Origin of the sequence: Rhodococcus sp. NPDC006774, from assembly GCF_040636045.1 — a bacterium.
Lineage (GTDB): Bacteria > Actinomycetota > Actinomycetes > Mycobacteriales > Mycobacteriaceae > Rhodococcoides.
In genome coordinates this window covers 173,015-230,685 of record NZ_JBEYIW010000009.1, presented here as the reverse complement: position 1 = coordinate 230,685, position 57,671 = coordinate 173,015, and the positions used below count along the sequence as shown (strand labels likewise).

The 57,671-nt window shown below is 65.9% G+C and carries 58 protein-coding genes (2 of these 58 running past the window's edge); 11 read left to right on the top strand and 47 right to left on the bottom strand.

Annotation, left to right across the window (positions count from 1 at the left end):
- The 4 genes from guaA to guaB form a co-directional block, all read right to left on the bottom strand.
- A protein-coding gene (guaA, locus tag ABZ677_RS16155; protein WP_094633718.1) for a glutamine-hydrolyzing GMP synthase crosses the window boundary here: on the bottom strand, positions 1-1,383 show its 5' portion. 207 nt of this gene lie to the left of the window's left edge; the window shows 1,383 of its 1,590 coding nt (coding positions 1-1,383); it begins with the start codon at positions 1,381-1,383; its stop codon lies beyond the left edge, outside the window.
- 30 nt (positions 1,384-1,413) lie between these two features.
- Entirely contained in the window at positions 1,414-3,168 is a 1,755-nt protein-coding gene (locus ABZ677_RS16150) for a GMC family oxidoreductase (protein ID WP_358370926.1), read from the bottom strand.
- Between the two features lie 186 nt (positions 3,169-3,354).
- Positions 3,355-4,494 carry a GuaB3 family IMP dehydrogenase-related protein gene (locus tag ABZ677_RS16145; RefSeq protein WP_037188243.1) on the bottom strand — a complete coding sequence of 380 codons (1,140 nt, stop codon included), beginning with the start codon at positions 4,492-4,494 and terminating at the stop codon, positions 3,355-3,357.
- Between the two features lie 57 nt (positions 4,495-4,551).
- On the bottom strand, positions 4,552-6,075 hold the full coding sequence (guaB, locus tag ABZ677_RS16140) for an IMP dehydrogenase (protein ID WP_170945694.1): 1,524 nt from the start codon (positions 6,073-6,075) through the stop codon (positions 4,552-4,554).
- Positions 6,076-6,374: 299 nt separating this feature from the next.
- Between guaB and ABZ677_RS16135 the strand changes: the two genes are divergently transcribed.
- Positions 6,375-6,779, top strand: coding sequence for a DUF5319 domain-containing protein (locus ABZ677_RS16135; protein ID WP_032378069.1), 405 nt, complete (start codon positions 6,375-6,377; stop codon positions 6,777-6,779).
- A gap of 82 nt (positions 6,780-6,861) precedes the next feature.
- Here ABZ677_RS16135 and ABZ677_RS16130 read toward each other — a convergent pair whose 3' ends face one another.
- The 3 genes from ABZ677_RS16130 to ABZ677_RS16120 all read right to left on the bottom strand — a co-directional run bounded on the left by ABZ677_RS16130 (position 6,862) and on the right by ABZ677_RS16120 (position 9,413).
- Positions 6,862-7,878, bottom strand: a complete 1,017-nt coding sequence (locus ABZ677_RS16130; protein ID WP_358370921.1) for an anti-sigma-D factor RsdA — start codon at positions 7,876-7,878, stop codon at positions 6,862-6,864.
- Positions 7,871-8,449, bottom strand: a complete 579-nt coding sequence (locus ABZ677_RS16125; RefSeq protein ID WP_032397500.1) for a sigma-70 family RNA polymerase sigma factor — start codon at positions 8,447-8,449, stop codon at positions 7,871-7,873. The genes ABZ677_RS16130 and ABZ677_RS16125 overlap by 8 nt, the downstream gene beginning before the upstream one ends.
- A gap of 136 nt (positions 8,450-8,585) precedes the next feature.
- On the bottom strand, positions 8,586-9,413 hold the full coding sequence (locus tag ABZ677_RS16120; protein WP_358370917.1) for a hypothetical protein: 828 nt from the start codon (positions 9,411-9,413) through the stop codon (positions 8,586-8,588).
- Positions 9,414-10,131: 718 nt separating this feature from the next.
- On the opposite strand from ABZ677_RS16120, the gene ABZ677_RS16115 reads away from it, so the two are divergent.
- Entirely contained in the window at positions 10,132-10,425 is a 294-nt protein-coding gene (locus ABZ677_RS16115; RefSeq protein WP_027496361.1) for a WhiB family transcriptional regulator, read from the top strand.
- 65 nt (positions 10,426-10,490) lie between these two features.
- Here ABZ677_RS16115 and groL read toward each other — a convergent pair whose 3' ends face one another.
- A complete protein-coding gene (groL, locus tag ABZ677_RS16110; protein ID WP_037188249.1) occupies positions 10,491-12,104 on the bottom strand; it encodes a chaperonin GroEL in 1,614 nt (537 codons plus the stop codon).
- A gap of 98 nt (positions 12,105-12,202) precedes the next feature.
- Positions 12,203-12,502: a co-chaperone GroES gene (groES, locus tag ABZ677_RS16105; RefSeq protein ID WP_008718149.1), complete on the bottom strand. Its 300-nt coding sequence runs from the start codon at positions 12,500-12,502 to the stop codon at positions 12,203-12,205.
- 533 nt (positions 12,503-13,035) lie between these two features.
- Here groES and ABZ677_RS16100 point away from each other — a divergent pair.
- On the top strand, positions 13,036-14,688 hold the full coding sequence (locus tag ABZ677_RS16100) for an Hsp70 family protein (protein WP_358370912.1): 1,653 nt from the start codon (positions 13,036-13,038) through the stop codon (positions 14,686-14,688).
- On the opposite strand, the gene tsaD is transcribed toward ABZ677_RS16100, so the two are convergent.
- From tsaD to glmS, 8 genes are all read right to left on the bottom strand, one after another.
- Entirely contained in the window at positions 14,673-15,710 is a 1,038-nt protein-coding gene (gene tsaD / locus ABZ677_RS16095) for a tRNA (adenosine(37)-N6)-threonylcarbamoyltransferase complex transferase subunit TsaD (RefSeq protein WP_037188255.1), read from the bottom strand. The genes ABZ677_RS16100 and tsaD overlap by 16 nt on opposite strands.
- The gene (gene rimI, locus ABZ677_RS16090) at positions 15,707-16,177 is read right to left on the bottom strand and encodes a ribosomal protein S18-alanine N-acetyltransferase (protein ID WP_358371003.1); all 471 of its coding nucleotides are present in this window, start codon (positions 16,175-16,177) and stop codon (positions 15,707-15,709) included. Before rimI ends, tsaD begins: the two co-directional genes overlap by 4 nt.
- A 17-nt stretch (positions 16,178-16,194) precedes the next feature.
- Positions 16,195-16,866 carry a tRNA (adenosine(37)-N6)-threonylcarbamoyltransferase complex dimerization subunit type 1 TsaB gene (tsaB, locus tag ABZ677_RS16085; RefSeq protein WP_358370909.1) on the bottom strand — a complete coding sequence of 224 codons (672 nt, stop codon included), beginning with the start codon at positions 16,864-16,866 and terminating at the stop codon, positions 16,195-16,197.
- A gap of 52 nt (positions 16,867-16,918) precedes the next feature.
- Entirely contained in the window at positions 16,919-17,407 is a 489-nt protein-coding gene (tsaE, locus tag ABZ677_RS16080; protein ID WP_358371000.1) for a tRNA (adenosine(37)-N6)-threonylcarbamoyltransferase complex ATPase subunit type 1 TsaE, read from the bottom strand.
- Positions 17,408-17,420: 13 nt separating this feature from the next.
- Positions 17,421-18,440, bottom strand: a complete 1,020-nt coding sequence (locus ABZ677_RS16075; protein WP_037188263.1) for an alpha/beta hydrolase — start codon at positions 18,438-18,440, stop codon at positions 17,421-17,423.
- A 3-nt stretch (positions 18,441-18,443) separates the two neighbouring features.
- Positions 18,444-19,622, bottom strand: a complete 1,179-nt coding sequence (gene alr / locus ABZ677_RS16070; protein WP_358370997.1) for an alanine racemase — start codon at positions 19,620-19,622, stop codon at positions 18,444-18,446.
- A gap of 104 nt (positions 19,623-19,726) precedes the next feature.
- The gene (locus tag ABZ677_RS16065; RefSeq protein WP_358370906.1) at positions 19,727-21,160 is read right to left on the bottom strand and encodes an NAD(P)H-hydrate dehydratase; all 1,434 of its coding nucleotides are present in this window, start codon (positions 21,158-21,160) and stop codon (positions 19,727-19,729) included.
- An 8-nt stretch (positions 21,161-21,168) separates the two neighbouring features.
- The gene (gene glmS / locus ABZ677_RS16060) at positions 21,169-23,031 is read right to left on the bottom strand and encodes a glutamine--fructose-6-phosphate transaminase (isomerizing) (protein WP_037188267.1); all 1,863 of its coding nucleotides are present in this window, start codon (positions 23,029-23,031) and stop codon (positions 21,169-21,171) included.
- A gap of 100 nt (positions 23,032-23,131) precedes the next feature.
- Between glmS and ABZ677_RS16055 the strand changes: the two genes are divergently transcribed.
- Positions 23,132-23,992: a hypothetical protein gene (locus ABZ677_RS16055; protein ID WP_358370903.1), complete on the top strand. Its 861-nt coding sequence runs from the start codon at positions 23,132-23,134 to the stop codon at positions 23,990-23,992.
- 22 nt (positions 23,993-24,014) lie between these two features.
- Here ABZ677_RS16055 and ABZ677_RS16050 read toward each other — a convergent pair whose 3' ends face one another.
- The 3 genes from ABZ677_RS16050 to ABZ677_RS16040 are packed head-to-tail and all read right to left on the bottom strand — an operon-like array spanning position 24,015 to position 26,397.
- Entirely contained in the window at positions 24,015-24,284 is a 270-nt protein-coding gene (locus ABZ677_RS16050; protein ID WP_317784046.1) for a hypothetical protein, read from the bottom strand.
- Complete coding sequence (locus tag ABZ677_RS16045) at positions 24,281-26,095, bottom strand: hypothetical protein (protein WP_358370900.1); 1,815 nt, start codon at positions 26,093-26,095, stop codon at positions 24,281-24,283. The genes ABZ677_RS16050 and ABZ677_RS16045 overlap by 4 nt, the downstream gene beginning before the upstream one ends.
- Entirely contained in the window at positions 26,092-26,397 is a 306-nt protein-coding gene (locus tag ABZ677_RS16040) for a type VII secretion target (protein WP_358370897.1), read from the bottom strand. The genes ABZ677_RS16045 and ABZ677_RS16040 overlap by 4 nt, the downstream gene beginning before the upstream one ends.
- A gap of 152 nt (positions 26,398-26,549) precedes the next feature.
- On the opposite strand from ABZ677_RS16040, the gene ABZ677_RS16035 reads away from it, so the two are divergent.
- Positions 26,550-27,590 (top strand): LLM class F420-dependent oxidoreductase, encoded by a 1,041-nt coding sequence (locus ABZ677_RS16035; RefSeq protein WP_037188278.1) that lies wholly within the window; start codon positions 26,550-26,552, stop codon positions 27,588-27,590.
- A 4-nt stretch (positions 27,591-27,594) separates the two neighbouring features.
- Here the strand turns inward: ABZ677_RS16035 and glmM are convergent, their stop codons facing one another.
- The 8 genes from glmM to eccCa all read right to left on the bottom strand — a co-directional run bounded on the left by glmM (position 27,595) and on the right by eccCa (position 36,996).
- Positions 27,595-28,950, bottom strand: a complete 1,356-nt coding sequence (gene glmM / locus ABZ677_RS16030) for a phosphoglucosamine mutase (protein ID WP_358370893.1) — start codon at positions 28,948-28,950, stop codon at positions 27,595-27,597.
- Positions 28,951-29,057: 107 nt separating this feature from the next.
- Positions 29,058-29,582, bottom strand: a complete 525-nt coding sequence (gene rpsI / locus ABZ677_RS16025; protein ID WP_032397516.1) for a 30S ribosomal protein S9 — start codon at positions 29,580-29,582, stop codon at positions 29,058-29,060.
- A complete protein-coding gene (rplM, locus tag ABZ677_RS16020) occupies positions 29,579-30,022 on the bottom strand; it encodes a 50S ribosomal protein L13 (RefSeq protein WP_037188282.1) in 444 nt (147 codons plus the stop codon). Before rplM ends, rpsI begins: the two co-directional genes overlap by 4 nt.
- A 199-nt stretch (positions 30,023-30,221) precedes the next feature.
- Positions 30,222-30,590: a TraR/DksA C4-type zinc finger protein gene (locus tag ABZ677_RS16015; RefSeq protein ID WP_052047436.1), complete on the bottom strand. Its 369-nt coding sequence runs from the start codon at positions 30,588-30,590 to the stop codon at positions 30,222-30,224.
- A gap of 82 nt (positions 30,591-30,672) precedes the next feature.
- Positions 30,673-30,954, bottom strand: a complete 282-nt coding sequence (locus ABZ677_RS16010; protein WP_068051312.1) for a WXG100 family type VII secretion target — start codon at positions 30,952-30,954, stop codon at positions 30,673-30,675.
- A 64-nt stretch (positions 30,955-31,018) separates the two neighbouring features.
- Positions 31,019-31,384: a WXG100 family type VII secretion target gene (locus ABZ677_RS16005; RefSeq protein ID WP_037188286.1), complete on the bottom strand. Its 366-nt coding sequence runs from the start codon at positions 31,382-31,384 to the stop codon at positions 31,019-31,021.
- Between the two features lie 159 nt (positions 31,385-31,543).
- Complete coding sequence (locus tag ABZ677_RS16000; protein ID WP_358370888.1) at positions 31,544-33,001, bottom strand: type VII secretion-associated protein; 1,458 nt, start codon at positions 32,999-33,001, stop codon at positions 31,544-31,546.
- Positions 32,998-36,996, bottom strand: a complete 3,999-nt coding sequence (gene eccCa / locus ABZ677_RS15995; protein ID WP_358370885.1) for a type VII secretion protein EccCa — start codon at positions 36,994-36,996, stop codon at positions 32,998-33,000. Before eccCa ends, ABZ677_RS16000 begins: the two co-directional genes overlap by 4 nt.
- 231 nt (positions 36,997-37,227) lie before the next feature.
- On the opposite strand from eccCa, the gene ABZ677_RS15990 reads away from it, so the two are divergent.
- From ABZ677_RS15990 to mycP, 3 genes are all read left to right on the top strand, one after another.
- Positions 37,228-38,217 (top strand): LLM class flavin-dependent oxidoreductase, encoded by a 990-nt coding sequence (locus ABZ677_RS15990; protein WP_094633700.1) that lies wholly within the window; start codon positions 37,228-37,230, stop codon positions 38,215-38,217.
- Between the two features lie 128 nt (positions 38,218-38,345).
- Positions 38,346-39,953, top strand: coding sequence for a type VII secretion integral membrane protein EccD (gene eccD / locus ABZ677_RS15985; RefSeq protein ID WP_358370881.1), 1,608 nt, complete (start codon positions 38,346-38,348; stop codon positions 39,951-39,953).
- 50 nt (positions 39,954-40,003) lie between these two features.
- Entirely contained in the window at positions 40,004-41,341 is a 1,338-nt protein-coding gene (mycP, locus tag ABZ677_RS15980) for a type VII secretion-associated serine protease mycosin (RefSeq protein ID WP_358370994.1), read from the top strand.
- Positions 41,342-41,349: 8 nt separating this feature from the next.
- Here mycP and eccB read toward each other — a convergent pair whose 3' ends face one another.
- A complete protein-coding gene (gene eccB, locus ABZ677_RS15975; protein ID WP_358370878.1) occupies positions 41,350-42,804 on the bottom strand; it encodes a type VII secretion protein EccB in 1,455 nt (484 codons plus the stop codon).
- A 135-nt stretch (positions 42,805-42,939) separates the two neighbouring features.
- Here eccB and eccE point away from each other — a divergent pair, with 135 nt between their 5' ends.
- Entirely contained in the window at positions 42,940-44,634 is a 1,695-nt protein-coding gene (eccE, locus tag ABZ677_RS15970; protein WP_358370875.1) for a type VII secretion protein EccE, read from the top strand.
- Positions 44,635-44,641: 7 nt separating this feature from the next.
- Here the strand turns inward: eccE and ABZ677_RS15965 are convergent, their stop codons facing one another.
- From ABZ677_RS15965 to infA, 9 genes are all read right to left on the bottom strand, one after another.
- The gene (locus tag ABZ677_RS15965) at positions 44,642-45,199 is read right to left on the bottom strand and encodes an NAD(P)H-dependent oxidoreductase (protein WP_358370872.1); all 558 of its coding nucleotides are present in this window, start codon (positions 45,197-45,199) and stop codon (positions 44,642-44,644) included.
- A 30-nt stretch (positions 45,200-45,229) separates the two neighbouring features.
- Complete coding sequence (gene truA / locus ABZ677_RS15960) at positions 45,230-46,093, bottom strand: tRNA pseudouridine(38-40) synthase TruA (RefSeq protein WP_358370991.1); 864 nt, start codon at positions 46,091-46,093, stop codon at positions 45,230-45,232.
- Positions 46,094-46,131: 38 nt separating this feature from the next.
- The gene (rplQ, locus tag ABZ677_RS15955; protein WP_032397527.1) at positions 46,132-46,719 is read right to left on the bottom strand and encodes a 50S ribosomal protein L17; all 588 of its coding nucleotides are present in this window, start codon (positions 46,717-46,719) and stop codon (positions 46,132-46,134) included.
- 34 nt (positions 46,720-46,753) lie between these two features.
- On the bottom strand, positions 46,754-47,818 hold the full coding sequence (locus ABZ677_RS15950) for a DNA-directed RNA polymerase subunit alpha (protein WP_008718222.1): 1,065 nt from the start codon (positions 47,816-47,818) through the stop codon (positions 46,754-46,756).
- 99 nt (positions 47,819-47,917) lie between these two features.
- On the bottom strand, positions 47,918-48,523 hold the full coding sequence (rpsD, locus tag ABZ677_RS15945; RefSeq protein ID WP_032397528.1) for a 30S ribosomal protein S4: 606 nt from the start codon (positions 48,521-48,523) through the stop codon (positions 47,918-47,920).
- A gap of 21 nt (positions 48,524-48,544) precedes the next feature.
- Positions 48,545-48,958, bottom strand: a complete 414-nt coding sequence (gene rpsK, locus ABZ677_RS15940) for a 30S ribosomal protein S11 (RefSeq protein WP_027496331.1) — start codon at positions 48,956-48,958, stop codon at positions 48,545-48,547.
- The gene (gene rpsM, locus ABZ677_RS15935; RefSeq protein WP_008718227.1) at positions 48,958-49,332 is read right to left on the bottom strand and encodes a 30S ribosomal protein S13; all 375 of its coding nucleotides are present in this window, start codon (positions 49,330-49,332) and stop codon (positions 48,958-48,960) included. Before rpsM ends, rpsK begins: the two co-directional genes overlap by 1 nt.
- Positions 49,333-49,536: 204 nt before the next feature.
- A complete protein-coding gene (rpmJ, locus tag ABZ677_RS15930; RefSeq protein WP_025347279.1) occupies positions 49,537-49,650 on the bottom strand; it encodes a 50S ribosomal protein L36 in 114 nt (37 codons plus the stop codon).
- 89 nt (positions 49,651-49,739) lie between these two features.
- A complete protein-coding gene (gene infA / locus ABZ677_RS15925; protein WP_005140011.1) occupies positions 49,740-49,961 on the bottom strand; it encodes a translation initiation factor IF-1 in 222 nt (73 codons plus the stop codon).
- Between the two features lie 348 nt (positions 49,962-50,309).
- Here infA and ABZ677_RS15920 point away from each other — a divergent pair, with 348 nt between their 5' ends.
- Entirely contained in the window at positions 50,310-51,203 is an 894-nt protein-coding gene (locus ABZ677_RS15920; protein ID WP_358370862.1) for a glycosyltransferase family A protein, read from the top strand.
- 16 nt (positions 51,204-51,219) lie between these two features.
- Here ABZ677_RS15920 and map read toward each other — a convergent pair whose 3' ends face one another.
- The 9 genes from map to rpsH all read right to left on the bottom strand — a co-directional run bounded on the left by map (position 51,220) and on the right by rpsH (position 56,907).
- A complete protein-coding gene (gene map / locus ABZ677_RS15915) occupies positions 51,220-52,017 on the bottom strand; it encodes a type I methionyl aminopeptidase (RefSeq protein WP_032397529.1) in 798 nt (265 codons plus the stop codon).
- Positions 52,017-52,571: an adenylate kinase gene (locus ABZ677_RS15910; RefSeq protein WP_094739494.1), complete on the bottom strand. Its 555-nt coding sequence runs from the start codon at positions 52,569-52,571 to the stop codon at positions 52,017-52,019. The genes map and ABZ677_RS15910 overlap by 1 nt, the downstream gene beginning before the upstream one ends.
- Entirely contained in the window at positions 52,568-53,890 is a 1,323-nt protein-coding gene (secY, locus tag ABZ677_RS15905; protein ID WP_032397531.1) for a preprotein translocase subunit SecY, read from the bottom strand. The genes ABZ677_RS15910 and secY overlap by 4 nt, the downstream gene beginning before the upstream one ends.
- A gap of 315 nt (positions 53,891-54,205) precedes the next feature.
- On the bottom strand, positions 54,206-54,649 hold the full coding sequence (gene rplO, locus ABZ677_RS15900) for a 50S ribosomal protein L15 (protein WP_032397532.1): 444 nt from the start codon (positions 54,647-54,649) through the stop codon (positions 54,206-54,208).
- A 2-nt stretch (positions 54,650-54,651) separates the two neighbouring features.
- Positions 54,652-54,831: a 50S ribosomal protein L30 gene (gene rpmD, locus ABZ677_RS15895; RefSeq protein ID WP_008718256.1), complete on the bottom strand. Its 180-nt coding sequence runs from the start codon at positions 54,829-54,831 to the stop codon at positions 54,652-54,654.
- Complete coding sequence (gene rpsE, locus ABZ677_RS15890; protein WP_032397534.1) at positions 54,831-55,502, bottom strand: 30S ribosomal protein S5; 672 nt, start codon at positions 55,500-55,502, stop codon at positions 54,831-54,833. Before rpsE ends, rpmD begins: the two co-directional genes overlap by 1 nt.
- Positions 55,503-55,536: 34 nt before the next feature.
- Positions 55,537-55,953, bottom strand: coding sequence for a 50S ribosomal protein L18 (gene rplR / locus ABZ677_RS15885; protein ID WP_032365631.1), 417 nt, complete (start codon positions 55,951-55,953; stop codon positions 55,537-55,539).
- 1 nt (position 55,954) lies between these two features.
- Entirely contained in the window at positions 55,955-56,494 is a 540-nt protein-coding gene (gene rplF, locus ABZ677_RS15880; protein ID WP_032397535.1) for a 50S ribosomal protein L6, read from the bottom strand.
- 14 nt (positions 56,495-56,508) lie between these two features.
- The gene (rpsH, locus tag ABZ677_RS15875; RefSeq protein ID WP_008718266.1) at positions 56,509-56,907 is read right to left on the bottom strand and encodes a 30S ribosomal protein S8; all 399 of its coding nucleotides are present in this window, start codon (positions 56,905-56,907) and stop codon (positions 56,509-56,511) included.
- Positions 56,908-57,477: 570 nt separating this feature from the next.
- Between rpsH and ABZ677_RS15870 the strand changes: the two genes are divergently transcribed.
- On the top strand, positions 57,478-57,671 hold the beginning of the coding sequence (locus ABZ677_RS15870; RefSeq protein WP_358370856.1) for a glutamine synthetase family protein. 1,174 nt of this gene lie beyond the right edge of the window; 194 of the gene's 1,368 nt are visible here — the first part of the coding sequence; its start codon is at positions 57,478-57,480; the stop codon falls past the right edge of the window.

The window sequence follows — 57,671 nt, the reverse complement described above, 5'->3', positions numbered from 1 at the left end:
GACACTGCGCACGTCGGCCAACAGCACCACCGGGCACTGCCAGATCTGCTGATCCAAGCCGGCGACCGTAAGTTCTTCTCGGACAATCGAATCGGCATGGCGGAGCGTGTTCAGACGGTCGCGGGTGATCTCACCGACGATACGGATCGCCAGACCCGGTCCGGGGAACGGCTGCCTGCCGACGATGTCCTCGGGCAATCCCAGTTCGCGTCCGACCGCACGCACCTCGTCCTTGAACAGCGCACGCAGCGGCTCGACCAGGGCGAACTGCAGATCGTCCGGCAGGCCGCCGACGTTGTGGTGGCTCTTGATGTTCGCGGTACCGGACCCGCCGCCGGACTCGACGACATCCGGGTACAACGTGCCCTGCACCAGGAACTCGACCGCGTCGCCGTGCTCGGCGTTCTCGCCCAGCACCTCGGCCACGGCACCCTCGAAGCTCCGGATGAACTCGCGGCCGATGATCTTGCGCTTCTCCTCCGGGTCGGAGACGCCCTCGAGCGCACCGAGGAAGGTGTCGACCGCATCGACGGTGACCAGCTTGGCACCCGTCGCGGCGACGAAATCCTGCTGCACCTGCTCACGCTCGCCGGCGCGCAACAATCCATGGTCGACGAAGACACAGGTCAGACGGTCACCGATGGCCCGCTGCACCAGTGCCGCCGCCACCGCGGAGTCGACACCGCCCGAGAGGCCACAGATGGCCTTGCCCGTGGGGCCCACCTGCTCCTGCACAGCGTCGACCAGAGCGTCGGCGATGTTCGCTGCAGTCCAGTCCGGAGCGATGCCCGCCGTCTCGTGCAGGAATCGGCTGAGCACCTGCTGCCCGTGCGGGGAGTGCAGAACCTCGGGGTGATACTGCACGCCTGCCATGCGCTTGCCCTCGTTCTCGAAGGCAGCGACCGGCGCGCCTGCGCTGGTGGCCGTGACGGTGAAGCCGTCCGGGGCCGCGGTGACGGCGTCACCGTGACTCATCCAGACCGGCTGTGTGGCGGGCAGACCGTCGTGCAGACGGCCGCCGTCCACGCTGAGTTGGGTGCGCCCGTACTCCCGCGTTCCGGTGTGTTCGACGGTTCCGCCGAGGGCCTGGGCCATGGCCTGGAATCCGTAGCAGATGCCGAACACGGGGATGCCGAGGTCGAGGAGCGCGGAATCGAGCTCGGGCGCACCCTCGGCGTAGACGCTGGAGGGTCCGCCGGAAAGCACAAGCGCGACAGGGTTCTTCGCCGCGATCTCCTCGGCGGTCGCGGTATGCGAGATCACCTCGGAGTACACATTGGCCTCGCGCACACGGCGGGCGATCAACTGCGCGTACTGGGCGCCGAAATCGACGACGAGAACCGGGCGTGCGTGTGCGGGATCGTGTGCAGAGGAGTCGGTCACCGGGTCAGTCTAATGGGACTGCTGTTGCGCTCATGCAACACCCGAATGCGCGACGGGCTTCGCCGAGGAGCCCGACCTGATCTCGACGATCGGCAGTCGCAGACCACCCGGAGCATCCACCGGGACGACCGGAGAGTTCGGGGCGATCGGATCGAGACGCTGGTACGGCAGTCCCTGTGCCGGGCGGAGATCCAGCTCGCCCTTGTTCGGCCACAGTGCGGCGGAACGCTCGGCCTGCGCGCTGATGGTCAGCGACGGGTTCACACCGAGGTTGGCCGATACGGCCGCCCCGTCGACGACGCTGAGCGTCGGGTAGCCGTGGACGCGGTGGTACGGATCGATGACGCCGTGCTCGGAATCCGAGGCGATCGCGCAGCCACCGAGGAAATGGGCCGTGAGCGGAATGTTGAACAATTCTCCCCAGGTACCGCCTGCGACGCCGCCGATCTTCTTCGCGATGCGTCGAGTGGCGTCGTTGCCCTCGGGGATCCACGTCGGGTTGGGCTCACCGTGCCCCTGCTTGCTCGAGATCTTGCGGCCGAAGGGGCCACGCTTGGTGAACGTGGTGATCGAGTTGTCGAGGTTCTGCATCACCAGCGCGATGATGGTGCGCTCGCTCCAGTGCCGGACGTTGACGACGCGCAGGAACTGGATCGGGTGTGCGATCAGCGCGAACACGAACTTGAGCCACCGCGGAATCTTCCCGCCGCCGTCGGTCATCAGTGTCTGCAGCATGCCCATCGCGTTCGAGCCCTTGCCGTAGCGGCACGGTTCGATGTGGGTGTTGGGGCTGGGATGGAACGAGGACGTGATCGCGACTCCGCGGGTGAGGTCCATGTTCGGATCGACCGCCAGCTTGGCCGCTCCGACGATCGACTCGGAGTTGGTACGTGTCAGTTCGCCGAGTGTGTCCGACAGTTTGGGCAGCGCGCCCGTGTCCTTCATCTTGTGCAGCAGGTTCTGGGTGCCCCAGGTGCCCGCCGCCAACACGACATTGGCTGCGCTGTACGTCTTCTTGCCCTTGCGCAGCCGAGCGCCGGTGCGTTCGGTGTCGACGTCCCAGGTGCCGTCGGATCGGGGAACGAGACCGGTGACGGTCGTCATCGGCACGATCTCGGCTCCTGCGCGCTCGGCCAGACCGAGGTAGTTCTTCAGCAGGGTGTTCTTGGCTCCGTGGCGGCAACCGGTCATGCACTCGCCGCATTCGATACATCCGGTGCGCTCGGGGCCTGCACCGCCGAAGTACGGGTCAGGGACGGTCTTGCCGGGCTCGTCTCCGAAGAACACGCCCACCGGGGTCTGAATGAAGGTGTCGGCAACGCCCATGTCCTCGGCAACCGACTTCATCACCTCGTCGGCGGGGGTCATGTGCGGGTTGCGCACGACACCGAGCATGCGGGTGGCCTGGTCGTAGAACGGCGAGAGCTCACTGCTCCAGTCGGTGATGTGCGCCCACTGCTTGTCCTCGAAGAACGGTGCCTGGGGCTTGTAGAGGGTGTTCGCGTAGTTCAGCGAGCCGCCGCCGACTCCGGCACCGGCGAGGATGAGGCAGTCGCGCAGCAGGTGCACGCGCTGGATGCCGTACAGGCCGAGCTTGGGTGCCCACAGGAAGCGCTTGAGATCCCAGCTGTTCTTCGCGAAGTCCTTGTCCTCGAAGCGTTGTCCGGCTTCCAGGATGCCGACGCGGTATCCCTTCTCCACCAACCGAAGCGCGGTGACGCTTCCGCCGAAGCCCGAACCGACGATCAAGACGTCGTAATCCGTTGCGCGAACAGCTGAACCCATGGTGACCTCCGCTACATCCGATGCTGTCGAACAGTATGCACACCCCCATGTGACTACCGCCACAACCGATTCTAGCTGTTACGAGAGGTATCACCAACCCAGGGTCGGCTTACGTGGACGACACGCAACAGAAAGGGCGCGCACCCCGGTGTGAAAGGAGTGCGCGCCCTGCTGGAGCAGACTTGATCAGGCCCTGACGTTCAGGCCCACCTTCTGGAATTCCTTGAGATCGGAGTACCCGGACTTCGCCATCGATCGACGCAGTCCGCCGACGAGGTTGATCGAGCCGTACGACTCGCGCGACGGTCCGTTGAGCACCTGATCCAGGCTCGGACGGTCCCCCGCAGACATCGGCAGCAGCGCGCCGCGCGGCATGGACGGGTGCGCCGCGGCGGACGGCCAGTACCAACCCCCGCCGGGAGCTTCCGCGGCGACGGCCAGCGGAGCACCGAGAACCGCAGCATCGGCCCCGCAGGCGATGGCCTTGGCCAGGGCACCGGAGGTGGTGATGTCGCCGTCGGCGATGACGTGCACGTAGCGCCCGCCGGTTTCGTCCAGGTAGTCCCGGCGCGCCGCGGCGGCGTCTGCGATGGCGGTGGCCATCGGAACGCCGATGCCGAGCACCTCACCGGTGGTCGTGCCACCCTCGACCGAGCCGTAACCGACGATGACGCCTGCCGCGCCGGTACGCATCAGGTGCAGCGCGGTGCGGTGATCGCTCACGCCGCCCGCGATGACGGGAACATCGAGCTCCGCGATGAAGGTCTTGAGGTTGAGCGGCTCGTCCTCGCCGTGAGCAACGTGCTCAGCGGAGATGATCGTGCCCTGGATGACCAGCAGATCCAGGCCCGATGCAACGAGGGCAGGCGTGAGCGAGCGAGCGTTCTGGGGGCTCACCCGAACGGCGACGGTCACCCCGGAGTCACGGACCTGACCGACCGCTGCGGCCAGCAGATCCGGCCGGAGCGGCGCGGCGTGCAGTTCCTGCAGGAAGGCGATCGGCGCGTCGGGATCCAGATCGGTCTCGGCAATGTGGATCAGCTGATCGATCTTGGCCTGCACGTCCGAGTGGCGCGCCCACAGTCCTTCACCGTTGATGACCCCCAGCCCACCCTGTCGACCCAGCTCGATCGCGAACTCGGGCGAGACCAGAGCATCGGTCGGATGCGCGAGAAGGGGAATGTCGAAGCGGTACGCGTCGAGCTGCCATGCCGTCGACACCTCCTTCGACGACCGAGTCCGACGGGACGGCACGATGTCGATGTCGTCCAGCTGGTAGGTGCGGCGGGCTTCTCTGCCCATGCCGATTTCAACGAGGTCGCGCACGCGCGCACCTTTCTACTTCGAGAGCGAATCGCATCGGCCGAGAAACGGCCGAAGCGACTATCGGGTGGTGTAGTTCGGGGCCTCAGCGGTCATCGTGATGTCGTGCGGGTGGCTTTCCTTGAGCCCGGCCGCAGTGATCTGCACGAACTGAGCCTTCTGCAGGTCCTCGATCGACGTCGATCCGGTGTAGCCCATCGCAGCACGCAGGCCACCGGTGAGCTGGTGGATCACCTGGTTCAACGGTCCGCGGTACGGGACGCGACCTTCGATGCCCTCGGGCACCAATTTGTCCTCGGCCAGCACATCGTCCTGGAAATAGCGGTCCTTGGAGAACGACTTCGCTCCCCCTCGTCCCTGCATCGCGCCGAGCGAACCCATGCCGCGGTAGCTCTTGAATTGCTTGCCGCCCACCAGAATCAGCTCGCCCGGGGACTCCGCGGTTCCGGCCAGCAACGATCCGAGCATGGCGGTCGAGGCACCGGCAGCGAGCGCTTTGGCGATGTCACCGGAGAACTGCAGACCGCCGTCGGCGATGACCGGCACACCGTGCGGCTTGCACGCGGCGACGGCTTCGAGGATGGCGGTGATCTGCGGAGCGCCGACGCCTGCGACCACGCGGGTGGTGCAGATGGATCCCGGTCCGACGCCCACCTTGACCGCGTCCGCACCTGCCTCGACGAGGGCGAGTGCGCCCGCGCGGGTGGCCACGTTGCCACCGACGACCTGTACGCGATCGCCCACCTCGGCCTTGAGCTTGCTGACCATCTCGAGCACCTGCGAATTGTGACCGTGCGCGGTGTCGACGATGATCACGTCCACGCCGGCGTCGGTCAGTGCCATGGACCGAGCCCAGGCATCCTGCCCGACGCCAACAGCGGCACCGACCAGCAGCCGACCGTCACGGTCCTTGGTGGCATCGGGGTGCTGCTCGGTCTTGACGAAGTCCTTCACGGTGATCAGGCCGGTGAGTGCGCCCTTGCCGTCCACGATCGGCAGCTTCTCGATCTTGTGGCGACGCAGCAGGCCGAGCGCCGCTTCCGCGGTGACGCCTTCCTGTGCGGTGATCAACGGGGCCTTGGTCATCACGTCGGCGACGCGGCGGTTCTGATCGACCTCGAACCGCATGTCGCGGTTGGTGATGATGCCGACCAGCGCGCCGGTCTCGTCGGTGACGGGAAGACCGGAGATACGGAAGCGCGCACACATGGCGTCGACCTCGGCCAACGAGTCGGTGGGCTTGCAGGTGACGGGATCGGTGACCATCCCGGCCTCCGAGCGCTTGACCGTCTCGACCTGGGACGCCTGATCCTGCAGTGACAGGTTGCGGTGCAGCACGCCCATACCGCCCGCGCGGGCCATGGCGATGGCCATCCGGGCCTCGGTGACGGTGTCCATGGCGGAGCTGACCAGCGGCACCCGCAGGCGAATCTCGCGGGTGATCTGACTGGACGTGTCGACCGAGCTGGGAATCAGGTCCGAAGCGGCCGGCAACAGCAGGACGTCGTCGAACGTGAGGCCGAGCATCGCGACCTTGTTGGGATCGTCGCCGCCTGTGCGGACGTGGGCTCCGGGACTACTCATGCGAATCTGGCCCTCCCTAGAGCCTGTGTGCAACTCGGCGCAGCGTGCGGCCGGTGAGAGCTCGCAGGCGCACCGCGGTGCGGTGTTGGAGAACGGATGGAGTTTCGGCACTTGCACTCATCTGTTCAGCGCCGTGAACCATGGTATCGGCTAGGGCACAACCAGTGCGAATGCCTCCCGCTGTGGGTGGCCGTCGAGCACCGAAATCCCGGTCCGCAGCATCGTCGGCGACGAACGCGTCCGGCATGTCGCATTCGAACGGCTGGCGCAGACCCACCAGTCCTGCGTACCGTGGAGGCGTGCGCGATCAACTGCCTCCCGGTCTACCCCCGGATCCGTTCGCCGGAGACCCAGCCGACCCGTCGGCCGCCCTCGACGCCATCGAGCCAGGCCAGCCCCTCGATCCTCAGGAGCGCCTGGCCGTCGAAGAAGACCTGGCGGACCTGGCTGTCTACGAGGCGCTCCTGGGCCACCGCGGCATCCGCGGCCTCGTCGTGTGCTGTGAAGACTGCCAGCAGGACCACTACCACGACTGGGACATGCTGCGCGCAAATCTGCTCCAGCTGCTCGTCGACGGAACGGTCCGGCCGCACGAGCCCGCCTACGACCCCGTACCCGACGCCTACGTGACCTGGGACTACTGCCGCGGCTTCGCGGACGCATCCATGAACGACGCGCTGCACGGCGACGGATTCGACAGCTGACTCCCGACACTTCGTACGAAGAAGCCCGACACGATGATCGTGTCGGGCTTCTTCGTTGTTCGGGCGGGACCGGAAAACCCTGTCAGCTGCCGCCGGATGGGACCGACATGCGGTCGCGGTTGTCCGACGAACTGCTGCCACCGGCGGTGGCCGTCGGCTGATCGGGCTCCTGAAGCACCGTCGGCGTGACGTCCGTCGTCGTCGAGGGACTCGGAGTCGTCGTCGTGGGCGGCACCTCTGGCGTCGTCGTGGTCGGAGCCGGAGTGATCGGAGCACCCGTGGTGTCGGGCGTGACCGGATCCACCGGAGCCGGCGGTAACAGGACCTCTGAGCTGGGCACCGGAGCCGGGACGACCTCGGCCGGGAGCGGAACAGGCGCGGGCAGCGTCAAAGCCTGCAGCTCCTGCAGTAGACGCGCCAGCCACTGATCGAGCTCGGCGCGCTGCCCGTCGTCGAGCACGGAGGAACTGCTGTTCGACGCGCCGTCGAGCAGTGCGCGAGCGGCAGTGGTGTTCCCTGAGGACAGGAGATTCTCCGCCTCTTGCAGCTTGGACGTCGTGTCGATCTGCGCCACGGTCGAATCGGCCTGTTCGGAGAACACGACCGACTTGACGCTCCACAGCGGATCGTCCGGTGTCGAGTTGTACGAGATGACCACCAGGCCACCCATCACGACCGCGATCGCGGCTGCGGCACCGGCGATGGGACGCAGCAAACGCATCCGTCCACCGCGGTCGGCCGAGCTCGAGCGCGCCATGTCGGCGGCGAACTTCTCGCGTTCGACGGAGGCGACGACCACATCGAGCGAGGGGCCGGCCGGCATCGCCGGGGTCATCACGTCTGCTCGCCAATTGGCCAACAGAAGGGCGAGTTGGTACTCGTCTGCGTCATCGGTGGCGATCGGTCCGTCACCACTGATCGCATCGATGAACGCATCGTCACGACGTACGGCGACGAGGTCCACAGGACCACCGTCTGCGCCGATGTCGGCATAGGGATCGTTCTGCTTCGGTCCAGTGGGGTTCACGTGCCCACCGATTCGCGAGATTCCGCGACGCGGCGTCTCACCGGGGCCACCGTGACCATTGTCCCTAGCCATACATTTCACCTGCTCTCACAACTTCGTTCTTCAGTTTTGCGATAGCTCGGTGCTGAGCCACGCGGATAGCGCCTGCAGTGCTGCCGACGGCGGCTGCTGTTTCCTCGGCCGACAATCCGACGATGAGTCGGAGCACCAGAATTTCGCGGTGCTTGGCGGGCAAGGTGTCCAGCAGTGCAGTCATCTGTCGACTCGACTCGGATTCGAGAGCGCGTTGCTCCGGTCCGTGCTCCATCGACACGACATCTGGTACTTCGGCGGCCGGGTCCGATTTGTTACGCGAGGCGCTGCGATGGGCGTCGGCGACCTTGTGAGCCGCGATGCCGTACACGAATGCCATGAACGGACGACCTTGATCCTGGTATCGCGGCAAGGCGGTCATGACTGCCAAACAGACCTCCTGCGCCACGTCGTCGGCCGAAAGCTGACCGCGCTCAGCCGAACCGACCCGTGCCCGGCAGTACCGAACGACGAGTGGTCGGATGAATTCCAGGACCCGGGACAGAGCCAGTCGATCGCCTTGCGCTGCGGCAACGACGAAAGAGTCCAACTCCTCACCCGCACTGTTCATCGTCGACAATTTTCCCCGCGTTACAGGTACGCACCCGCCTGGGAGCGCTTCCACGTGGTGGTGGAACGAGACCAAGGATAGCGACACCACCGAGTCACAACCGAACCACTCGGTCCGCCTTCGACCCAGGTCCTGGTCAACCGACCGTCGAACCACCCCGACGATCGATGTCGGCGGCCAGGTCTGCCGACGCCACCATCCCGGCGTCGACGCCGCCTGTTCCCTCGCACAGCATCGTGGCGGCCCAGTGCAGGGGCAGCAGACCGGCCATCTCCGCAGCGCAGGCCACCTGGACGGCCGACTCACGCGCCCGGTCGGTCTCACCGATGCAGCTCAGCGCCGCCGCAACCACCAGGTCGGTCTTGACGATGTGGCGTAACGAATCGGCATCGTCGGCGAGAGCTCGAGCGGCCTCGGCGTGTCGGATCGCCTCGGGACCGTCGCCGCGCATCATCGCCAGCTCGGCTGCCACCCACGCCGCCCGCAGTGCCGGACGCCACTGCCCCCGACCGACGGGGCCCTGCCGCTGCTCCGCACTACGGGCCAGCAGGGTGTCCGCGAGGTGAAAACGTCCACTTCCCAGCGCATCCGCGGCGAGACCGATCAGCGCATCGCTACGGGCCTCCACCGAGCCCCTGGACGTCGGCGGTCCCACGAGTCCGACGAGAGAGACTGCGATGCCGTCGAAGCGCCGGGCCCGCTCGTGTCGGCCCACCTGACGCAACCACGACGCTCTGGTCGACGCGTGCAGTGACCGGAGTTCCGGGCTGGTGGGTCGATGACGCCGGAGCTCGGTTACGGCGGCGCTGTACCGCCCCTGGCCCGCCAACGCGACACTGCGAAACCAGCTCTCCCACGGATCGCCGGCTGCGGGAAGCGGAAATCGGCCGGGGTTGCCGCCGAAAGCTGCGTCGGAGAGTTCGGACTGCGTCGCGGTGAACAGCGAGCTCGGCTCTGTTGGCACGGACGCAAGGGTAGGGCCTTCTCCGATGACGAACTGCGCGTGAGTCCTACCGATTCGAAGCGACGCAATTGCACGGTCGAATTCACTATCGGTCCGAAAGGAGCATCAGCGCATCGTTTCGCTCGCCCAGAATGCAGTTTTCAAGGAATTAACAATGTGAACTCGGGCCGACTCGAAGTCGAGAATCTGAACGCTGTGTGGCGAATAGGTTAATCAGCGCACTCGATCGAACAATCGGCCACCGAGGCGTCGCCTGCCGTCCGTGCGCCCGCTCGACCGTCGCCCGGCGATCCGCGCGATCGCGTCGAGCACCTCGCGCCTCCTGGACCGAATGCACCGACGTGGAATCCGACGCGCGGAACCGAACCGTTTTCGACATCACGCCAACTGCTCTGATCAGCGGAAACGCCGACCACGGCGGCCCGGTCGGATCGAGCGGCATCACTGTCGACCGATGCCGGACCCCTGCGTTCCGCCACACCGCATCTGCAGCCGGAAGGCCGGTGCACTCCCCATCGTCTCGCGTGTCGACGGATTCTTCAACAGGAAGGACACGCATGCGGGTGAGTCGAAGTAAATATCGCCCGTGTTAATTCTTTGCCCCATAACTATGCATTTGCCCACGACAGAGAACTATTGACTCGATTTCGTCGATCCACATAACGTTGTCGGCATTCGGATCACGAATCCGAGAAGCCACACCACCCTAGGAGTTTCCATGCCGCAGCCGAATCACCTCCCTGGGCCGAACGCCGACATTTGGGATTGGCAGATGCACGGCCTGTGCCGTGGCGTCGACTCGTCCATGTTCTTCCACCCGGACGGCGAGCGGGGCCGCGCACGAGCACAGCGCGAGATGCGAGCCAAGGAAATGTGCCGCAGCTGCCCCGTACTCGCTCAGTGCCGTACACACGCTCTCAACGTCAGCGAGCCCTACGGGATCTGGGGCGGGATGTCCGAGACCGAGCGAGAACTGCACGCTCGTCACAACCGCCGCCGCATCGCGGTGTAGTCACCCGAACACGCAAGAAAGCCCCCAACCCTTTCGGGTTGGGGGCTTTCTCGTGTCACCGAACGTCAGTGAGCGTGTCCGTGACCGGCAGCAGGCTCGGAGGCCTCTTCCGGCTTCTCCACGATCGCGCTCTCGGTCGTCAGGATCATGCGTGCAACCGACGCAGCGTTGACCACGGCGGAGCGAGTCACCTTGACCGGGTCGACGACGCCGTCGGCCAGCAGGTCGCCGTACGTCAGGGTCGCGGCGTTGAATCCGTGACCCTTCGGCAGTTCTGCCACCTTGCTGACGACGACGGAACCGTCGATGCCGGCGTTGGAGGCGATCCAGAACAGCGGTGCGTTGAGCGCGGTACGCACAACGGCAACACCGGTGGCTTCGTCGCCGGTCAGGCCGAGGTCGTCGGCCAGAGCCAACGCTGCCTGAGTCAGAGCCGAGCCGCCGCCGGGGACGATTCCCTCTTCGACGGCAGCCTTGGCCGCAGCCACAGCGTCGTCGACGCGGAACTTGCGTTCCTTGAGCTCGGTCTCGGTGGCAGCGCCGACCTTGATGACCGCGATGCCGCCCGAGAGCTTCGCCAGACGCTCTTCGAGCTTCTCGCGATCCCACTCGGAGTCGGTGTTCTCGATCTCGCGGCGGAGCTGACCGACGCGCGCATCGATGTCGTCCTGCGTGCCCGCACCGTCGACGATGGTCGTGTCGTCCTTGGTGACGACGACGCGACGAGCGCGACCGAGCAGCTCGAGGCCGGCTTCCTTCAGACTCAGACCCACATCGGCGGTGATGACCTGCCCGGCCGTCACGACCGCGAGATCGTCGAGGAACGCCTTGCGGCGATCACCGAAGAACGGTGCCTTGACTGCCACGGCCTTGATCGTCTTGCGGATGGAGTTGACGACCAGCGTCGAGAGAACTTCACCCTCGGTGTCCTCGGCGATGATGAGCAGCGGCTTGCCGCTCTCGGCAACCTTCTCCAGCAGAGGCAGAAAGTCCGGAAGCGAGGTGATCTTCTCGCGGTACAGCAGGACGTACGCGTCCTCGAGAACTGCTTCCTGCGCGTCGACGTCGGTGACGAAGTACGGCGAGAGGTAGCCCTTGTCGAACTGCACGCCTTCGGTGACCGAGAGCTCGGTGAGCAGCGTCGAGGACTCCTCGACGGTGACGACGCCGTCCGCGCCGACGCGAGTGAGCGCCTCGCCGACGAGTTCGCCGATCTCGGGGTCACGCGAGGACACGGTGGCGACCTGAGCGATCGCCTGCTTGCCCTCGACCGGGGTTGCGGCGGCAAGCAGAGCCTCGGCGACCTTGTCGGCCGCCTTGGAGATGCCGGTGCCGAGCGCGATCGGGTTGGCACCTGCGGCGATGTTCTTCAGACCGCCGCGCACGAGCGCCTGCGCGAGGACCGTCGCGGTGGTGGTTCCGTCGCCTGCAACGTCGTTGGTCTTGGTAGCGACGCTCTTGACCAGCTGCGCACCGAGGTTCTCGAACGGATCTTCCAGGTCGATCTCACGAGCGATCGAGACACCGTCGTTCGTGACGGTCGGACCGCCGAAGGCCTTGGACAGGACGACGTGGCGTCCCCGCGGCCCGAGCGTCACCTTGACTGCGTCGGCCAGCTTGTCGACGCCGCGTTCGAGTGCGCGGCGCGCTTCCTCGTTGAATTGGATTTGCTTTGCCATGTTTCGGTGTTACTCCTTCGAGTAAAGAAACTCGATCGAACGCACACCGCCCCGGGACCGACACGAAAATCGGATACCGGGGCGGGATGCGTTGTGGCCTACTTGGCGATGACAGCCAGCACGTCGCGTGCCGACAGAATCAGGTACTCCTCGCCGGCGTACTTGATCTCGGTGCCGCCGTACTTGCTGTAGATGACGGTGTCACCTTCTTTGACGTCGACCGGGATGCGGTTGCCCTTCTCGGTGACACGGCCTTCGCCCACAGCGACGACGGTGCCCTCCTGGGGCTTCTCCTTGGCTGTGTCGGGGATGACCAGACCGGAGGCGGTCGTCGTCTCGGCCTCGTTGGCCTGGACGAGGATCTTGTCCTCGAGCGGCTTGATTTTCACGCTCGCCACGTTGAGCCCTCCAAAGTTATGGGGTACGCGTCCGGGGTCGGATCCCCGGACAGCTGTGTGTAAGTACTTCTCGTGCGGTTCTGACAATCACGGCCTGAACTCGTTCCCGTCGTCGCGGGTGCCGGGACTTCGCTCGGTGCCAACTAGCACTCTATACACGAGAGTGCCAGCACTCAAGGGCTGGGTTCGCCAGGTTCGCGACACGGTGGTTGCGCGCGTGCGTACAAGATTGATCACGCACCGCCCTGCTCGACCACGGAGATCCGAAAACGGGCGAATTCGGGTCCGAAACGCCGAACACCGGAGCCTTTTCTCGCCGTTTTCCCGGCATCCGCGACACCGCCGTACGCACTGGTGAGAGGCCATGAACACTCAGGAAGTAACCGACCGAGCGGCATATTACGTTCGCGCCGGACCGCGAAGTAACGTTACGATAACGGAGCTGTCCGAACGATAACGATCGACAGCTGTGCCGCGACACGGCACACAGAGCAGTCGATTCCGGACGGACACACAGGGGCGGGAGGTGCAGCATGCGGGTAGGAGTGGGCATATCCACCGGATCCGAGGTCGTGTGCGCAGCCCTCGTCACCGTCGACACCGACGGTAGTCGCACGGTGGAGTACCGCACCGTCTCGACCGATCGCCAAGCGAACACCGACATCGGTGATCTGGTCACCTCGGCCATCGAACTCATGGCCTCGCTCATCCCCGGCCACCGGGCCCCCGACGCGATCGCCGTCACCTACCGCACCGAGGAGCACGCTGCGGGTATTCGCGCAGCGCTGGCCCACACCACCCGCGATGTCCGACTGGTGCCCGAGTCCGCAGCCGCGTCCGCGCACCTGGCGACCACCGGCCTGATCGATCGGTACGACACGATCGCGCTGGTCGATCTCGGTGCCTCGGGCATGTCGGTCACCGTCACCGATCGGACCACCGACAAGGTACTGGCGCACGGCCGATCGGACGCCGTCGGCGGCGACGCACTCGACGTGCTCGTCAAGAACCTCGTGCAGGACATGACCCGCGACAACCTTCGGGACGACATCCGCGACGACCGCGGAATCGGGTCTGCGCGGTACCGTTCGATCAAGGAACAGCTCTCCCGCGAGGACGAGGTCCGCATCGAGCGGTACAGCGGAATCCCGCTGACGGTCACCCGTGACGCGTTCGATGCCGCCGTGAGCCCGATCTTCGACACCGCCGCGCAGTTCGTCCGCGGGGTGTTCGACGAGAGCACCCACGAACCCGAGACCATCGTGCTGATCGGCGGTGGGGCACACATTCCCCTGCTCGCCGCCACGCTCACCGACGTGTTCCACGCCCCGGTCGTTCGACTGTCCGAACCCGATGCCGTTCTCGCCGTCGGCGCTGCTGCCGTCGCCGCATCGGCCGTCGGCAGCGACTACCAACTCGTCTCGGCCACGCGCAACACCGCAAGCCGAATGAGCCGATACTCCGGCGCGATCGCGGCCGCCGTCGTCGCAGGTGGACTGGTACTGGCCTACGGTGTGCAGACGATGACGCCTGCCGACGATGCCGACGTCTCACCGGCCGGAAGTGCAGCCCGATCCGCGACCGCGTCGAACGATTCCGGTACACCGGTCACCGAGGGCTACTCCCCCGACGAGACCCCGCCCGCGGCCGGGCTCACTTCTGGCGATCGATCCGACCCGACGGCAACGTCGGTCGACGCCACCGGATCGTCGGCGCGGTTCACCACCACCGCTCCGCCGACCAGTACCCCGACGCTGCGGCCTGCACCCGACCTCCCGCGGATCGACTGGCCGGTCGACCCCACGTCGAATCCTGTGTCACCCGGCGTCACCACCGCAATCCCGGTGGAACCGCCGACCTCGGTCACCACGACTCCGGTTCGGCCTTCCGAACCGATCGAGCCCTCGGACCCGAGCGATACGACCGAGATCGTCCCGAGTCCGACGCCCGAGGTCACACCCGAGTTCACTCCGGTACCGACCGAATCGATCACTGTGCCGACCACCGATGTGAGCGGTTCGCAGCCCACGCCGGAACTGACGGCACCACCGACGGTATGGTCACCGCCGGTTGCAGCTCCCGAGGTGTCCGAATCCTCGACGGACCCACTGTCGGCGGCCGAGCCGTCGGCTCCGCGTTCGTCCTCGACCACCGCGGCAACGCAGAACGCTCAGCCGGGCACCTGACTGGTCGCGACCGAGAGGCCGGGATCGGTCACGGCGGTCAACGCCGAGGGCTCGGCTCCGCCTGCCACGAGGTGAGCGCCCAGTGCGGCGATCATCACCCCGTTGTCGGTGCACAGTCGCGGCTTCGGGATTCTCAGCGTCAAACCCTGCTCTGCGCAACGACTTTCGATCAGCGAACGAATGCGAGAGTTGGCGGTGGCGCCCCCACCCAGAACGATCGTGTCGACGTCGACATCGGTTGCCGCACGGACGGCCTTCATCGTCAGTACATCGGCGACGGATTCCTGGAAGGACGCGGCGATGTCCGCGACAGGAATCGGATCTCCGGCACGGTGCCTGGCCTCGACGAACCGAGCGACGGCCGTCTTGACCCCGGAGAACGAAAAATCGTAACGGGCATCGCGCGGACCGGTCATTCCCCGGGGAAACGCGATCGCGGCCGGGTCACCCTCGCGCGCAGCATCATCGAGGGCCGGGCCACCGGGATAGCCCAATCCGAGGAGCCGCGCAACCTTGTCGAAGGCCTCACCGGCTGCATCGTCGACCGTGGTCCCGAGCTCGGCGATCGGCCGGGACAGATCGTCGACGTGCAGCAGATGCGTGTGACCCCCGGAGACCAACAGCGCCACGCACGACGGCATCGGGCCGTGCTCGAGCGTGTCGACCGCGACGTGGCCACCGAGATGGTTGACCGCGTAGAACGGCACGCCCCAGGCCGCGGCGTACGCCTTCGCAGCGGCAACCCCGACCAGCAACGCCCCGGCCAGCCCCGGCCCGATCGTCACCGCGACGGCGTCGGGACGCTCGATGTCAGCGGTCGCCAGAGCCCGCCGCATGGTCGGCACGATGGCTTCCAGATGCGCGCGCGACGCCACCTCGGGCACCACTCCGCCGTACCGCGCGTGTTCGTCGACGCTGGAGGCCACCTCGTCGGCCATCAGCTCGCACGTCCCCGCCCCGCCCCACCGGACGATCCCGACTCCTGTTTCGTCGCAAGAACTTTCGATACCCATGACGATCATCGGGCTGATCCTTCCGTCTTCGCGGACCGACGCATGGTGAAGGCGTCGGCCCCGCTCGGCTGGTAGTACCCGACCCTGGTGCCGACGATCTCGAACCCTTCGCGTCGGTACAACTCGATGGTGGGCTCGTTGTCGGTACGTACCTCGAGGAAGACCGGCCCACCGTGCTCGTCGGCCACTCGGAGCAATTCGTCGAGCAGTCGCCCGCCGATTCCTCGGCGGTGATACGACGGATCGACACCGATGGTGTGCACCTCGGACTCACCGACGACGAACGCGCCGCGACTGGGCTGCCCCAGCAGGGAGATGCCTGCGTAGCCGACGACCTCGCCGTTCTCTCGCGCCGTGACGTAATGATTGTGTGGCGCCGCCAGTTCCGCGATGAATGCATCCTCCGCCCACGGGTCGTCACCCGGGAACAGCACGGTCTCGAGATACGCGCACCGAGCAGCGTCGGCCGTCGTCATCGACTCGATCGACACCGTCACTTCGCAGCCTTCGCTGCGGCGCGCTCGTCGAGCGTCTTGGCGTCGGGACGACGCAGGTACAACGGGACGAGCGGGCCCGGGACGATCCCGCTGCCGATGTCGGCAGCGGCAACGGCGACCAATCCGGCCGGAGACGGTGCCTGCACATCACGAATCGGAAGCTCGAATGCCGCAGCATGCGGTGCCGATCCGGCGACCGCGTCGACTCCGACACGATCCAGTTCGGCCGGGGCGACAACGTCGGGCCCTGCAACCCGAACCCCGGCGTCGTAACGCGCCCAGTAGATTTCGCGCCGGCGCGCGTCGGTCACCACCAACAGGGACCCGGGCTCGGAGACATCTGCGGCGATGGCGTCGAGACTGCAGACGCCATACACGGGAAGACCGAGCGCGTCACCGAATGCCGCAGCTGTCGCCATGCCCACCCGCAACCCGGTGTACGGGCCGGGACCGACACCGACGACGACGGCTCCCAACTCGGCCGCGGTGATTCCGGCCTCGGCCAAGCACTCGAGAATGTTGGGCGTCAAGATTTCTGCATGAGATCGCGCGTCCACCCGAACCCGTGTGGCGAGGGTCGTGGCCACTGCACCGGCGCCGGGCTCGGTCAGGCTCACCACACCTGCGGTGACGGCGGGGGTCGAGGTGTCGACGGCAAGTACAAGCACGATGTTTCAGATTACCCGTCTTCAGGGATACGACCGCGCACCCGGTACCCGGTCAGCGTCGTTCCCGGGGATCCGCCCTGCTGTCCACCCGACTCGCCGTCACGCGCCGAACATCGGAGTCCGGATCACGCGTCAGACGCACCGACACATGGCCGTCCGTCAGCTTCTCCACCAATCCCTCGCCCCACTCGACCACGACGACGGCGTCGGTGAGGTCGGTATCGAGGTCGAGGGCATCGAGTTCGTCGACCGCCGACTGCCCCGTCATGCCGAGCCGATAGGCATCGACGTGGACCAGCGCAACCGGTGGTAGTCCACCGGGCCGTGACCCGGCCCGGTGCTCGCGGGCGATGACGAACGTCGGCGAGGTGACGCGGCCCTGGACACCGAGTCCGGCCGCAATCCCCTTGGTCATCGCTGTCTTTCCGGCCCCGAGCGGGCCGTCGAGAATCACCAGATCGCCCGCGACCAGAACGTCGGCGAGCCGTGCACCGAACTCGGCAGTGTCTGCGGCAGTGACCAATTCGACGTGCACCGGCAAGGTCAGCGGCTCGTCAGACAACGCCCCACCGTCGCTTCTTGCCTGCGGCCTCCGTCGCCCGTGCCACGAGCCGCTGAATCGCGCCGTTGACCTGTTCGGGAAATTCGAGTTGGACCAGGTGCCCACCCTGGCGCACACGTACCGTCTCCGAACGCGGCAGGGCCCGAGCCAGAGCCTCCGAGCTGGCGAACGGAATGATCCAGTCCTCGTCGCCACACACCACCGACACCGGGATGTTCTCGAATTCCAGCAGGGCCTCGGACTCGTCGTGCAACTCGAGCGTCTCGAGGAAGTTGACGATCGTGACGACGGAGGTGTCGTCGATCATCGACTGGGAGAATGCCACCAGCCGCGGGGAGACCCTGGTGCCGTAGGACGCCGCCCGCAGTATCGGTGAAATGAGCGCACGCACGGCACCGCGACCGAACTGCACGAAACCGGGCGAGGTCCGCACCGCGAGCCGGAACGCGTCGACCGCCGGATTCTGCAGACTACGACCCACCCCGGACTGCGCGAGACCGGCCGCAGTCGTCGAGATCAGAACTGCGCCGATGACCCGCTGGCGCAACACGTCCGATCGTTGCCGCGCCATGGACAGGATCGACATCCCGCCCATCGAGTGCCCGACCAGAACGATGCGGCCCTTGGGTACCACCGAGCGAATCACCGCGTCGAGATCGAGGCCGAGTTGACCGATGGTGCAGCTCTCCGGGCTCGGCACTCCCGAACGTCCGTGACCGCGCTGGTCGTAGAAGACCATGCGTACCGTCGAACCCCACTGCTGTTCGAGCGCGCGGCGCTGAAAATGCCACGACGACATGCGCAGGCAGTAGCCGTGCACGAAGATCACGGTGGTCTCGGCGTCACACGGACCCACTTCGCGGACCGCAAGCGGTACACCGTCGTCCGCGGTGACGATACTGCCGCGATCGGCATCCATCAGGTCGAGGTTCTCGGTGGCCAACGGATCCTTGTTGGACCGAAACGCCGTCTCCCGCACCACAATCGCAATACTTTCCAGCAATCCGAGCATGATCTAGACCGTCGCCTCCCCTACGCGAGCGCCGACGAACCGTCGTCGGACGCGTCCACGAACGCCGGTGACGACTTCGTAGCTGATCGTGTCGAGCGCATCCGCCCAATCCTGGGCGTGCGCCTCTCCCCTGTCCCCTGATCCGAACAGTAGCGCCTCGTCGCCGACCGCGACACCCGAGCGGTCACCACCGAGATCGACGACGAACTGGTCCATGCACACTCGCCCCACCGAGGGATAGCGACGACCTGCGATGGTCACCTCGAACCGCCCGCTGAGGCGGCGAACGACCCCGTCGGCGTATCCGAGAGCGACGAGTGCGACCACGGTGTCGGCAGGAGCGGTCCAGGTGTAGCCGTAGGACACAGATTCACCTTCGCTCACCTTCTTGATGTTCGCCACCTGCGCCGACAGCGTCATGACCGGGCGCAACCCGAACGTTCCCAGCTCGGGCACCGGCGACAAGCCGTACAGAGCAATACCCGGGCGGACCATGTCGAAACCGAGATCGGGTCTGGTCAGCGTGGCTGCAGAGTTGGACAGGTGCACGACGGCGGGAGGCGTTCCGCGCCGGGTCGCGCGCCGCACAGCGTCGCGGAGCCGCTCGGCCTGGGCGTCGTTGGCGGGGTGCCCCGGTTCGTCGGAGCAGGCCAGATGCGAGAACATTCCCGTCAACCGCACAGTTCCCTCCGCGACGGCGGCCGCCGTACCGTCCAGGACTTCATCGAGATCCGATTCCGGGACCCCGTTGCGATTGAGTCCGGTGTCGATCTTGAGCGAGAGATCAGCGGTGGAACCGACTCGGCGTGCCGCTTCGACCACAGCGTCGAGCTGGGCCGCCGTGGACACCCCGATCCCTACCTGCCCGGTGATCGCCGCAGCGAAATCGGAGTCCGTTCGGTGCAACCACGCCAACACCGGGACCGTCACACCCGCAGCGCGGAGTTCGAGGGCCTCACCGATGGTGGTGACGCCGAGCTCCTGTGCCCCGGCTGCCACTGCGGCGTGTGCGACCTCGACGGCACCGTGGTTGTATCCGTCTGCCTTGAGGACCGCCATCACGGCGGCGTCCCCGGCGAACTGCTGCAACACGCGGACGTTGTGAGCCACCGCGTCGAGGTCCACGGACGCCACAGCACCCGAACCCGTCCGAGGATCGGTCCTCTCGTCGCCGCAGCCGATACTCACAACATTCGATAGTGCCATCCGAGCCGCCGATACGACGGATCAGGGTGCCACAACTCGTGACACACCCGGCATCGGACGTGGGCCACGCACGACCACGGTCAGACTGTGAGCGAGCGCACGGTCCGGATGGCGTCGGGGATGGACTCACACAGTGGACTCGCAGAAATGGGCGCTGCGAACTCTCCGTCCGATCCGTGAGCCGCACGGGCCGCGGCCAGTGCGTGAACCTTCGCGCCGCAGGCAGCCGCAGTGGACGGTGCCATTCCCGACGCGAGCAGCGCCCCGAGAATGCCCGACAGTACGTCGCCCGAACCGGCGGTCGATGCAGCCGATCCCCCGGCATCGCTGACGAACGTGGTGCCGTCCGCATCGGCGACGATCGTCGCTCGCCCCTTGAGGAGAACGGTGACGCCCCAACGCGCGGCGAGATCTCGAACCGATCCCACTCGGTCGGGTGCGGGGTCGGATCCGGTCAGGCGCGCGAACTCCCCGGCATGCGGGGTCAGCAGAGTCGGTGCGGTGCGTCCGGCGACCCAGCGTTCGTTGCGTGCGAGGATCGTGAGCGCATCCGCGTCGACGACGACCGGCAGATCCGTCTCCAGCACTCGACGCACGATCTCCGCCGAATCCTCGTCGGTGCCGAAACCGGGACCGACCACCCACGCCTGCACCTTCCCCGCCGCGTCGAGGTCCGGGGCGGCAACGACCTCAGGACAGTGCGAAACGACTTCTGCCCCTGCGCTTCCCACGTAGCGGACCATTCCGGAGGTGGCCGCGACCGCCGCACCGACACAGAGCAGTGCGGCACCGGGGAACGTGGCACTACCGGCCAGGACACCCACCACGCCCTGCGAGTACTTGTCGTCCGAGGCCGACGGGATCGGCCACACCCGTCCGACGTCGGACGGCTCGAACGACGCCATCGCAGGCGCCGGCAGATCCAGGCCGATGTCCACGAGTTCGATTCGGCCACACCGGGGTACGGCCAGCACGTGAACCGGCTTGCGGGCACCGAACGTCACCGTCACCTCGGCCGTCACCGCCGGTCCCGGTGCGGCACCGGTCTCCGCATCGACTCCACTGGGAACGTCCACGGCCACGATCGGTGCGGTGATCCGCTCGACCACCGCAGCAGCATCGGGCCGCAGCGGGCCCTTGCCGGAAATCCCCACGATGGCGTCGACCACGATGTCTGCGGGTCCGCACCGAGCCACCACGCGCCCGCCCGACGATCGCAGGGCCGCGAGACCCTCGGCGTGCACCCGCGTCGGATCGAGCAGCAGAGCCGACACCGAAACACCGCGTCGACGCAGATACGCCCCCGCCCACAGACCGTCGCCGCCGTTGTCTCCCGTGCCCACCAGAATCGTCACGCGGCGTCCCGCGACGCCGCCCGTGCGCGCCGTGAGCTCGGCTGCCACCACAGCGGCCAAACCATAGGCGGCGCGACGCATGAGAACGCCGTTCGGCAGGGAATTCATTAGCGGCGCTTCCGCATTCCGAATCTGCTCGGGTGTGTAGTAGCCGCGCATGCCGAGCGCTATTCGACGGTGACGGACTTGGCCAGGTTGCGCGGCTTGTCCACGTCGTAGCCGCGCGCCTGAGCCACCTCGGCGGCGAACACCTGCAGTGGGATGGTCGACAACAACGGCTGCAGCAGCGTCGACGCAGCCGGGATCTCGATCAAGTTGTCCGCGAAAGGCCGCACTGCCTCGTCGCCCTCTTCGGCGATGACGACCGTTCGCGCACCACGCGCCTGGATCTCGCGAATGTTGCTCAGCATCTTCGAGTGCAACACCGCCCGACCCTTGGGCGAGGGCATCACGATGATCACCGGCACACCGTCCTCGATGAGCGCGATCGGACCGTGCTTGAGCTCGCCGGCCGCGAAGCCCTCCGCGTGCATGTACGCCAGCTCCTTGAGCTTGAGCGCACCTTCGAGAGCAACCGGATAGCCGACGTGTCGGCCGAGGAACAGAATCGTCGTGGCCGTCGAGAGCTCTCGCGCGAGCGCCCTAACCGGCTCGACAGTCTCGAGCACCCGTTGCACCAACTCGGGCATCGCTTCGAGTTCGGCGAATTCACGGGCGACCTCGTCGGGATACTTGGTGCCGCGAGCCTGCGCCAACGCCAGACCGACCAGATAGTTCGCGGTCACCTGGGCGAGAAAGGCCTTGGTCGACGCGACGCCGATCTCCGGACCGGCCCGCGTGTAGAGGACGGCGTCGGCCTCCCGCGGAATCTGCGAGCCGTTGGTGTTGCAGACCGCGAGAACACGCGCCTTCTGATCCTTGGCGTGCCGAACGGCTTCGAGGGTGTCCGCGGTCTCGCCGGACTGCGAGATGGCCACGACGAGGGTCGAACGATCGAGAACCGGGTCGCGATAACGGAATTCGCTGGCCAGTTCCACCTCGACCGGCAGCCGGGTCCAGTGCTCGATCGCATATTTGGCAAGCAGGCCCGAGTGGTACGCGCTACCGCAGGCAACGACGAACACCTTGTCGACGTCGCGCAGTTCCTGATCGGACAGTCGCTGCTCGTCGAGCACGATTCGACCGTTGTCGAAGTGACCGAGCAACGTGTCCGCCACAGCGGCGGGCTGCTCCTGGATCTCCTTGAGCATGAAGTAGTCGTGGCCGCCCTTCTCGGCGGCTGCCAGATCCCAGTCGATTCGGAACGGACGCCCCTGCGCCTCGTTGCCCTCGAAATCGCTGATGTCGTAGCCGTCGGCGGTGATGACGACGACCTGGTCCTGGCCGAGCTCGACGGCGTCGCGCGTGTGTTCGATGAAGGCAGCCACGTCCGACCCGAGGAACATTTCGCCCTCGCCGACACCGAGTACCAGGGGCGTGGAGCGACGAGCCGCGACGATCGTGTCCGCGTGATCGGAATGGGTGAACACCAGAGTGAACGCACCCTCGAGACGACGCAGAACAGCTTTGGCGCTGGCCACGAAGTCGCCCGCGGTCGGACCCTCGGCGTAGGCGCGCGAGACGAGGTGCACTGCGACCTCGGTGTCGGTATCGGACAGGAACTCGATCCCGACGGCTTCCAACTCGGCCCGCAGCGGTCCGAAGTTCTCGATGATGCCGTTGTGCACCACGGCGACGGTGCCCGACGCATCTCGGTGGGGGTGAGCGTTGCGGTCGGTCGGACGGCCGTGCGTCGCCCACCGGGTGTGACCCATGCCGGTGGTGCCGACGAACGTGTCGGTGCCGATGTCGTCCAATTCGGCTTCGAGATTCGCCAGGCGACCGGCCTTGCGCTCGACCGCCGTCGCTCCCGCGCCGTCGAGAATGGCGATCCCCGCCGAGTCGTAACCCCGATATTCCATACGCCGAAGCGCCTCGACCACCACACCCAGCGCTGGGCGGTGGCCGACGTAACCCACGATTCCGCACATGGACAATCAGGGTACTCGGCGGGGCGCGCACGACCCATTCGCTCGGGTTGACGTGTCCGGTGTCCCCCTGACGCGCCGCAGTTCGGTAGCGTCATCTCTCGTGGCGAAACCGAAGAAGCTGGCATCTGCTCTCTCCAAGCGCGGCCCGCACAAGGTGCTCCGAGGCGACCTGGCCCTCGCCGGGCAACCCGGTGTCGTCTACACCCCCGCCGAGGGCTTCGGCCTGCCCGGCGTGGCCTTCGCACACGGCTGGATGCTGCGTCCCAGCCATTACACCGACACTCTGAAGCACTTGGCGTCCTGGGGCATCGTGGTTGCGGCACCGGACACCGAACGCGGCCTCGTACCCTCGCACCGCGGACTCGCGACCGACCTGGGCACTGTGCTCGACATCATGACCGGCGTGCGTCTCGGCCCCGGCAACATCAGCGTGCATCCGGACAAACTCGCCACAGCAGGCCACGCGATGGGTGCCGGGACCGCTGTTCTCGCAGCCACTCGGCGAGCGGACATCAAGGCCGTAGCCGCACTGTTCCCGGCACCGACGGCACCGTCGTCCGAGGAGGCAGCCGCCGGGCTTGCCATCCCCGGGCTCGTCGTCGGCGACAACTCGAACGCCGATTCGCTCACCGACAACTCACTCGCTCTCGCCCAGTCCTGGCGTGGACCGTCCGTGCTCCGACGAATCGACGGCTCGACGGCAGACGGATTCGTCGAAGGCAGGCGGATCCTCGGCGCACTGGGCATCAACAAGCCAGACCGCAAGACCCAACAACGCACCCGTGCCGTACTCACCGCGTTTCTGCTGTTCCACCTGACAGGTGACTCCGACTACGAGGAGTTGGCCGGATCGGCAGGTGAGATCGACGGAACCAGAGCGGTCGATCCGCACGCGCCGCTCGACGCGCAGCCCAAGCCCAAGGCGTCCGCGTCGATCAAGGCCCTGCTCGGCCGGGGCTAGTCCCGTTCGTCACCGACCGGTGTCACACCAGCCAGGACCTCGGCCGTTCGTCGGGATCGGTCTCGACGTGCGGTGTGGGTGCTCGCCGGTCCAGGTGAGCCGGTTGCAGCACCGAACCCGACATCGACTCGACGTCGGAGTCCGCTCCGCTCGCCGTCGCTGAAATCCGTCCGCCTCGGTCCACTGCCGGGGCCTGTGCCCGACTCAACGCCTCGGCCGCCCGCGCCATCGCGATCCGGTGCTCATCGCGTATTCGATGCAACTCCCGACGCCACGCACTGTCGGTGCTCACAGCTCCCCTGCTTCACTCAGGCCTGCACCGCTACCCGTGTCGGCGGGTTGCGGATCGGTGACCGGTCGATCCGCAACTACCGGATGCTGCACAGCAGGCTGCTCGGTGTCGGGTGCCTCGGGTGAGCACTGCGCCTGTGCATCCGAAACGGATTCGGACGGCGACACAGGTTCGGTCGCAGGCGCAGGTTCGACCGCAGGAACCGGCCCGGAGGCAGGCTCCGGTTCGGCAGGCGGCACGGGTTCGGTAGGCGGCCCGGGTTCCTCTGCCGCCGCGGATTCGGCCGCGGGCACCGGTTCGGTCGGCAACGGTGCAGCCGAGGCCGGTACGTCCACCGCGTCGGCGATGCCGGGAACTTCGACGATCTCGGGTAGGCCGAACGGTCCGATTCCGAGCTCGAACGAGCGCGTTCCGAGTCCAGGAGTCTCGAGTTCGAGGGACACCGTGCCGTCGTGTTCGAGCGCGATGCGGGCCCGATGCCCGTCGAGCTGGGCCTCGAGATGGCCGCGCTCGTCGGTGGCCGCGGTCCACGACTGCTCGGGCTGCGGCAACGGAGTCGGTTCGGGTCGCTGGTCGCCACTCCCGTCCGGAGAAGCCTCCTCGGGGTTGTCGTCACCTGCCCGACTGTCGACGGCAGTGTCACCGGAGCTTTCGAGATCTCCGCCGTCGATCGTCTCGGTCAACGCGTTGTCGACTCGGTCGATGATCTCGGCGACCACTCGATCCACGAGCCCGTCGAGAGAATCCCCCAGCTCCTCACCCACACCACCGTCGGCGGTGAGAGATCCGGCCGGATCCACGCTGTCTGCTCCGACGAGTGCGTTCTCGCCGGGCAGTGTCGCCACCGGTCCGGTCGCTGCGGGCCCGACAGCCGCCGGTGCGACAGCCGCCAATGCGGCTCCGAAAGCGGAAGGCGTGGAACCGATCACGGCCGGATCCGGGTCTGCGCAAGAGCCGTCGGGCCCCGGCCACATCGCTGCTGCACCGGATTCCGTTGCCCAACCGCGCTCGTCGAGTTCACCGAACGACGGCTCGTGGACACTGCCCAGAACGTCCACCACCAACGCCAGACAGTTTCTGACGGCGATATCCGTAGCGGTGCACGCTGCCAGGACTGCCTCGCACGTACCCTGCACCCGCGGAACGAACTCGGTGTCGATCCAGCGCCTGCAGCGTTCGGTCACCTCGGCGGCGAACTCGTCGGAGACATCGACGCTGCTCGCCCCGTCGTTCAGATCCTCGAACGCAGACGCCAATCGTGGGAACACCGACTCTCGATCCACCGGCAGGCACTCGATTCCCGACGCGAGCAGAATCGCATCGATCCGGTCCATGTCTTTGCCGTCCACCAGATCGATGTCGAGGCCGCCGACGAGCTCTGCCTTGTCGGTCACTGCGTCACGGAGAACGTCGACGGCCGCACACATCGTCTGATGGGAATCTTCGATCGACGCGAGGAACTGGGACGCCTTCTCCTGTTCGGCCGAAAGATAGGTCTGCACTGCCTCCCCTGCGTCACCGTGCCAGCGCAACTGCAGAACTCGGCGAAGTTGAATCTGTTCCTCTAGTTGATCGGCGAGTACTGCGGACACCGCTCCGACGGCGTCGGCATCGTTACCGAGCGCACCCAGGTTCAGTCCGCGCTGCTCGTCGTACCTGGCGCACATGTCCTGATACTGCGGAACTTCGACGCCCGGGACACGGCCGACCAGCGGCAGGAAACGCTCGAAGAACAGCAGTCCTTCTGCGTTCGCATCGAGAATCTCGTCGATCGACGCCCCGTCACCGGACGAGGCCGAAGGAAGTGTCACCGGGGTGTCTCGATCGCGTATGCGGTGGCGTCGTCCTGTTGCTCGTACTCGTTCATCGCGGTGGTGAGGGCACCGGCAATGTCCTCGACCGAAGATCTCCATGCCCTGACTGCACGCCCGAGCCCGAGGTGCGCCTGGGAATAGGCAGCGCCCAGGTCGCCGTAGTTCCGTCCGGCCCCGGCTGCGCCGAAGCCCGCGTCGGCGACCGAATCGGCGGCATCACCGAGCGCCTCCGCCGACGACGCCAACGCATCTGCCACGCCGCGAACTCGGTCCGCGTCCACCCGAACTCCGTCGCTCATACGTTCCCGTTCCCCCCTCGAAGTGCCCCTATCTCACTATGACGTGCGCCGACTCACATCGGTTCCCCAGGGAGCGGTAACGTCCCGATGTGAAATGTCCGTAACAGGTACCTGAAGTGGCTGCACCAGCTGCTCACCGAACGAGGAGTCCCATGCACATCGGAACGATGCTGAATTACAGCGGTGGTTTCAACGAGACCGTTGCCGAGGTCGCCGAGCTCGAGAAGGCAGGTCTCGACATCATTTTCGTGCCCGAGGCCTACTCGTTCGACGCCGTCAGCCAACTCGGATTCCTCGCAGCCAAGACGAGCACGATCAAGATCGCGTCCGGCATCTTCCAGATCTACACCAGGACACCGTCACTGACCGCCATGACCGCGGCCGGTCTCGACTACGTCTCCGAGGGTCGATTCGTACTCGGGCTCGGCGCATCGGGACCGCAGGTCGTCGAAGGTTTCCACGGCGTCAAGTACGACGCACCCATCGCCAGAACCCGCGAGGTCATCGAGATCTGCCGCCAGGTCTGGCGTCGTGAAAAGGTGCAGTATCAGGGCAAGCACTATCAGATCCCGCTGCCGGCCGACCAGGGAACGGGCCTTGGCAAGCCGCTCAAGCTGATCAATCACCCTGTGCGCGATCGCATTCCGGTCGTCATTGCCGCTCTGGGCCCGAAGAACGTAGAGCTGACCGCCGAGATCGCCGAGGGCTGGCAGCCCATCTTCTACTTCCCGGAGAAGGCCGCCGACGTCTGGGGCGACTCTCTCGCGGCAGGCAAGGCCAAGCGTGATCCGTCGCTCGGCGAACTCCAGGTGTTCGCAAGTCCCACGCTGGCGATCGGCGAGGATGCCGAGAAGTACCTCCCCTGGGTCAAGCCGCACCTGGCGCTGTACATCGGCGGCATGGGAGCCAAGGGCAAGAACTTCTACAACTCCCTGGCTCAGCGATACGGGTACGAGGCCGAGGCCGAGAAGATCCAGGACCTGTACCTGGCCGGAAAGAAGGAGGAGGCCGCTGCGGCGGTTCCCGACGAGCTCGCTCGCGCGGTCAACCTCATCGGCCCGGAGAGCTTCGTCAAGGAGCGGGTCGCAGCCTTCGCCGAAGCGGGTGTCACCACTCTCAATGTCGCGCCGCTGGCCGAGAACACCGCAGGCCGCGTCGCGCAGCTGACCGCACTGCGCGAACTGACCGCCTGAGACGTCAGACCGACGCGACCCGGCCCGCCAGCTCTTCGGCGAGTCGGGTCGCGACGTCGAGTTCCGACGCTTCGACCATCACTCGCACCAACTGTTCGGTACCGCTGGGGCGCAACAGAACTCGACCCGATTCCCCGAGTTCCCGCTCGGCCGACGCCACGGCGTCCGATACCGACGGCGCCGACGCCACCGCCGCTTTGTCCGACACGCGGACATTGATCAGCACCTGCGGCAGCGTCCGCATGGCCGACGCCAGATCCGCGAGGGAACGCCCGGTCTGCGCCATCCGCTCCATCAGTCGCAGTGCAGTGGCGATCCCGTCTCCGGTTGTTCCGACTGCGGGCAGCACAACGTGTCCACTCTGTTCACCCCCGAGTGCGAAGCCGCCGCGGCGGAGCTCCTCGAGCACGTAGCGATCTCCGACCGCGGTGGTGCGCAACGTGATTCCGGCCTCGCGCATCGCAATGTGCAGACCGAGGTTGCTCATCACCGTGGCGACCAACGTGTCGTCGGTCAGGTGGCCCGCGTCGTGCATCGCGATGGCCAGCACCGTCATGATCGCGTCGCCGTCCACCACCGAACCCGCCGCGTCGACGGCGAGACATCGGTCGGCGTCTCCGTCGTGCGCGATACCGAGGTCCGCACCGTGCTCCACGACGGCCTTCTGCAACCCCTCCAGGTGCGTCGACCCGCACCCGTCGTTGATGTTGATGCCGTCGGGTTCTGCATTGATCGCCACGACCGTCGCACCGGCACGTCGGTAGATCTCGAGCCCGACGACCGAGGCGGCACCGTGCGAGCAATCCACCACGACGGTCACGCCGTCGAGTCGATGTGACACCGATCCGGCGAGATGCTCGGTGTAGCGGGCTGCCGCGTCCTGTGCGACGTCGATACGGCCGATCGCGGCACCGGTGGCGTCGTAGGGCTGTGCGTCGTTCCGGGAGCGCCCCTCGGGATCGAGGGCAGCTTCTATCCGGTCTTCGACGTCGTCGTCCAGCTTGTGACCGCCTGCGGCGAAGATCTTGATTCCGTTGTCGGGCATCGCATTGTGCGATGCCGAGATCATCACACCGAGCGCCGCGTCGTATTCGGCGGTGAGGAAGGCGACTGCGGGTGTGGGCAGCACGCCGACATCGATCACGTCGACACCCGATGCGGTGAGTCCGGCGGACACGGCTGCGCTGAGCATCGCGCCACTGACACGCGGATCACGACCGACCACTGCCACACGCCTGACGCCGTCGACATTCGGTGCCAACACGGCGGCTGCGGCGCGCGCGATTCTCAACGCCAGCTCAGCGGTCAGAACCCCGCCCGCCAGTCCCCGAACTCCGTCGGTGCCGAACAATCGCGCCATGAACCAAGAACCCCTTCGAGCGGAGAGAATGTGGTGTGAAATGCCTCGAGGGCAGGCGTCCGATACTGCTGGATGCCTGCCCTCGAGGATGAAGCGGGTAAGACGCGTCAGCGCTTGGAGTACTGCGACGCCTTACGGGCCTTCTTCAGGCCGTACTTCTTGCGCTCGACTGCACGCGCGTCACGCGTGAGGTAGCCCGCGGCCTTGAGCGGCGGGCGATCGTCGGGTGCGAGTTCGATCAGCGCACGCGAGATGGCCAGACGCAATGCGCCTGCCTGTCCCGACGGTCCGCCACCGTGCAGCAGCGCGACGATGTCGAAGGACTCCGCGCGGTCGACCAGAACGAGAGGAGCCTTGATCAGCTGCTGGTGCACCTTGTTCGGGAAGTAGTCCTCGAGGGTGCGGCCGTTGAGCTTGAATCCGCCGGTGCCCGAGGACAACCGAACGCGAGCGACGGCTTCCTTACGGCGTCCGACGGTCTGGATCGGGCGATCGAACACGATCGGGGCCGGAGCGGCTGCAGCTTCGATGTCCGAGACGACCTCGGGATCTTCGACTGCCACGAACTCGTCGGCGGCGATCTCTTCGATGTTCTCCTGCGACGTCACGTCATTTCCCTCCGGCGCCGTCACTGGGACACCTGCTTGATCTCGAACGGAACGGGCTGCTGAGCGGCATGCGGGTGATTCGGTCCCGCGTAGACCTTCAGCTTGCTCGCGATGGCACTACCGAGCTTGTTCTTGGGGATCATGCCGACGACGGCCTTCTCCACGAGACGATCGGGGTTGCTCTCGAGGACCTGACGGGTCGAGCGCGACTTCAGACCGCCCGGATGGCCGGAGTGGTGGTGGTGGAACTTGCCGTCGAGCTTGTTGCCGCTGATGGCAACCTTCTCGGCGTTGATGATGACGACGAAGTCGCCGCCATCGACGTTGGGTGCGTAGGTGGGCTTGTGCTTACCGCGGAGCAGAGTCGCGGCCTGGACGGCGAGGCGTCCGAGCACGACGTCCGTGGCGTCGATCACATGCCACGTCCGGGTGGTGTCCCCGGCCTTCGGGGCGTAAGTAGACACAGAAAATTCCTGTCTTCATGATGTCGCTGCTGGCCAAGACGAGTGGATGCCCTCGGCGGCCAGTTGAGACCCGAGGACAAGAGCTCGATACGCACAGGAGTGCGCGGCGAGCCCATACACGCCAACGGGGAACGATACCGGGAGCGGACGCCCAGGTCAAAACGCCTCCGCTCGTCGAGGCCTGAACTCGTCGACGTCGTCAGCGCAGGCGCACACACTGCATGCACCGACGGGCAGCGGGCAGCGCCTCGAGCCTGATCGCCGGGATCTCGCCGCCGCACCGCTCGCAGGTACCGTACGTCCCGGCCGAGAGCCGTGACACCGCCGCGTCGATCTCGCGTATCTCGGATTCGGTGTCGGTGATGAGCGCCGCGATCTTCGCTCGCTCGAATGCGATCGTCGACCCCTCGGGATCGTGCTCGTCGTCGTCGGTCGTGAACCGCGATCCTTCGATCACCGACGCCAGTTCTGCTCGCAGGGACACCAGTCGATGCTCGGCACGAGACCGTTCGGCCCCCAGTACCGCTGCGAAGTCCGTCACCGGACCAGTAGACACCCCGGCCGGCATCGTGAACAGGACGCAGGGCCCCAGACGCAGCGGATGCCCCGACCGATGTCTCGGTCGGGGCATCCGCTTTCGTGACGATGGGTCAGCGAGCCATCCGCGCCTTGTTGGCCATCTCGACGCCGTGCATCGTCTCGCCACCGGTGCGGGCGGCCGCGACGAGGCTCGACAGAATGAGGTTGAGCTCGTCGGATGCGGAGTTCCACTGACGCTGCAGCTCGTAGTAGGACGTCATCGCGTCGCCCTCCCACGACTGGTAGAGCCGCTTCGCGGTGCTGTCCACGTCCCCGAGAAGGTCCTTGGTCACGTTCGCCTGCTTGTTCATCGCCTCGGTCAGCGCCGCGATCTGCGCGAAGTCGTATTTCATGTCGGATCGGTCTCCTTGGTCGAGCATGGTCGTGTGGATGGTCGTGTGGTCACCGGATGCGGCGTCACGTGAACGAGGACAGTCCCGAGTTCAGGGATCCGGCCACCTGGTTCACGGCCGACACGTTGTCGTCGTCGGCGTCCGAGTAACCGTGGCCGTTGGTCTTGATGTCCGCGGAGATCTGCTCGAGCGCACTCCGCATCTTCTGCGCACTGGTGTCCCACTGGGCCATGACGTCCTGAAACGACTTGCCCGCCTTACCGACCCACGCCTCAGCGGTCTGCTCGACGATCGAGCGAACGGCCGAATTGGACGCGTTGATCGACACGCTCAGGCCTTCGATCGTCGCTCCGGCAGCGACGAGCTCCTGCGGTGTGACCGTGACGCCGTTCGACGAACCCGTAGCTTCCGGTCCCCCTGGATATCCCACTTCGACTCCTTGTCTTCGATACTCGATTCACGTGCACCTGCGGCACACGTGCTGCTCGACCGAGAGGCCGCTGTCGGCCCGCTCACTCCCCTACATCTCCTTTGACGCAACGACCCCTCGATTCGGTTCCGGCCGTGCGCGAAAAACTGTGGGCGGCTCTCACGACGCCGGGACGATCTCCAACGTCTGCGTTGCCTGCCCGCATTCGGCGTCGATCACCGACACGTCGCCTCCCTCGAACTGGCAACCGATGCTGACCTGTAGGTCGGACTCGACGAACACACGCCAGAGCACCGTCGAGTCGTCGACCGGCCTCTCGGTGTATGCGATTCCGACGCGGCCGCCGAAATCGCGTGTGGATTCGAGAGATCCGATGGTGGAATCCGGCCCACGAGCATCGATGGCCGACCGCAGCTCGTCGGCGACCTGCTCCTGTGTCGTACCCGGCAACAGCTCTGCCACGGTGACGACGATCCGACGCTCGGGCGGGTTCGGCGGAATCAGCACCATGCGATCCGGGTCGTCCACCTTCGTCCAGGTACCGGGCAACCGCATCGAGACGCGCCCGGACACGAACGTCACCGTCTCGACCGGCGTCGGCGCGTCGGCGATCGTGGTCGGTGGCGGTTCGACGACGGACGACGACGTAGCGTTCGGGGCCGCGACAGGCGAAAAGGGTTGTGCCGCCACGACATCGGATCCGCCCGGAGACTGTCCGGCGAAATACACGGCTGCGCAACCGAATACGACAACCGCTGCCACGACACCCACGGCCGCGAGCATCGGGGGACGCCGCTTCTGCCGGGACCGCGGCGGTGCTGTGACGTCGTCGAGCCATGCCGCCGATCGCGTCGTCGCGGCACGGACCGACGGTGCCGGAACGAGATCCGCCCCGGCTCGCCGGTACAGCGACCTGGCGATGTCGAGGCCGGTCAACCACTGTGTGGGGTGATCGACGACGGGATCCGCCCCGGCGCTGGTCGCCGCCACCACGTACACCTCGTCGGGGCAGCGCGTGACCGACGGTCGAACGTAGTCGCCGACCGCTCGTCGCCACGCGTCGTCGTCACCCGTACCGAACGGAAGTATCGCGCCTGTGTCTCCGCCGTGCGCCCCCGACTCGTCGAGGACGACGACGGTCGTGTCGAGAGCTCCGACTTCGACGACCACCGCGGCGGACGGCGCTCGTTCACCCGACCACGACAGGGCGGCCTCGGCCGTCTCCACGAGCACCACCTCGTTCGCCGAGGTCGCAAACAGTTCCCGAAAGATGCCCGAGCGTTGCTCGCCCCAGGTAGACGGATACGCGATCTCGAGCACGTCGAGTCGGTCGTGCACTCCGGCGCTCTGAAGGGCCGACCACACGATTCCGTGGAGTACCGCCTCCCGGTTCCACACCGTGGCCCCCACCGGGATCGACGCATCGTCGATGCAGAGCAGGGGCGGAATCTCGTCTTCGGCCGGGCCCCGGCCGAACACCAGACGGCCACCCTCCACCGTGGCGAACGCCGATCCGACGCTCTCTCTCGGGCCCTCGAACACTCCGCCCGTGGCAACGACGGAAATCTCCGTGTAGCCCAGATGCACTGCGGCATAACGCCACGAGGTGCCCGTCAACTCGAATGTCCGAGCTGAACGAGTGACTGGCCGGAGCGGTCGACGAACACTCCACGTCCGGGCGGCATGGCACTCGGACGTACCGTCCCGAGCAGGTTCCCCTCGTCGCGGCTTCCGCTCATGACCAGTCCCGGCGTCACCAGATCACGCAACCGCCCGATCACCGGGTCGAACAGCGCCCGACCTGCCCCGCCCGAACGACGCGCCACGATGACGTGCAGCCCGATGTCTCGGGCATGGGGAAGGTGTTCCACCAATGGGGCCAACGGATTTCCTGACGACGTGGCGACCAGGTCGTAATCGTCGACGACGACGAACACCTCGGGGCCGTTCCACCACGACCGCTCGCGAAGCTGCTGCTGGGTCACGTCTGCACCCGGCATGCGATCGGCCATCCGGCCGGCGAGGTCGACGAGCATGGCCGTCAGCGTCGCCTGCGAAGCCGCATACCCGGCCAGATGCTCGGAATCGACTGCACCCAGGAGAGTTCGGCGGTAGTCCGCGACGATGAGTTTGACGCTGTCGGACGAATTCGCCTCGACGAGCGATCGACAGATTCCGCGCAACAGAGAAGTCTTGCCGCACTCGCTGTCGCCGAACACGACGAAGTGTGGATTCTCCGCGAAGTCGACCACCACGGGCGCCAACTCGGCCTCGTCGATGCCGATGGGAACTCCGAGCTCGGGGATATCGCCACGGGTTCGTGGCCACGCATCACCGAGCTGATCGAGTACCGCGGATCTCTCGAGCAGCTCCGGCAGCATCCGCACCGGCGGCGCTTGGGTTCCCGCAGATGCCGCCGCGATCGCGGCGACCGACCGACCGACTGCGCGAGACAGATCGTCGACGGAGCAGACGTCGTCCACCCGTGGAAGTGCGATCAACAGATGCAGACCGTCCCTGGTCATGCCCCGGCCCGGCCTGCCCTCGGGAACGCTCGCCGCCTTGGCGCGCCCCATGTCCGAATCCGACGGGTCGCCGAGCCGCAGTTCCAATCGGGTACCGATCAGGTCCTTGGTCGCAGGCCGAACTTCCGCCCACCGCGACGCGGTGAGGATCAGATGCAGACCGAAAGCGAGGCCCTGAGTCGTCAAGGTGGCGATCTGCTGTTCGAGACTCTCGAAATCGGACCTGATGGACGGCCAACCGTCGATGACGAGAAAGACGTCGCCGAACCGATCCTCGGGGTCGACGGGTTGCGTTGCACGTCGCCGTCGGAACTCGGCCATCGAGTCGATCCCGCGATCACGGAATGTCCTCTCTCGCTGCCGAACGACACCGGCGACCTCGGCCACGGTCCGCCGAACCCGATCGACATCGAGGCGGTTGGCCACCGATCCGACATGTGGCAGATCGGCCAGCCCGGCCAACGTTCCGCCGCCGAAGTCCAAGCAGTAGAACTGGATCTGTGCCGGCGAATGCGTCATCGCGAGAGCCAGGATCAACGACCGAAGCGCCGTCGACTTACCCGATTGCGGGGCACCGACGATGGCGACGTGGCCCGCAGCACCGGACAGATCGACGGTCAGCAGATCGCGGCGCTGATCGAAAGGCCGGTCGATGATGCCGATCGGGGCCCGCAGCGTGCTGAGCGGACCGGTGCGCTCGGTCGGAACCGATCCGGGCAGCAACCGATTCAAGGTGGGTGAGGTGTCCAACGGTGGCAGCCACACCTCGTGGGCCGGCATTCCGCGACCCCGAATGCGTCCGACGACCACGTCGAGCACCGTCGCACCGGTGCTGTCGGAGTCGACCGGATCCTGTTCGACCTCCGGCGCAGCGGCAGCCTCGATGCGGCCGAGATCGATGGAGTCGAGCGGTACCGCGTACGCGGTGAAGGGTTTCGGCCTGATGTCGCCCCCGAGCGAGGGCCGAGCGCCGGGACCGGACCGCGGCGGCGAGTACGGACCGGAGACGTATGCCGCAGCGAACCTGACGATCTCGGCCGAATCGCACTTGAGGTAGCCCGCACCCGGCTGCGCGGGAAGGTGATAGGCGTCGGGAACTCCGAGCACCGATCGAGACTCGTTCGCGGAGAACGTCTTCAGGCCTATGCGGTACGACAGGTGACTGTCGAGACCGCGCAATTTTCCTTCTTCGAGGCGCTGGCTGGCGAGCAGCAGGTGCATGTGCAGCGAACGTCCGAGCCTGCCGATCGCGACGAACAGCTCGGCGAATTCCGGTTGCTGGCTGAGCAATTCCGAGAACTCGTCGACCACCACGAACAGCGCGGGCATCGGTGCCAGATCCGCTCCCGCGGCGCGCGCCCTCTCGTAGTCGGAGACGTTCGCGAAGTTGCCGGCCGAGCGCAGCGACTCCTGCCGTCGGTTCATTTCACCGGCCAACGCATCGCGCATTCGATCCACCAAGGCCAAGTCCTCGGACAGGTTGGTGATGACCGCGGCCACGTGCGGTGCCGATTCCAGGCCCGCGAACGTCGCGCCGCCCTTGAAGTCGACGAGCACCAGGTTCAGCTGTTCCGGCGAGTGAGTCGACACCAAGCCGAGCACGAGTGTGCGGAGGAACTCCGATTTTCCGGAACCTGTTGCTCCGATACACAATCCGTGAGGTCCCATGCCGTTCTCGGCGGATTCCTTCAGGTCGATCTCGACGGCGCTGCCGTCGGGGGCGACACCGATCGGTACCCGCAGCCTCTCGCGTCCGCGCCGCATCGTCCACGCTCGATCCGTGTCGAGTGCGCCGACATCGGCGATACCGACCAGGCTGTTCCATCCCGAGATCCGGACTCCGTCGTCGTCGACCACATCGACGACCGACGAGGACGACGGCACACGATACGGCGACAGGCGTCGAGCGACGGCGTGCGCTTGGGTGGTGCTCATCGAATCCGCGACGGCGAACACCTCGACCGTGGTTCCGCTGACCGCGCCTATCGACCCGTTCTCGGCGAACAATCGGAGTCCACGCGACGCGGCGAGTCCTGGGCAGATGCCGGACAGATCGACGATCGTGACGGAATCGAGGCCCGTGTCGGTGAGGTCGGTCGATCGGTTGTCGAGAAGCCCGCCGTCCACCACGATCACCAACTGCACGACGCCTGCAACCGGCACAGCTCCGCGCGCGAAGCGATTTCGCATCGACAGCACGTCGCCCAGCGCGCTTTCGAGTTCGAGAAAGCTGCCGAAGATCATCCGAGCGGACCCGGCCCCGTCGCGCAGAGCGTCGTGCTGAGTGTGCGGCAGCCACTTGGCCCACTCCCACTGCTGCACGGTGTCCGGACCGCAGACGATCGCGACAGCGACGTGATCGGGTCCGTGAAAGCTGCACAACGAGGCCAACATCGCGCGCACCATCGCGCGGGCTCCGTCGCGGTCGCCCGCTACGGACAACGCCGCAAATCCCCTCAGCGACACCGCAGTCGGCAGCGCGGCCACCACCGAATGCGCCCGCACGAATCGACGTAGAGACACGGCCGAGACGGGTTCGAGTTCTTCCACCGGCCCCGTTTCCGGCGGAACCAGTCGAGTGGCAAGCCGCTGATCCCCACGGCCGACTCGTACGTGTGCGAAATCCGGATCCGACAGTCGCCGTTCCCACATGCGCTCGGTTCCGGCGATCGACCACAACGTGTCGGGGGCCGGGTGACTCCATTCGAGGGCTCGGCGTTGCGCTCGCTCGGTCTCGGCGACGTCGCGGCGGAGCTGATCCAGATAGCGGAGGTAATCCTTGCGGTCCTCGTTCGCCTCGGCCGTGCGCGCTCCGCCGGACTTCCCGCCGCCGGCCAACATCCCCACCATGGACATCAACATCATGGCCGGGAACATCAGCATCATCGGGTTCGCAGCTGCCCCGGAGGTGAACATCAGCGCGACCATCCCGACCATCGCGGCGACCATCACCAGCGGCATCAGCTTCATCAGTAGATTGCCCGGCACCGCGCGCGGAATTTCGGGCGGCGGCTGCAGCGTGACTTCACCGCCCGGAGATCGAGGTACTTCGCGTCGGGCACCGCGAACGAAGCGCACGGTACTCATCGATCCGCCCCCACGGCAACGCCCCCAGAACTGCATCGCGGCAGCCTCCCCCCGAGGCCGCAGGTCGACAGGCTAACGCATCGAAGACCGGGCGGTCCACAGCTGCCGTCTCGTAGGACGGACCCACGGGACCACCGGTCCGTCCGACGAGAAATAGAACGCTGCCCGACACCGTTGCACCTGAATGCGGCTCCTCGCCGCGCGCTCGACGAACGAAAGGCTGGCCCCACCGTGTCCGTACCCTTGTCCATCCTCGATCTCGCTCATGTGGGCGAGGGCGAAACAGTCCGCGACAGCTTCGATGCAAGCGTCACACTCGCTCAGCATGCCGAGAACTGGGGATACCGACGCATCTGGTACGCCGAGCACCACAACATGAAGACGATCGCGTCGTCGGCCACATCGGTTCTCATCGGCCACGTCGCCGCCAACACCGAGCGAATCCGGCTCGGATCCGGCGGGATCATGCTTCCCAATCACGCGCCGTTGACCATCGCCGAGCAGTTCGGCACCTTGGCGACGCTGCACCCGGGACGAATCGATCTGGGTCTTGGCCGCGCCCCCGGCAGCGACCAGGTCACGATGCGAGCGATGCGGCGCGATCCCGCGTCGGCCGATCGCTTTCCCCAGGATGTCCAGGAACTGCAGGGCTACCTGTCGACGGAGTCCCTGATCCCAGGAGTGAGCGCGACTCCCGGCGCAGGTACCGAAGTACCGCTGTACATCTTGGGGTCGTCGCTCTTCGGCGCGCAGCTCGCCGCTGCACTCGGCCTGCCCTATGCTTTCGCCTCGCACTTCGCACCCGACGCTCTCGAGCAGGCCGTCGAGATCTATCGGCGTGACTTCCGACCGTCCGCGCAGTTGTCGGAGCCGCACCTGATCGTGGGTGTCAACGTGATCGCGGCCGATTCGCTCGCCGATGCACAGGCGCAGTTCCTCCGTACCAAGCGCAGTCGCGTCAGCCTACTGCTCGGCCGCGGCCGGACCTTCACCGACGAGGAAGCCGACATGGTCCTCGAAGCGCCTGCGGGCCAACAGATCGCGAAGATGACCAAGTACTCGGCCGTCGGCACGCCGGACATGGTGAAGGACTACCTGGATCGATTCGCCGAACGCACCGGGGCGGACGAGCTGATCGTCGCGTCCGGTGTGTCCGACCGCGCGTCGTGGCTTCGCTCGTTCGAGTTGCTCGCACAGGTGAGTGACCTGGTTCCTGCCTGAGAGCTGCGCACTCCGCCGGCAGATCCCGACGAGCAATGGCTTGTCGCCGCGATGTCGTAAGGTTTGGACACCGATGCCCACTGGGGCGGGCATCGGAACGCGAATCGAACGCATCCGGGGGGATCTTCATGACACGCGCCGACAGCCGTCCATCGGCCGGCATTGTGCCGTCACGCACGGCACCTGCCGATCCGACACAGTCACCGAGTGCATCGGACGCGAGTAGGCGAGCATCGGGCGCGCAGTCCGTCTTTGCCCAGGAAGTCTGCCGGGTGACGGTGTTGGCCAGGTCCACGCAGGTGGACATGGCCCTGCCGGTGGACGTTCCGGTCTCGCTTCTCGTTCCGGGGATCGTCGACATGATTGCGGCGGGAGTGGAGCCTGCGGAACGACCGGGGAGAGCGGGAGTGGAGCCTGCGGAACGACCCAGAACAGCGGGAGATCCCGGCGACGAGGATCCCTCGTCGGACGGGTTGCCCGTGGCATGGACGCTTGCGCGGATCGGGTGTCCACCGTTGTCGCAGACTGCGACGTTGGCCGAGTTGTCGGTGCGCGACGGGGAGTTGCTCGTGTTGGGTGTGGCCGAGCGGCCCGCGCCGGTTCCGCTGTTCGACGACCTCATGTATTCCGTTGCGCGATCGGGTAGTGACGATGTTGCGCACTGGACTGCGCGTACGGCGCGCACGGTGGGTTCGGTCGTCACCGGAGTCCTGGTGATCTCGGCTTGCGCGGTCTTGTTGCGCGGGCCGATCCGGGCGGGAGCCGAGCACGTCGGCAGTCTTGTCGAGGGACTCGCTGCGGTCACTGCGTCGATTCTCTTCGCGATCGCGGGGGTGATTCTGGGGCGGGTCTATCGCCAGCACTCCGTCGCTGTCCTCTTCGGTGGGTGTGCCGTCGCCCTGATGTTCACCGGCGGAACTGTGCTGGTACCAGGGCAGTTCGGTGCGGCTCAGCTGATGCTGGGTTCGGCCATGGCAGGCGCGATCGCCCTCCTGTCACTTCGTATCGGCGGGACCGGGTTCGCACTGTTCACCGCTGCGATAGTGCTGTCACTTCTGACGTTCGCTGCCGCGGTGTGCGCACTGTTCACCACCATCCCGCAACCGGCGATCGGCACTGCCGCTGCGCTCACCGGCCTGGCCGGAATTGCGCTCTCTGCCAGAGTGTCGATGATGCAGGCCAAGTTGCCGCTTCCCCCGGTCCCCACTGCAGGCGCACCGTTGGACACTGTGGAGGAAGCCGAACTCGACGCGATCTCGTTCGCCGATCTGCAGATCGCCGCGGCCGGAGCGCGTAGCTACCTGACCGGTCTGCTGTCGGCGTTCACCGTCGCGGTGGTGGCGGGCGTGCTCGTCTCGGCGGCAGCCGATTCCGACGGTGGTGTCCGGTGGCCTGCGGTCGCGCTCGCAGCGCTGTGTGCGCTTGTCCTGCTGCTGCGCGGACGCACGTATGCCGTTGTGACGCACGCAGTTCCGCTGGTCGCAGGCGGAACGGCGATTCTGCTGGCGCTATTCGCCGGTGCGGTCGTTGCATCACCCGAATACGCTCTCGCCTTGTTCGGTGTGGCACTGGCAGGCGCGGTGACGGCATCGACCTTCGGGGCCTTCGTGCCCACCCGCACGTACTCGCCGGTGATGCGGCGATCGGCCGAGCTGCTCGAATATGCCACCATCGCCCTGGTCATTCCGATCGCAGTGTGGGTGTGCGGTCTGTACAGCGTCGTCCGCGGGCTGTGACGCCGCGCAAACAGCGAACGATCGTCATCGCGGCGTTCACTGCTCTTGCCCTGTCGTCGAACGCCGTCATCGGCGTGTATCCGGCACTCGCCGAACGTCCGGTGATCGACCCGTTCCAGCTGCCTGCACCGAGTCCACCCGGCCCACTCGAACCCACCGAACAGAAGAATGCCTGCGCCCTTCCGTCCTCGACCGCCGATGCCCAGGACGTCCCGACCGCGCAGAAGGCACTCGACTTCGCATCGGTCTGGCCCATCACCCGTGGGGCAGGTCAAGTGGTTGCCGTCATCGACACCGGAGTCACCGCTCATCCGCGCCTACCGGGCTTGATCGCCGGCGGTGACTACGTCAGCGCAGGCGACGGGTTGTTCGACTGCGACGCGCACGGAACGATGGTCGCCGGCCTGATCGCCGCGCAGACCGCACCGGGCAGCGGATTCGCCGGGGGCGCACCCGACGCACGCATACTGTCGATTCGTCAGTCCAGCAATGTCTTTCAGATCGTCGACAACAGGCCGGAGGAGGAGCAGGGGGCCGAACCGGAGAATGCAGCGGGCTACGGCAACGTACGCACGATGGCGATGGCCATCCGCACCGCGGTGGACTCCGGCGCCTCGGTCATCAACATCTCCGAGGTCGCCTGTGTGCCTGCGGGAGGCGGCGTGGCCGACGGTCCGCTCGGTGCGGCCGTGCACTACGCCGTCCGAGAAAGAAATGTCGTCGTCGTCGCAGCAGCCGGCAATCTCGGCAGCGCTGCCTGCCAGGCACAGAACCCGATGACCGACCCGCTTCGGCCCGGTGCCGACCCGTGGGCGTCCTTCGCGACCATCGCCACTCCGGCGTGGTTCGACGACGTATTGACTGTCGGTTCGGTCGAGTCGGATGGCACACCGTCTCCGTTCGGCCTGGCCGGTCCGTGGGTCGACGTCGCCGCTCCGGGCTCGAATATGACCTCGCTGTCGCCGACGGGCAACGGACTGGCGAACGGCACCCTCGGCACCGATGGCGTGCTTCCCATGACAGGAACGAGTTTTGCGGCACCGCTGGTTGCGGCGGTGGCGGCGCTGGTGCGCGCTCACCGGCCCGAGCTGTCGGCGCTGGAGGTGGTGGACCGGATCGAACGAACGGCGCATGCGCCGGCCGAAGGGTGGAATCCCCTCGTCGGCCACGGCATCGTCGATCCGCTTGCAGCGGTGACCGATTCGGTGACGCCTGCTCCCCTCCCGGTCCCTGCGGACAGTGTTGCGATGAGTGCGCCGTTGCCGCCGCCCACTCCGGATCATCGCCCGCGGACCACAGCGGTCACCGGTTCGGTGCTGGCGGCGGTGATCCTGGCACTAGGGCTCGCGCTGTCGGTGCCTCTGCGCCGACGCGGCAGGCTCGACTGAGCCGGACGCTACTTCGTCGGAAGTGCCGCGGCCTGCGGGTCGGGAGCGACACCGTCGTGCATCGTCAGGGCCTGGTCGCGCCCCAGAGTGGGCCCACTGCCGAGCAATTGGAGTATCTGCCAGGGCGCGGGTGCCGGCGGTCCGAAACCCAGCGCCGACGCGGCCTCGGCACCGTCGACGCCGTAGCGCACTCCGGTGTCGGCCACGAAGAAGACACTGCCCTGACGTGTACTCGACGTGGAGATTCCGGTACTGCGCACGAACCCGCCGCTACCGGGTGCCAGATAGACCTGATCGACGGCGTCGCCGCCGCCATCTGCCTGAGCCAACGCAACCGGTTGGGAACCGGTCTCGAGCGGCAATCCGCGACCGGCGGACTCGATCAGTCGAGCCGACGGTCCGCCGTCGGCAGCTCCGAGTGGCTCCCACGTCAAGCACCCGACCGGGCGCTCACCGGTATCGACGATCGCAGGAGTGGTCGCCGGAAACGTCGAAACCTCCAGTCCAGAAGAGGTTTTGGGAGCGTTCGCGAGCAGGTCGGGATTGACGGCGGCAATATCCGGACTACCCTGCGAATCGGTGAATTTGATCAGCAGTGCCGCAGTTTCGTTGATCGCCTGGATTCCGTCCTCGAGAACCACGTAGTACCGAATGTCGCGACCGGCGACCTGCACGACCGAACCGATCGTCCGGCCGTCGAACGGGAACGCAGGAGCCTCACCCGCTCGGGGAACGAACGGTGCTGCGACCGGCGGCGATTCGGGCACGGAATTGAGCAGACCCGCACTGACCGGGGACGGTGTCGCATCCTCGAGTCCGAGTGCGCGGACCACTGCCCTGTTGTTCAGATCGACCGGCGATTTGGTGCCGTTGTGCACGAGATACGCAGTGCCGTCGGATGTCCAGAGGAACGCCTCGGAGTCGGCGAGCGCAGCCGTGCTTTCACCGTATCGAGGATCGCCCACCACAACCGTTGTCGAGGTCACTCCTGCGATCGGGTCGACGGTGTCGCAGACGGTCCACGTTTCCGCGCTGCCGTCACCGTCGTACGGCAGCGCAGACGGAGCACCGGGTATACCCACCAGCGCGCCGCGGGGTCGTGCCGACAATTCGGATTCCTTGACCGTCAGCGGGTTGTCGGGCTTGCCGACGATCAAGCGAGCCGACGCGAGATTGAGCACCGGATGAAACACGTCGTCCACTTTCACGAACATGGCGGCCGAGTCCTTACCGACCACGATCGACGCGTCGCCGATCTTGTCCTGTGGCCGAAACAGCGCCAGCGCAGCGCATCCCGCCAAACCGATGCAGGCGATGACGACACCCACCAGCAGTGCCCGCGACTGCGACTTCATCGGATCGTGCAGCATCCGAACGTCGCGTCTGATCAGTGCGTGTTCCATTCTGCGGACGAGAAAGCGGTAACCGCCGACCTGCCACTTGGTTGTCGGCGTCGACGCCATGATTCCTCCCCAGGATTGTGCAGACGACCCGATCCCCATTCGGGTCACGCGACACAGTACAGTTCCTCCGCACACCTCGGCGACCGCGTTGGCGGTCATCGATGGGGCACTGCGACCTTCGGGGGGAGGGTTTCGATGACGCGTATCGGTTGGGCAGAGCGTGGGCGCGCCGCCGTCCCCTTCGTCGCGCCCACGAACCGGCGGGTGATCGTGGCCGAGACCGCAGCCGTGGCGATCAGTCTGGCTTTGTATGCGGCACAGGTACGGACCGGATGGGCTCTGCTCGCCGCTGTGGCAGTAGCGCTCGTTCCGTTCGTGGCCGTTCGGCGTAGACCGGTCGTCGACTGGGTCCGGGCCATCTGGAGGTTTCTCGCCGATCGCGCGCCCGATGTCGGCGTGACCACGGAACACACCGACACCGCAGGCGGCCCGGTCGGCGTCCACTGGCAGCGCGACACCGTCACCTGCACCATCGAGATCGTCCCGCCCGAGCACTCCACCACGGTCCTCGGCAGGGCGAGCGCCGAGACGCAGTACGCGCTCCCTGTCGACGCGTTGGCGTCGTGTCTGACCCAGCACGACATCGAGGTCTGCTCGATCGACGTCGTCGCCCTCGGTTTCCGCAGCTCGGCAGGTTCTGTCGCCACCGAGGTGTACGAGGGACTCATCGGTCCGCTACCGGCCGTAGCGGTGCGAACCGTCTGGGTGGCAGTCACTCTCGACCTGCGCGCGAATGCTCGGGCGATCGAGGTCAGAGGCGGAGGCAGGGCCGGCGCAGCCCGCACCGCTGTCGTCGCGACCACGCGTGTCCTCCGCGCTCTGCACGCGCACGGTCTGTCCTCGCGACTGTTGACGAGCTCCGAACTTCGGTCGGCCGTGTCGCAGCTCTGCCGGGGAGTGAGCACCGACGACCTTACTCAGACATGGTCGACGGCACCCATGCCTGGTGCGTCGAGTACGGGGTTCGGAATCGATTGCAGCGCAATCACTGCCGAGGACATCGCCACCCTGTGGGCAACACCGTCCCTCGGAACGACGATGTCCTTCCACCTGCAGCCCACCCGCGACCCAGGAAAGGTGCACGTCCGTGCGTCGTGCAGATTCGCCGCCCGGACACCGATCACGAAGCCTCGCGTACGCGCGTTGACCTCGATGAGCGGAAGTCAACGCGACGGTATTCTCGCCCAGCTTCCACTGGCCGTACCTGCACCGAAATCGTTGTCTCCCAGCCGAATCCTCGATGTCTCGACGGTGAACGAGTTGATGCTCCCGGTGAGTGGCTGCGGCCAGCTGCTGGGATCCGACGCCCGCGGACACGGTGTCGCGGTGCGGCTGTTCGGGCCTGGACTGACGCGAGTGCGCATCGTCGGAGAGCTCTACCTCGCTCAGCAACTGCTGTTCCGCGCCATCGCCACCGGTGCCAGGGTCCTCGTCCGCACCGATCGCCCCCACGCCTGGCGCGCACTCCTCGACGCCATCGGGGATCCCGATCGACTACTGGTCGACGGCACCACATCCCGATCCCGTCCCTCGTACGACGTGATCCTCATCGACTTCGCCGACGGTTCGGCACCGCCTGCGCAACAGGGACCGTCGGGCGTCACCGTGATCTCGTTGTCCGAGCACCTACCGCGGACCGGCCGCCCCGAACAGGAGCGAAGCATGCAGCGCTCGGAGGCGGATCTGACGATCGTCCAACCCCACGCGTCGGGTGATCGAATTCGAGTCCGGTCCGGTCCACTCGACGTCGAGTTGACTCTGGTCACCATTCCGCAGGAAACGGCCTTCATCGGACGGCCCAGAAGTCTGCGCCCCGCGGTTCGAGCATGACCGATTCTCAGCCGGGGTAGTCGGCACGCCCACGAGCGCCGGCCACCGCGTCGGCCCACCACTCCAGTTGGTCGAGAAGACGCCCGAGAGCGTCGACGGCGGCTGCATCGTCGATGCCTCCCGATTCGTCGAACCGCTTGCGCACCCGATGCAGCGACACCGCGTCTCGAACGGAGACCATGTGCAGTTCGGCGGTGATCTGCCGCAACTGTTCGGTGGCTCGAACTCCCCCGCCGAGCCCGCCGTACGAGACGAACCCCACCGGCTTACCGCGCCACTCGTACTTCACCGTGTCGAGCGCAGTCTTCAACGCACCGGGTACGCCGTGGTTGTACTCGGGGGTGACGAACACGAAGGCGTCGGCGGCACCGATGATTCCGGTGAAGCGTTCGGAGTCCTCGCACGGAGCCAGGGAGTTGGGCAACTCGAAATCGGCCAAGTCGACGTCGACCACCTCGACGGAGGTGCGTTCGGCTGCAACACCTCGAACCCAGGCCGCGACGGTCGGTCCCACTCGACCGGCACGCACACTACCGACGACGATGGCGAGCTGTATCGGCTGCATCGCTCCGACACTAGACCCGGTGACGCTCGGTCAGCCCTCTCCCCCACAGCAACTGTCATCGGTGATCGCCGTGCGCACTTCTCGGGTGGCCGCGTTACGGGCAGCCAGCTCGTCGGCCGGCGGGTAGTCGACTCGAACCAAGGACAATCCGTGCGCCGGAGCCACCGCCACCTCGCTCGCCCTCTCCCTGCGAGTCAACAGCGACCGCGCCCAGTCGGGAGTTCGGCGCCCTTCCCCCACGGCCTGCATTGCACCGACGAGGCTACGGACCATCGACCAGCAGAACGCGTCGGCGCTGACGTACGCGGTGAGACGGTCGCCGTCGCGCTCCCAGTCGAAGCGCTGCAGTTCCCGAACGGTGGTGGCACCATCACGTCGCTTGCAGAACGCGGCGAAATCGTGCAGGCCGATCAATCCCGCGGATCCCTCGCGCATCGCGTCCAGATCGATAGGCCTGGGCCAGGAGACGACACCGGCGACATCGAGGGGGTCGACGCCGTAGAGCGCAGTGCCGAAACGATATTCGTAATGCCTGCGGTACGCCGAGAATCGCGCGTCGAAATCACCGGAGACGGCGCTGATGGCACGCACGCGAACGTCGGTGGGCAGAAACCGTGCCATTCGGCGGACCAGTCGGTCGAGATCGTCCGGAACGTCGACGGCGTCGAAGTGCGCCACCTGTCCCGCTGCGTGGACTCCCGCGTCGGTTCGCCCCGCCACGGTCAGCTCTATCGGTTGCCGCAGCACCGTGGAGAAAGCTTCTTCGAGCACTCCGCACACGGTGCGAATGCCCGGTTGGCGCGCCCACCCGGAGAAGCTCGTGCCGTCGTACGAGATGTCGAGCCGAAATCTGGTGGGTACCGAAAAAGCGGGCCCGCCCTCCCCGGAGGGAATGGCGGGCCCGCTTCGATCGTGCTCGGAGCTCAAAAGGACTAGTCCTTCTTTGCTTCCTCGGCCTCGGGGGCGTCCGACGCGTGTGCGTCGTTGTCCTCGATGCCGTCGATGACTGCGTCGGCGTTGGCAACCTCGGCGTCGGTCGCGTCGGCTTCGACAGCCTCGACGACGTTCTCGTCGGTCGCGTCCTCGGCCGGAGCCTCGGTTGCGGCGGGAGCAGCCTGCGAAGCCTTCACGCGGCGAGCGCGATCGGCTTCGTTGGACACCGTCTGCTCGTTGACGAGCTCGATGATGGCCATCGGCGAGTTGTCACCCTTGCGGGGGACGGTCTTGATGATGCGCGTGTAGCCACCGTCGCGATCGGCGAAGAAAGGCCCGATCTCGGCGAACAGCTTGTGCACGACATCTTTGTTGTTGATCGTCTTGAGAACCTCACGACGATGCGCCAGATCACCCTTTTTCGCATGGGTGACGAGCTTCTCGGCGTGGGGACGAAGGCGCTTGGCCTTCGACTCGGTGGTGGTGATGCGGCCGTGCTCGAAGAGTGACGTCGCCAGGTTGGCCAGGATGGCCTTCTGGTGCGACGCCGACCCGCCGAGACGGCGGCCCTTGGTGGGCTTGGGCATGATGAATCTCCTAGTAAGAGCTCCAGCGAGCTGATTACAGCTGTTCTGTCTCGGCGTAGTCCTGCTCGGCACCTTCGGTGTCGCTGAAGGAGCCGGCGTCGGTGTCACTCCACGTGCCCGTGGTGGCGTCGTAGCCAGGCACGGTGCTCGGATCGAACGACGCGGGGCTGTCCTTGAGGGAGAGGCCGAGCGAATGCAGCTTGACCTTCACCTCGTCGATGGACTTCTGCCCGAAGTTACGGATGTCGAGCAGATCGGACTCGGTACGACCAACCAACTCGCCGACGGTGTGAACACCCTCGCGCTTGAGGCAGTTGTAGGACCGGACGGTGAGGTCCAGATCCTCGATGGGGAGTCCGAAGGAAGCAATGTGATCGGCCTCGGCGGGCGAGGGTCCGATCTCGATGCCTTCTGCTTCGACGTTCAGCTCACGGGCGAGGCCGAAGAGCTCAACCAGGGTCTTGCCCGCCGAAGCGAGCGCGTCCCGCGCGGTGATGGAATTCTTGGTCTCCACGTCGAGAACGAGCCGATCGAAGTCGGTGCGCTGTTCGACGCGGGTGGCCTCCACCTTGTAGGTGACCTTGAGCACGGGTGAGTAGATCGAGTCGACCGGAATACGGCCGATCTCGGCACCCGATGCCTTGTTCTGAACAGCGGGGACGTAGCCGCGACCGCGCTCGACGACGAGCTCGATCTCCAACTTGCCCTTGTCGTTCAGGGTCGCGATGTGCAGATCGGGGTTGTTCACCGTGACGCCGGCCGGAGGCACGATGTCGCCTGCGGTCACAGCGCCTGGGCCCTGCTTGCGGACGTACATGGTGACCGGTTCGTCTTCTTCGGAGCTCACCACGAGGCCCTTGAGGTTCAGGATGATGTCGGTGACATCTTCCTTGACTCCGGGGACGGTGGTGAATTCGTGGAGGACGCCGTCGATACGGATGCTGGTGACAGCAGCGCCGGGGATCGACGACAGCAGGGTGCGGCGGAGCGAGTTGCCGAGTGTGTAACCGAAGCCGGGCTCGAGCGGCTCGATGACGAATTTCGAGCGGTTGTCGGCGATGACCTCTTCGGTCAGCGTCGGGCGCTGTGAAATGAGCATTGTGTGTTCCTCCTGTACGGGCGTCCGCTATTTGACGCCCACGTGTGGAGGCGAAGACGCATGTGAGCCTCGCGGGGAGACTCACATGCGTGCTGCGCCTTACTTCGAGTAGTACTCGACGATGAGCTGCTCCTGGAGCGGCACATCGATCTGTGCGCGCTCCGGCAACCTGTGCACCAGGATGCGAAGACGGTTGGGAACGACCTGCAGCCACGGGGCGACGGGACGGTCGCCGTAGCTTTCGCGAGCGATCTGGATCGGCAGCGTCTGTGCTGACTTCTCACGGACATCGATGATGTCGTACTGCGAGACGCGGTAGCTGGGGATGTCGACGCGCTTGTTGTTCACGAGGAAGTGACCGTGCGTGACCAGCTGACGGGCCTGACGACGCGTACGTGCCAGTCCGGCACGGTAGACGACGTTGTCGAGACGACTCTCGAGGATGGTCAGCAGGTTCTCGCCGGTCTTGCCGACGGTCCTGTTGGCTTCCTTGTAGTACAGACGGAACTGCTTCTCCATGACGCCGTAGGTGAAGCGAGCCTTCTGCTTCTCCTGCAGCTGGAGCAGGTACTCGCTCTCCTTGATCCGCGCGCGGCCGTGCTGGCCGGGCGGGTAGGGACGACGCTCGAACGCTTGGTCGCCTCCGACGAGGTCGACGCGCAGACGACGCGACTTGCGGGTGATAGGACCGGTATAACGTGCCATTTTCTAAACCTTTCCTTCCCGCTAGACCCGACGCCGCTTGGGCGGACGGCAGCCGTTGTGCGGCTGAGGGGTGACATCGGAGATGGTGCCGACCTCGAGGCCAGCGGCCTGAAGCGAGCGGATCGCGGTCTCACGGCCGGAGCCGGGACCCTTGACGAAGACGTCGACCTTCTTGACGCCGTGCTCCTGTGCCTTGCGCGCAGCGTTCTCGGCTGCGAGCTGTGCGGCGAACGGAGTCGACTTGCGCGAGCCCTTGAAGCCCACGTGTCCCGAGGACGCCCACGAGATGACGTTTCCGGCGGGGTCGGTGATCGACACGATCGTGTTGTTGAACGTGCTCTTGATGTGCGCAGATCCGTGCGGGACGTTCTTCTTGTCCCTGCGACGCGTCTTCTGCGCCTTCTTCGGACCGGTACCGCGTGCTTTGGGGGGCATTACTTCGCCTTCTTCTTGCCGGCAATGGTGCGCTTGGGTCCCTTACGGGTACGCGCATTGGTCTTGGTGCGCTGTCCACGGACGGGCAGACCACGACGGTGGCGAAGACCCTGGTAGCAGCCGATTTCGATCTTGCGACGGATGTCGGCCTGCACCTCGCGGCGCAGGTCGCCCTCGACCTTGAGGGACTCGTTGATGTAATCGCTGAGCTTGCGCAGATCGTCGTCGCCGAGATCCTTGCTTCGCAGGTCGGGGCTGACGCCCGTCGCTGTGAGGATTTCCTTGGAGCGGGTACGGCCGACGCCGTAGATGTAAGTCAGTGCGATCTCCATGCGCTTTTCGCGCGGCAGATCCACACCTGCGAGACGTGCCATGTGGCATTTCCTTTTCTTGTCCGGAGGTCTGCTCCCAGTCCGTCCCCTGTGTCCTTCTCACCGCTGGGGTGGGAAGCGTCTTTCAACAAACTCAGTGGGGCCCCGGCCTCCGTGCCGGGGGTATGCCGCAACGCGTGTGTCGCGGTTGGTGCTGGGAGGTCATCTTCTAGCTGTTGCCAAGCCGACGTGCGAAATGCTCGGTGGTTATCCCTGACGCTGCTTGTGACGCAGGTTGTCGCAGATCACCATGACGCGTCCGTTACGACGAATCACCTTGCACTTTTCGCAGATCTTCTTGACGCTCGGCTGAACCTTCACGTCGTTGATCTCCTGTGTGTAGCTCGGCCCCGCTGCATGCAGTGGCCCCGAGCATGGTTCTCCCCGACCGGACGTGGCCGGGGAAGCTGTTACTTGTAGCGGTAAACGATGCGTCCACGCGTGAGGTCGTAGGGCGAAAGCTCCACCACGACGCGATCCTCGGGAAGGATGCGGATGTAGTGCTGACGCATCTTTCCGCTGATGTGAGCGAGTACCTTGTGGCCGTTTTCGAGCTCAATGCGAAACATCGCATTGGGCAGCGGTTCGACAACTCGGCCCTCTACCTCGATAGCACCGTCTTTCTTGGCCATATCCTCCGCGATCCTGGCTCTCACACCTGGTTGATTGCATCTGTTTCCGTTACCGTGATGCCCACTGACCGACCCGAATGAACGGGACGATGTGTCGCCGGAACGGTTCGCAGCCCACCAGGGCACGCGAACATCCGGTACGCAGGGCGCACCGTCGATCCATGTTACCGGGTAAAGCACGTCTGGCCAAATGCGTCCCGCGTCCATGCTCCAGGTCATCGTTTGCCCCTCTTCGATTTCCTGGACTACCGTTCTGCCGGGCTGCATCACAGCCGCACAACTTCGGGCCGTCCCGCCTGCGCTCGCAGCGACGGCCGTCTCCGCGACGACGACTACAAGGCACCCCTCTTGAAATCAGACACGCGCGCCGGAAACCCGGTCGTATCCGTCATCATCCCAGTCCACAACGCCAAGGATGTTCTCGACGATCAACTACGAGCTCTCGCTCGACAGGACTACGAGCATCCGTTCACGGTGATCATCAGCGACAACGGGTCGACCGACGGCCTTCGCGAACACATCGAGAACCATTGCCTCCGTGGTGCCCTGGACCTGAAGTACGTCGATGCCGAAGGAAAACCGGGCGCATCGTTCGCTCGTAACAGGGGCGCAGACGCCGCCCGCACCGAACTGCTCGCATTCTGCGACGCGGACGACGCGGTGCATCCGACCTGGCTCCGACGCATCGTTGCAGGCCTCGACGAGTACGACCTGGTGGGTACCGGTTTGGAGACGGAGACACTGAACTCCGTTGCCACGCGAGCATCGACCCCCTTCGCACCGCCGTCGGACCAAGGCAAGTCGACGTTCCTCCCGTTCGCCATCGGTGCCAGCATGGCGTGCCGCAGATCGACCTACCGTGAGCTCGGCGGCATGCTCGAGCACGTACACGCGAGCGAGGACATGGAGTTCTCGTGGCGCGCACAGCACGCCGGCTGTCGATTGCACTTCATCGCCGAACCGCTGGTCTCGTACCGACTGCGCACCGGCCACCGGGATAACTGGAAACAAGCAGGCGCTCTGGGATACGGATCGGCTCACGTGCGCGGCCTCCACCGAGCACACGGCTGCCCGCCCTTCCGGGCCCGATCGATCTCCGTCGCCCTGCTGATGCTCGGCGTACGGAACCCACTGCTTCCGACTGCGGTGACCAAGATGCCCACTCGGCTCTGGCTCCGTCTGGTGGCTGCGCACCTCGGCCTGATCCGCGGCGGTCGACGCTACGGATCGTTGGCCTGGTGACCTGGCCGGGTCGGACCTAGCTGGGTCGCAGGGTCAGAATGCGGGGTCCGTCCTCGGTGACGGCAACGGTGTGTTCCCAGTGCGCGGACCGGGATCCGTCGGTCGTCACGACCGTCCACCCGTCGTCGAGGATGTCGGTGTCGTACGTACCGAGAGTCAACATGGGCTCGATCGCGAGGGTGGATCCGACGACCAGCTCCGGTCCCTTGCCGGGGGCACCCTCGTTCGCGAGGAACGGGTCCATGTGCATTTCACGGCCGATTCCATGACCGCCGTATCCGTCGACGATTCCGTACTTGCGCCCGTGCGCCTGCTCGGCCGCATGGGTTCCGGATTCGATGGCGTGCGAGACGTCGGTGAGCCGGTTGCCGGGAAGCATCGCGGCGATGCCGGCTTCCATCGACAGCCTCGTCGCCTCACTGAGCATGGCGTCGGCCTCGATGATGTCGCCGACACCGAATGTCCATGCAGAGTCTCCGTGCCAACCGTCGAGAACCGCCCCACAGTCGATGGACACCAGATCGCCCGCGACCAAGAGCTCGTCTGCCGACGGAATGCCGTGCACCACACGGTCGTTCACCGACGAGCAGATACTGCCGGTGAAGCCGTGGTAACCGAGGAACGACGGCACGGCACCGGCGTCACGAATGACCGCCTCGGCCACTCGGTCGAGCTCGAGTGTCGAGACACCGGGTACCGCCGCTGCCCGGACGGCAACCAGAGCAGCGCCGACGACCGCGCCGGCCGCAGCCATGGCGTCGAGTTCGCCGGCACTGCGGAACGGCACGACCTTGCGTTTACGGCCGAACGCCATTACTTGCCGTGGTCCTCGATGGACTTCAGCGCGCGAGCGTTGACCTCGTCCACCTCACCGATCGCGTCGACCGTGACGAGTTGACCCTCGTAGTAGTCGAGCAGCGGCGCGGTCTCGTCCCGGTACACCTTGAGCCGGTTCCGGATGACGTCTTCCTTGTCGTCCTCGCGTCCACGCGAGAGCATGCGTTCGACGACGACGTCCTCGTCGACGACGAAGGACAGTACGGCGTCGAGCTTCGCGTTCAGATCCGCCAGGATGCCGACCAGTGCCTCGGCCTGACCCACCGAACGAGGGAAGCCGTCGAGCAGGAAGCCGTTGACGGCGTCCGGCTCGGAGAGGCGGCTGCGGACCATGTCGATGGTCAGCTCACTGGGAACCAGATCGCCGGCATCGAGGTACTTCTTCGCTTCGAGTCCGAGGGCCGTCTTCTCACCGATGTTCGCGCGAAACAGGTCGCCGGTGGAGATGTGCGGAACGCCCAGCTTCTCGGACAGGAGGACGGCTTGGGTGCCTTTGCCGGCACCGGGGGGACCGAGCAGAACAAGTCTCACTTGAGGAACCCTTCGTAGTTACGCTGCATCAGCTGGCTTTCGATTTGCTTCACGGTGTCCAGGCCGACGCTGACCATGATCAGCACGGCGGTGCCACCGAAGGGGAGGTTCTGTCCTCCACCCGAACTACCGATGTCGAGGAACAGGTTCGGGAGCACGGCAATGGTGCCCAGGTAGACCGCGCCCGGCAACGTGATGCGACTGAGGACGTAGTTCAGATAGTCGGCGGTCGGCTTGCCCGGACGGATGCCCGGGATGAAGCCGCCGAACTTCTTCATTTCGTCGGCGCGCTCCTCGGGGTTGAACGTGATCGCCACGTAGAAGTACGTGAAGAAGACGATCAGACCGAAGAAGATCGCGATGTAGACCGGGTTCGCGGGGTTCACCAGGTACTCGTTGATGATGCGCTGCCACCAACTCGGATCGACCGCGGTGCTCGCCGAGGTGAGCTGGGCGATGAGGTTCGGCAGGTACAGCAGCGAGGACGCGAAGATCACCGGGATGACGCCGGCCTGGTTGACCTTGAGCGGAAGGTACGTGGACGACCCGCCGTACATCTTTCGACCGACCATGCGCTTGGCGTACTGGACGGGAATTCGACGCTGACCCTGCTCCACGAAGACCACGCCGGTGATGATCAGGAACGCTGCGAAACAGACGAATCCGAACACCAACCCGCCGCGGCTCTCGAGGATCGAGTTGCCCTCGGACGGGATACGCGAGGCGATTCCGGCGAAGATGAGCAGCGACATGCCGTTACCGACACCGCGCTCGGTGATGACCTCACCGAACCACATGACGACGGCTGCACCTGCGGTCATGACGAGCACGATGATGACGAGGCCGAAGATGGACTGGTCGGCGATGATGTCCTGCTGGCATCCCTGAAGGAGCTGCCCACGCGAAGCGAGGGCCACCAGGCCGGTCGCCTGCAGGATGGCCAGCGCGATCGACAGATAACGCGTGTACTGCGTCATCTTGGCCTGCCCCGACTGCCCCTCCTTGCGGAGTTCCTCGAACTTCGGGATGACGACGGTGAGCAGCTGCACGATGATGCTGGCGGTGATGTACGGCATGATGCCGATCGCGAACACCGAGAGCTGTAGGAGCGCTCCACCGGAGAACAAGTTGATCAACGAGTAGATGCCCGCCGAGTCTCCACCGGAGACCTGGTCGATGCATGCTCGGACATTGGCGTAGTCGACACCCGGCGACGGCAGTGTTGCACCGAAGCGATACAGGGCGACCAGACCGAGCGTGAAGAGGATCTTCCGTCTCAGGTCAGGAGTCCTGAGGGCCGACACGAAGGCGGAAAGCAAAGATCCTCCTGGCACGACTGCATTGACGCTGCGAGTGCATCGTCGGGAGCGCAACTGCTGCTCCCGTGAGCCTCACGAGCATGGACTGCAAGCGACATGCGTCGCCCGCATCGAAACGAACTTCTGTGAACTCTAGAACTCTAACAGTGCGTATCGAACCGCCCGACGGTCAGTGTTGGACCCTGTCCGTTCGGTCGACCTCGGCACGTGGTGCCGAGGCAACGATGGCCGCAGCTCAGCTGCGAGAGCTGTGGCTGCGGCCATCGTCACGAACTGCTGGTCGATGCGCTACTACTCAGCACATCGAACCGATGCTCATACCTCGGTTGCAGAACCGCCGGCAGCGGCGATCTTTTCCTTGGCGGAGCCCGTGAACTTGTTGGCCGAGATCTCGACCTTCACGGTCAGGTTTCCGTCGCCGAGAACCTTGACGGGCTCGTTCTTGCGAACGGCGCCCTTGGCGATGAGCTCGGGGATACCGATCTGACCGCCCTCGGGGAACAAACGCTCGATGTCGCGCAGGTTCACGACCTGGAACACGACACGGTTGCGGTTGGTGAAGCCCTTGAGCTTCGGGAGCCGCATGTGGAGGGGCATCTGGCCACCCTCGAAGCGTGCCGGCACGTTCTTGCGTGCGCCGGTTCCCTTGGTACCGCGACCTGCGGTCTTGCCGCGCTTGCCACCTTCACCACGGCCGACGCGAATCTTCGTCGACTTGGATCCGGCTGCGGGGCGCAGGTGGTGCAGTTTGATGGTCATGGTTAGACCTCCTCAACAGTTACGAGGTGGCGCACCGTGTTGACCAGTCCGCGGTTCTGCGGGTTGTCCTCGCGGACGACCGTCTGGCGGATGCCCTTGAGCCCGAGAGTACGCAGGCTGTCACGCTGGTTCGCCTTCTGGCCGATGGTGCTCTTGATCTGGGTGACCTTCAGCTGAGCCATTACTTCACCGCTCCTGCCTGTGCGCGTGCGCGCAGCATTCCGGCGGGTGCAACCTCTTCGAGGGTCAGGCCGCGGCGGGCCGCAACTTCCTCGGGACGCTGCAGACCCTTGAGGGCTGCGACGGTCGCGTGCACGACGTTGATGGCGTTGTCGCTACCGAGCGACTTCGACAGCACGTCGTGGACACCGGCGCACTCCAGCACGGCACGCACAGCGCCACCGGCGATGACGCCGGTACCGGCGCTGGCCGGACGCAACATGACGACGCCGGCTGCGGCTTCGCCCTGAATGGGGTGCGTGATGGTGCCGGCGATCATCGGGACGCGGAAGAAGCTCTTGCGAGCCTCCTCGACACCCTTCTGGATGGCCGCGGGAACTTCCTTGGCCTTGCCGTAGCCGACGCCGACCAGTCCGTTGCCGTCACCGACGATGACCAGGGCGGTGAAGCTGAAGCGTCGACCACCCTTGACCACCTTGGAGACGCGGTTGATCGTGACGACCTTCTCGATGAAGTTCGACTTGTCCGCAGCGTTGCCGCCACGGCCGTTGTCACGACGGTCACGACCGCCACCGCGGTTGTCGCCGCGCTGGTTGTTGTCGCCACCTGCGTTGGGGCCACTGTTCTGTCCGGCGGGGCCGCTTCCGCCGTCACGCCGTTGACGTCCCGGCATCAGGCTGTCCTTCCGTTGTCAGTCATTGTCATCATCAGAACGTCAACCCGCCTTCACGGGCTGCGTCTGCGAGTGCCGCGATGCGGCCGCTGTAGTTGTTGCCGCCGCGGTCGAACACGACTGCCTCGACGCCGGCTGCCTTCGCGCGGCTGGCGATGAGCTCGCCGACCTTCGCGCTGACGGCCTTCTTGTCGCCCTCGAGGGCGCGCACATCGGCTTCGATGCTCGACGCGCTGGCCAGCGTGTGGCCGGCGAGGTCGTCGATCAACTGCACGTGGATGTGACGCGAGGACCGGTTGACGACCAAGCGGGGACGCTCGGGCGTGCCGGAGATCTTCTTGCGAAGGCGGAAGTGACGACGTGCCTTCGACAGGCGACGCTTCGTCGAGACGTCGGTGCCACGCGGAGTGCGCTTGACGACGTTCGCCTTGTCTGCTGTTTGCTGGCTCATATCACTTACCCGTCTTTCCGACCTTGCGGCGGATCACTTCACCCTCGTAGCGGATGCCCTTGCCCTTGTACGGGTCCGGACGCCGCAGACGACGAATGTTGGCAGAGATCTGACCGACCTTCTGCTTGTCGATGCCGACAACGGTGAATCGCGTGGGCGACTCGACCGTGAACGTGATGCCCTCGGGTGCTTCGATCAGCACGGGATGGCTGTAACCGAGTGCGAACTCGAGGTCCTTGCCCTTGAGTACGACGCGGTAACCGACGCCGTGAATCTCCATCTTGTTGGTGTAACCGTTGGTGACACCGGTGATGAGGTTCGCGACGAGAGTGCGCGACAGTCCGTGCAGTGCACGGCTCTTGCGCTCGTCATCGGGCCGGGTGACAGCAATGGTGCCGTCGTCGGCGCGAGCGATCTGGATGGGCTCGGCGACCGTCAGGCTCAGGGCACCCTTGGGGCCCTTGACCGCAACGTTCTGGCCGTCGATGGTGATATCGACTCCAGCGGGGACCGGTACCGGCAATTTTCCAATACGTGACATGGTGGTGGCCTCCCCTACCAGACGTAGGCGAGGACTTCTCCGCCCACACCCTGCTTGGCCGCCTGACGCTCCGTGAGCAGACCTGTGGACGTGGAGATGATCGCCACGCCCAGGCCGCCGAGAACCTTGGGCAGATTGGTGGATTTTGCGTACACCCGGAGACCGGGCTTGGAGACGCGTCGCACGCCGGCGAGGCTGCGCTCACGGCTCGGGCCGTACTTCAGATCGACGATGAGGGTCTTGCCCACCTCGGCGTCTTCCGTGCGGTAGTCGGAGATGTAGCCCTCGCGCTTGAGGATCTCGGCGATGTTCGCCTTGAGCTTCGAGTGGGGAAGCTTCACCTCGTCGTGGTACGCCGAATTGGCGTTACGCAGACGGGTCAAGAAGTCTGCAATTGGATCGGTCATCGTCATGGTGTGACCTGTGCACCTTTCTCGCAGCGGTTCCCATGCAGCATGCGCGAGCTGGTGCCCCTGGATTCTCGAGAACCCGGCGGGCCTGGCTCGTCACATCGTGGGCCTACAACGAAGTGAACATGTCCTGACCGACTGTTGCCGGTCAGGGGTTGCGCTCCAAGCAATGCATCGCTGCACTGCCAGGTGTTTCGAGCTTCCGCATTTCGATGCTGACGTACGGAGAACTCGAGGTTGCGTTTCTATTGCAAGGACTCGCGTGCAGGCACGACGAAGCCCGGGCAACCGCTCTAGTGTAGGGAACCGGGTGCCGTTCTCAAAATCGGCGTGGTAGCGCTCGACGAACACCATGCCGGAAGGACGGGGCGGGTACGGATGCAGGCCTCGGGCACGCTTCGACCTCTTCCAATGTCGTCCGTGAGACTCACCGCCGCGTCGACGCCGCCCTAAGCTCAACCGCAGAGACGATGAAGCGCGGGCAACCGCTCAGTTTCCGCGTAGCCAAGCCTTTTCGCAACCCGCAGGCCCAGTCGGACACCCCGACGAGCACTTCTTCGCTAACGTCGGACCATGACGGACTCGAAGGCAGTCGACATCGACCACCTCACCCACACTCTGCGCGACCGCAACATCGTCGGGGTCACCATCGGCTGGGTCGACAACAACGGCATCGTCCGATCACGCACCGTGCCCACCGCAGAATTGACGGCAGTCGCGCGACGCGGAGTAGGAGTCACCGCGGTGTTCGCGGTGTTCGATTCGCA

Bases quoted from the DNA above. Each gene is read 5' to 3' on its own strand.
- ABZ677_RS16150 (WP_358370926.1), bottom strand. From the start codon at position 3,168: ATGGGTTCAGCTGTTCGCGCAACGGATTACGACGTCTTGATCGTCGGT.
- guaB (WP_170945694.1), bottom strand. From the start codon at position 6,075: ATGAGTAGTCCCGGAGCCCACGTCCGCACAGGCGGCGACGATCCCAAC.
- ABZ677_RS16130 (WP_358370921.1), bottom strand. From the start codon at position 7,878: ATGGCTAGGGACAATGGTCACGGTGGCCCCGGTGAGACGCCGCGTCGC.
- ABZ677_RS16125 (WP_032397500.1), bottom strand. From the start codon at position 8,449: ATGAACAGTGCGGGTGAGGAGTTGGACTCTTTCGTCGTTGCCGCAGCG.
- ABZ677_RS16115 (WP_027496361.1), top strand. From the start codon at position 10,132: ATGCCGCAGCCGAATCACCTCCCTGGGCCGAACGCCGACATTTGGGAT.
- groL (WP_037188249.1), bottom strand. From the start codon at position 12,104: ATGGCAAAGCAAATCCAATTCAACGAGGAAGCGCGCCGCGCACTCGAA.
- ABZ677_RS16100 (WP_358370912.1), top strand. From the start codon at position 13,036: ATGCGGGTAGGAGTGGGCATATCCACCGGATCCGAGGTCGTGTGCGCA.
- tsaD (WP_037188255.1), bottom strand. From the start codon at position 15,710: ATGATCGTCATGGGTATCGAAAGTTCTTGCGACGAAACAGGAGTCGGG.
- rimI (WP_358371003.1), bottom strand. From the start codon at position 16,177: ATGACGACGGCCGACGCTGCTCGGTGCGCGTATCTCGAGACCGTGCTG.
- ABZ677_RS16075 (WP_037188263.1), bottom strand. From the start codon at position 18,440: ATGCTCGGATTGCTGGAAAGTATTGCGATTGTGGTGCGGGAGACGGCG.
- ABZ677_RS16065 (WP_358370906.1), bottom strand. From the start codon at position 21,160: ATGCGCGGCTACTACACACCCGAGCAGATTCGGAATGCGGAAGCGCCG.
- glmS (WP_037188267.1), bottom strand. From the start codon at position 23,031: ATGTGCGGAATCGTGGGTTACGTCGGCCACCGCCCAGCGCTGGGTGTG.
- ABZ677_RS16040 (WP_358370897.1), bottom strand. From the start codon at position 26,397: ATGAGCGACGGAGTTCGGGTGGACGCGGACCGAGTTCGCGGCGTGGCA.
- ABZ677_RS16035 (WP_037188278.1), top strand. From the start codon at position 26,550: ATGCACATCGGAACGATGCTGAATTACAGCGGTGGTTTCAACGAGACC.
- glmM (WP_358370893.1), bottom strand. From the start codon at position 28,950: ATGGCGCGATTGTTCGGCACCGACGGAGTTCGGGGACTGGCGGGCGGG.
- ABZ677_RS16015 (WP_052047436.1), bottom strand. From the start codon at position 30,590: ATGCCGGCCGGGGTGTCTACTGGTCCGGTGACGGACTTCGCAGCGGTA.
- ABZ677_RS16010 (WP_068051312.1), bottom strand. From the start codon at position 30,954: ATGAAATACGACTTCGCGCAGATCGCGGCGCTGACCGAGGCGATGAAC.
- eccCa (WP_358370885.1), bottom strand. From the start codon at position 36,996: ATGAGTACCGTGCGCTTCGTTCGCGGTGCCCGACGCGAAGTACCTCGA.
- eccD (WP_358370881.1), top strand. From the start codon at position 38,346: ATGACACGCGCCGACAGCCGTCCATCGGCCGGCATTGTGCCGTCACGC.
- eccB (WP_358370878.1), bottom strand. From the start codon at position 42,804: ATGGCGTCGACGCCGACAACCAAGTGGCAGGTCGGCGGTTACCGCTTT.
- eccE (WP_358370875.1), top strand. From the start codon at position 42,940: ATGACGCGTATCGGTTGGGCAGAGCGTGGGCGCGCCGCCGTCCCCTTC.
- ABZ677_RS15965 (WP_358370872.1), bottom strand. From the start codon at position 45,199: ATGCAGCCGATACAGCTCGCCATCGTCGTCGGTAGTGTGCGTGCCGGT.
- rplQ (WP_032397527.1), bottom strand. From the start codon at position 46,719: ATGCCCAAGCCCACCAAGGGCCGCCGTCTCGGCGGGTCGGCGTCGCAC.
- ABZ677_RS15950 (WP_008718222.1), bottom strand. From the start codon at position 47,818: ATGCTCATTTCACAGCGCCCGACGCTGACCGAAGAGGTCATCGCCGAC.
- rpsD (WP_032397528.1), bottom strand. From the start codon at position 48,523: ATGGCACGTTATACCGGTCCTATCACCCGCAAGTCGCGTCGTCTGCGC.
- rpsK (WP_027496331.1), bottom strand. From the start codon at position 48,958: ATGCCCCCCAAAGCACGCGGTACCGGTCCGAAGAAGGCGCAGAAGACG.
- rpsM (WP_008718227.1), bottom strand. From the start codon at position 49,332: ATGGCACGTCTCGCAGGTGTGGATCTGCCGCGCGAAAAGCGCATGGAG.
- infA (WP_005140011.1), bottom strand. From the start codon at position 49,961: ATGGCCAAGAAAGACGGTGCTATCGAGGTAGAGGGCCGAGTTGTCGAA.
- map (WP_032397529.1), bottom strand. From the start codon at position 52,017: ATGGCGTTCGGCCGTAAACGCAAGGTCGTGCCGTTCCGCAGTGCCGGC.
- rplO (WP_032397532.1), bottom strand. From the start codon at position 54,649: ATGACCATCAAACTGCACCACCTGCGCCCCGCAGCCGGATCCAAGTCG.
- rpmD (WP_008718256.1), bottom strand. From the start codon at position 54,831: ATGGCTCAGCTGAAGGTCACCCAGATCAAGAGCACCATCGGCCAGAAG.
- rpsE (WP_032397534.1), bottom strand. From the start codon at position 55,502: ATGCCGGGACGTCAACGGCGTGACGGCGGAAGCGGCCCCGCCGGACAG.
- rplR (WP_032365631.1), bottom strand. From the start codon at position 55,953: ATGAGCCAGCAAACAGCAGACAAGGCGAACGTCGTCAAGCGCACTCCG.
- rplF (WP_032397535.1), bottom strand. From the start codon at position 56,494: ATGTCACGTATTGGAAAATTGCCGGTACCGGTCCCCGCTGGAGTCGAT.
- rpsH (WP_008718266.1), bottom strand. From the start codon at position 56,907: ATGACGATGACCGATCCAATTGCAGACTTCTTGACCCGTCTGCGTAAC.